Raw genomic sequence first — 55,608 nt, 5'->3', positions numbered from 1 at the left:
GCCGCCGAACTCGCCGTCAAGGCGCGCGAGATGTACGACGAGCTGGCCGAGCGCGGCAAGGTCGTCGTGGACCGTCAGCGCAAGGACACGGCGGACGAGCTTGTGGAGATCGCCGCCAAGGCCGAGTCGAAGGCCGACGCCTTCGCGGCCGAGGTCGACCAGATCGCCGAGCAGGCCGCGACCAAGGTCACCGACGCCGCCGCGGCGGTCGAGCCGGAGGCGCCCGCGAAGCCCGCGGCGAAGCGCACCACGCCGCGGAAGCCCGCTCCGAAGGCCTGATCACTTGGGCAGGAGTGTGAAAGAAGAAGGAACGCGCCGGGGCACCCTCGGCGCGTTCCCTTCGTTCTCATGCCGGGGACAGCCCCGTGGGACGATGAATACCTGAATCCGGCAGGACTGTGCAGGGCCGAGGAGACGTGATAATCGTGCAGCTGGCTGCGAGCGGCATCCTGGTGGACGGGTTCAGTTCCGTCCTGTCGTGGCTGATGATCGCCTTGCTGGTGTTCAAGGTCTTCGCCTTCGTCGACGCGGCGATCAGGCGCGAGGACGCCTTCCGGGCCGTCGACAAGCAGACGAAGCCCTTCTGGCTGATCATTCTGGGTCTGGTGGTGGCCGTGAGCTTCGTGCCCGTGGGCGGCCTGTTCCTGAACCTGATCGGGCTGATCGCGGCGATCGTCTACGTCGTGGACGTGCGTCCCAAGGTCAGGGCCGTCACGCCGCCGCGCGGGGGCAGGAACAAGAAGGACGACCGCAATCACATGGGCCCGTACGGGCCCTGGTGACCGCCCTCCCGGACCTCGCACCCGGACCTCTCGCGCGGACCTCGCGCGCGCCGGACGGTTGAGACCGGCCGGGACCCGCCTGAAGGGGTCGGCCGCAGGTCACAGCAGCGCGGTTGCCCCGCGCGTCAGGAGCAGGACGGCGACGTCGTCGGCGAGCGCGCCGCCGTTGAGGTCCTCGACCTCGGACATGGCCGTGTCGATGAGGAGCTCGTCCCGCAGGCCGCTCTCCTGGTGGTCGCCGATCATCGCGATCAGCCCCTCCTGGCCCAGGCGGCGCGTGCCAGCGCCTATCCGGCCCTCGATCAGGCCGTCGGTGTAGAGCATCAGGCTCCACGCCTCGCCCAGCCGGACCTTGCGCGGCGGCCACTGCTCCTCCCCCGCCTCGCCCTCCATCGGCAGCAGTCCCAGCGCGGGGCCGCCGAAGTCGTACGGCAGCAGTTCGGGCTCGCAGCCCTCGTGCAGCAGCAGCGGGGCAGGGTGACCGGCGAGGTGCAGCTCGGCGTACTCACTGTCAGGTTCGATGGCCAGCATGCACAGCGTCGCGAAGATCTCCTCGCTGCGGCGCTCGTGCTCCAGGACGCGCTGGAGCGTACCGAGCAGGGCTTCGCCGTGGAGGCCCGCGAAGACCAGGGTGCGCCAGGCGATCCGCAGGGCCACCCCGAGCGCGGCCTCGTCCGGGCCGTGGCCGCAGACGTCGCCGATGACGACATGGACCACGCCGTCCGCCGTGCGGACGGCGTCGTAGAAGTCGCCGCCGAGGAGTGCTCGGCGGCGACCCGGACGATAGCGGGCGTGGAAGGCCAGCCCTGACCCGTCGAGCAGCGGGGTGGGCAGCAGGTGCCGCTGTAGGCGGGCGTTCTCCTGGCCTCTCAGCTCTGCCTCCACAAGGCGTCGCTGCGACTCGTCGGCTCTCTTGCGTTCGACGGCGTAGCGGACGGCGCGGGTCAGCAGCCGGCCGTCGATCTCGTGCTTGACCAGGAAGTCCTGCGCGCCGGCGGCCACGGCCGCGGCGCCCAGGTGCACGTCGGCGGTGCCGGTGACGGCGAGCACGGCGGTGCGGGGCGCGCGCCGGAGCAGCCTGCGCAGGCCGTCCAGACCGCCGCCGTCCGGGAGTTCGAGGTCGAGCAGGATGCAGGCGGTGTCGGCGTTGAGCATCGCCGCGGCCTCGTCCAGGCTGCGGGCCCAGCGCAACTGCACCTCGGCGCCGACCTCGGCCAGGAGGTTGCGGAACACCTCGGCGTCCTGCGGATCGTCGTCGATCAGGAGGACCGACAGCGGGGCCGCCGGAGCGACCTGGGCGAGGAAGGACACCACGGGCGCGACGGGTGCGGTGGCCGGGCGCGGGCGCGGTATGGGCGCAGCACTGGGCCTGCTCTGCTGCGGGTCGTGCGCGCGTTCGGTCGCGGGCATCAGCGGTACCTCCCTCTCCCCGGCTGTGCAACGGTTGGGCGGCGGTTGCAGTGCCCATCAGACACCATGATCCTGCGCCGTCCTCGTGACCCTAACGTGATCTCCACAACGCCTCCGCACAGCCGGTCACCCCGATGGCGGGCCGACCCGGAATGTCCGTCGCCTGTGAAGTGGCGGCTGAGGTCGGCCGACGCCGGGCGCCGGGGCGGCAGCCCGGGCGATAGCGTGCGAACTACGGAAAGGAGGGCGTGATGGAGATCACGCTGATTCAGGGTGATATCACCGAGCAGTGGGTGGACGCGGTCGTCAACGCAGCCAACTCGTCTCTGCTCGGCGGCGGCGGCGTCGACGGTGCGATTCATCGCAAGGGCGGCCCTGAGGTCCTGGCCGCGTGCCGGGCGCTGCGGGCTTCGCACTACGGCAAGGGGCTGGCCACGGGTCAGGCCGTGGCCACCACCGCGGGGAACCTGCCCGCGACGTGGGTGATCCACATGGTCGGGCCCGTCTACTCGGCCGGCGCTCCGGAGCGGGCGGCACTGCTGGCCTCCTGCTACCGGGAATCGCTGCGCGTCGCGGACGAGTTGGGCGTGCGGACGCTGGCGCTGCCGGCGGTCTCGGCCGGGATCTACGGCTGGCCGCTGCGCGACGCCGCACGCATCGCCCTCGGCACCGTTCGGGACACTCCGAGCGGCCTCTCCGAGGCGCGGTTCGTCCTTTTCGGGCCGGAGACCTACGAGGTCTTCGAGGCCGTGCGCCGGGAGTGGGGGGAGGGGTTGGGGCATGGGTCCATGGTGGACTGAAGTGACGTCAACACGCCACGAGTATTCGATAACTCGTTCGAGTGAAAGTGGTTCGTATCGCTTGCTAGTCCGGCCGGACGACACCGAGGATGGGCATCGAGCCGGCCGCTGACAGTTCCACCCGGGCGCCGGGGTGCGGCGCTTGGATGATCGCGCCGTCGCCGACGTAGAGCGCGACATGGCTGGCGTCGTGGAAGTAGATGATCAGATCCCCGGGGCGAAGCTGCGAGACGGGGACGTGCGGGAGCTGGGCCCACTGCTCTTCGGAGGTCCGGGGGATCGCTATCCCTGCGGCCTGCCAGGAGCGCATGGTGAGCCCGGAGCAGTCGAAGCTGTCCGGCCCGGTTCCGCCCCAGGTGTACGGACGGCCGATCTGCGCGGTGGCGTAGGCGATGGCGACACTGCTGAGCGAGGTGCCCGAGCGGGAGAGCTCCGCGGGCGAGAGAGTCGAACGCCACTTCATCTGCGCGGCATAGGAGTCGGCTGTCTGAAGCTGCTGCAGCTGAGTGAGTTCGGCCGCCTGCAGTCCGGCGAGCAGCGCCTTCGCCGAGGCCAGCCTCGACTGGATGGCCCGCACGTCGGCTGCCGCGGCGGCCTGGTCGGCGGCGAGGGACTGGAGGTAGCCGGTGGCCTCGGCTCCGTACTGGGAGAGCTGGGTTTCGGTGGTCTGCAACTCGGTCGAGAGCTGGCCTGCGGAAGCCGTCGCCCGGTCGATCAGGGGGATGTTGGCGAGATAGCCCTGCGGGTCGGAGGAGAGGAGGAGTTGGACACTCGGCGGGAGCCCCCCGCCCCGGTAGGCCGCCGCGGCGACCTGGCCGATCAGCGCCTTCAGTGCGGTGACCTTGTCCTGGGCGGCGACGATCGCCTTGGCGATGGCGACGACCTGCTGAACCTGAGTGGTGACCGCTTGGTTCGCGGTGTCATACGCCGCCGTGGCCGACTCCGCCTGCTGGTAGAGCGTGGCCAACTGCCGTTCCACCTGGGCCACCCGGGACGGGGACGGGGATGCGGCGGACGATGTGGCGGGCGAGAGGGCGGGCGCGGCGGCGGGCGAGCCGGCGGCGGGGGTTCCGTAGGCGGCGGGAGTCACGGCCAGGGCGCAGACGGTCAGGGCGAGCGTTCCCAGGCGACGCTTGCGAGACATGGCACACCTCCATATCTGACGGACAGTCAGGAATGTTGGATGGTGCCATGCGACAGAAGAAAGGGACAGGGCTATGACAGAGGCGCAGGCAGGGACGGCGAGGAGCGGTCTCCTAGGCGGGCGCGACCGCGTCCCAACGCACCGTCAGTTCACCTTGGCGCCAGCGGCGCGGGCCGTCGAGGATGGGCCAGTCGGCGGCGACCGTGCGCGCCATGGCGATCCAGCGCTGCCGTACGCCGAAGTCCGCGTACGGGGCGGCGGCCGCCCAGGCACGGTCCAGGTCGCGCAGGAAGGCGTGCACCGGCTCACCCGGCACGTTGCGGTGGATCAGCGCCTTGGGCAGTCGTTCTGCCAGGTCGGAGGGCCGGTCCAGGTCCGCCAGCCGGGCGGCGAAGGTCACCGTGCGCGCGCCGCCCCGGTCGAGTGCCACCCAGACATGACGGCGGCCGATCTCGTCACAGGTGCCCTCCACCAGCATGCCGTCAGGCGCGAGCCGACCGCGGAGCAGCGCCCAGGCGTCCGCCACCTGCGCCTCGTCGTACTGACGCAGTACGTTGGCAGCGCGGATGAGCAGGGCGTCCGTGCCGCCGGTACGGCCGGGAGCGCTCATGCCGTTCAGGGGGACCTCGAAGCCACCCCGGCGGAAGGTCAGCTCGGGGGGTCGGGCGTACTCCTGGGCGACGGCCACCCGCTCCGGCTCGATCTCGATACCGACGACGCGTACGTCGGCGCGCACCGCGGCCAACCGCCGGCGCAGTTCCACGGCCGTCCAGGGGGCGGCGCCGTACCCGAGGTCGACGGCGATCGGCGGTGCGTCCGCGCGGCGCAGGGCCGGGGCCAGCTCCGCCGCGATCCAGCGGTCCATCCGCCGCAGCCGGTTGGGATTGGTGGTGCCCCGGGTCACCGCGCCGACCGGCCGAGCAGTCCGGACCCCCGTGCGTACACCCATACGAGGCAGCGTACGCGGAGCTCCGCGCACACACAGACCAGGTCATATGGCACCAGGACACAACAGAAGGAGACAATGCGCCGTTGGGGAATCGCTGCGGTCTGGTTTCTGTTGCTGACTGTGTTGACGGGTCGCCGAGCGGCCGGAGCTGGAACGAGAGGACGAGCGGTGACCCAGCGCCCTGCCCGCGTGGCGATGCTGAGCGTGCACACCTCCCCACTGCACCAGCCCGGTACGGGCGACGCGGGTGGAATGAACGTCTACATCGTGGAACTCTCCAAACGCCTCGCCGATCTCGGCGTCGAAGTGGAGATATTCACCCGCGCCACCGCGTCGGAGCTGCCGCCGACCGTCGAGCTCGCGCCCGGCGTCCTGGTCCGCCATGTCACGGCCGGACCGTACGAGGGCCTGGTCAAGGAGGACCTCCCGGCCCAGCTCTGCGCCTTCACCCACGGCGTGCTGCGGGCCGAAGCCGGGTACCGGCCCGGGTACTACGACCTGGTTCACTCGCACTACTGGCTGTCCGGGCAGGTCGGCTGGCTCGCGGCGGACCGCTGGGGTGTGCCGCTGGTGCACACCATGCACACCATGGCGAAGGTCAAGAACGCCGCCCTTGCGGCGGGCGACACTCCCGAGCCCCTCGCCCGGGTCATCGGCGAGACCCAGGTGGTCGGCGCCGCCGACCGGCTGATAGCCAACACGTCGGAAGAGGCCGACGCGCTGGCCCTGCACTACGGCGCACGTCCGGACCAGCTCTCCGTCGTCCACCCCGGCGTCAATCTGGAGGTCTTCCGGCCGGCCAGCGCGACGCCCACCGGCACCGTCGGGGACGCCGTGGACCATAGGTCGGAGCACACCGAGCGTGCGGCCGTCCGCGCCCGACTCGGGCTCCCCCTCGACGCGACCGTGCTGCTCTTCGCCGGTCGGATTCAACCCCTCAAGGCTCCTGACGTGCTTCTTCGCGCCGTTGCCGAACTGCTGCGGAACGATCCCCCGCTACGCGAGCGCCTGGTCGTGCCGATCGTCGGCGGCCCCAGCGGCAGTGGTCTCGCCCGGCCCGAGAGCCTGCACAAGCTCGCCGCACAACTCGGCATCTCCGACGTGGTCCGCTTCCACCCGCCAGTGGGGCAGGTAGAACTCGCCGACTGGTACCGGGCCGCCACAGCGCTGGTGATGCCGTCCTACAGCGAATCTTTCGGCCTGGTGGCACTAGAGGCCCAGGCCTGCGGGACTCCGGTCGTCGCCGCAGCGGTCGGCGGCCTGCCGGTGGCGGTGCGGGACGGCGAGACCGGCTTTCTGGTGGACGGCCACGACCCCCGCGACTGGGCCCGTACGCTGCGGCGCCTGGTCGACGCCCCCGAGCTCGCCGCCCGGATGGGCGTGGCGGCGGCCCGCCACGCCGCCGGCTTCGGCTGGGCCAGCGCCGCCACCGAGACCGTGAAGGTGTACGACCAGGCGCAGGGATCGGGACCGGGATCGGTTCAGGGACAGGGGCAGGGACAGGGGCAGGACCAGGAGCAGGGTGAGGCCCGGACCGCGCGGTAACGTCGGGGCATGGACTCAGCACGCGCGCAGGCGCTCGAGGTTCTTCGGTCGGCCCTGGACGACGCGGGGGTGGCGTGGGAGCAGCCCGCCGACGACCCGTACACCTTCGTCGCGACCCTGCCGGGGACCCGGAAGCTGTCCACGACCTGCTCGCTGCGGGTCGGTGAGCACACCCTGAGCATCAACGCCTTCGTGGTGCGCCACCCGGACGAGAACCATGAGGCGTTCTACCGCTGGCTCCTCGAACGCAACACCCGCCTGTACGGGCTGGCCTATGCGATCGACCGTCTCGGCGACGTCTACCTCGCCGGACGGCTTCCGCTGGCGGCAGTGACGGCGGAGGAGGTGGACCGGCTGCTGGGGGCAGTCCTCACCAACGCCGACGAGCCGTTCAACACCCTGCTCGAACTGGGCTTCGCGACAGCCATCCGGCGCGAGTGGGAATGGCGCACCAAGCGGGGCGAGTCCACCCGCAATCTGGACGCCTTCACGCATCTGACGAGCGCGGACGGCTGACGACCTGGGGAGCGCGAACGCCGGAACGCCGCCCGTCAGAACGCGGCGCGGACCTCGCCGACCGGGTGTCCACCGCCGAAGAGGGGCGCGGAGCCGATGCGGTTGAGGGTGTCGCCGGTCGCGGTGACACCCATCCGGCGGAGAGTGGCAGCGAGCACCGGACCCACGGCACGGTACGCACCGTCGTCGATCTTGAAGGCCAGGGCCCGGCCGTCGGACAGGGCCACCGCCTGGACGGCTTCCGCACCCATCTTCGCCATCGCGCCGGGGACGCCGCGCATCAGCCAGGTGTCGACCCGGCGGGTGCCGGCCACGTACTCGGGGTGGGCCCGCATGGCGTCCGCGACCCGGCGCTCCGGGGTGCCCGCGTCCGCAAGGACCATGGCACGGAAGGCGCGGGCCAGGCCGACCAGGCTGATCGCCATCAGCGGCGCACCGCAACCGTCGGTGCCGACGGCGGACACGGTCTCGCCGCTCAGCTGCTCGAGCGTGGCGAGGACCTGCTGCTGAACCGGGTGGTTCAGGTCGAGGTAGCTGGTGGTGTCCCAGCCTCGTGCGACGCAGGCGGCGAGCATCGCGGCGTGCTTGCCCGAGCAGTCCATCAGGATCGGTTCGGGGTGGCCGCCGGAGCGTATCCACGCCTCCTGCTCGGCCTCGTCCAGGGGCAGCGAGGGAGGCGTCTGCAAGTGGCCCGTGTTCAGTCCGGCCTCGGCGAGGATCTTGCGCACGCCGTCCAGATGAAACGATTCTGCGGAATGGCTGGCGGCAGCGAGGGCGAGCAGTTCTCCGTCCAGGTCGAGGCCGGTCCGGAGGATCGCCGCCGCCTGCATGGGCTTGTTGCTGGAGCGCGGGAAGATCGGGGTCTCCGGGGCGCCGAGGGAGAAGTCAATCGAGCCGTCGGCCGCCAGGACGACCAGGCCGCCCCGGTGGTGGCCCTCGACGAAGCCTGAGCGGACCACCTCGGCCAGGACGACAGCCGACTCGGGGACGGCGGGCTGTGTGGTGGCCGTGGTGGTCATGGTGGTTCACCCTCCGGAGAGCAGATCGTCGACGCGCGCTTCCCCCTCACGGTACCTGCGAGTGATCTCCGCGCTGCAACCGTCCACCGTCCGCTGCAGTCCCTGACGGCGCTGCGAGATCGTCCGCTCGTGCGCGGTGAGCCTGATGCAGGCCGCCTGGAGTGCGGAGTCCGGCTGGGCCTCGAGGTCGGCGAGGGCGATGTCGTGCATGAGTTCGTCAGCGAGCGCCCGGTACTCCTCGCTGCGCGGTGTGTTGAGGGTGACATGCCGGGCTGAGCTGCGGACCTGGGAGGGGAGGTCGGTAAGGATCTCCGCGAGCTGCTCCAGCAGGGTGTCCGCCGCCGACGGACGGCCGCTGCGACGGGTGAGCTCGGCGCGCAGGATGTCGACCCGGCCCTGGAGCAGGCGGCGGAGGTAGGAGAGATCCGCCTCGTCCTCCTGCGCCTGGCGGCGCAGCACCCGAAGTTCGTCCAGGCCCAGTGAGGTCAGGCGCAGGGCGGTCAGGGCTTGCGCAGTCAGGGCAGGCGCGATCGGCGCAGGTACGGTCGGGGCTGGCGCAGTCGGAGCCGGCGCAGTCAGGCCCGGCGCGCTCGGCGCAGGTACGGTCGGGGCCGGCGTGGTCAGGCCCGGCGCGGACGGGAGCATGCCGGACGCGCTGGGAAGGGGGGTCCGGTCCCGCTCGGGCGTGAACCGCCCCGACTGCTCGTACCTGTCGCCCACCACGCTTGCCGTCCCGAGGTCGTGTCCCACATCCGACGCGAGTACCGCGGCGCGCCCTGAGCCCGCATCGTGCCACCCGATGCCTGCCCCGCGCAGGCGCGCTGCACCCAATCGGACCCAATCGGACCCCTGGCGAATTCAGGTGGCTCATACGACCGGTGCATATTCCCTGCGCAACGCCACGACCGGGGGTGGCGAAGGGGCGCGGGGATACCGCCTGCACGCCCCCTGCCTGGAGCAGCATGCCACTCGACGAGAATGGTGCCATGCGTGCTGTGGCTCAGGTCGTGACAGAGGCGAAAGTGATCGTGGAGGGGGAGGTGGTGGGCTCCATCCTCGGCCCGGGACTGTGCGTCCTGGTCGGAGTGACCCACGACGACACCCCGGAGCAGGCGGCGCTGCTCGCCCGCAAGCTGTGGTCGCTGAGGGTGCTCGAAGGCGAGAAATCCTGCTCCGACCTGGACGCACCGCTGCTGGTGATCAGTCAGTTCACCCTCTACGGCGACGCCAGGAAGGGCCGCCGTCCGACCTGGAACGCGGCCGCGCCCGGCCCCGTCGCCGAACCGCTGGTGGACGAGGTCGTGGCGCAGCTGCGCGCGCTCGGCGCGACCGTGGAGACCGGCCGCTTCGGCGCCGACATGAAGGTGTCGCTGGTGAACGACGGTCCGTTCACGGTGCTGCTGGAGTTCTGACGTCCGATCAGGGCAGCGGCTACTGGGGGACGATGACGTCCTGGGTGGCCGGGACCGTACCGGCGAGCAACGGGGCGTCCACCGCCGTGTTGCGCTTGACCAGCGCCAGCGCGACCGGGCCGAGCTCGTGGTGCCGCGCGGAGGAGGTCACGAAGCCCACCGGACGGCTGTCCGCGCCCTCGGCGGCGAGCCGGACCTCGGCGCCGTGTTCCGGCAGGACCTCCATGCTGCCGTCCAGGTGCAGGAACACCAGCCGGCGCGGCGGTCGGCCCAGGTTGTTCACTCGGGCGACCGTCTCCTGGCCCCGGTAGCAGCCCTTGTTCAGGTGCACCGCGGTCTCCAGCCAGCCCAGCTCGTGCGGGATGGTGCGGTGGTCGGTCTCGAAACCGAGCCGGGGCCGGTGGCCCTCGATGCGCAGCGCCTCGTAGGCCCAGAAGCCGGCCGGTTCGCCATACCCGGCGGTGGCGGCGGCCAGTTCGGCGCGGGGCAGGAACAGGTCGCGGCCATAGGGCAGCTCACGGACTGCGGCCGCCGCCTCCGCGCTCGCCGTCGATCCGGCCGGGAGATGGACGACGGCGTAGTCGGCTGTCGCGTCGGTGATCTCGACCTGATTGAAGAACTTCATCTTTTCCAGGTACGCCACCAGGTCGCCCTGGGTGCCGGGCTCGACATGCGCCCAGGTCGTGGTCCCGTCGTCGACCAGGTAGAGCGCGTGCTCGACGTGACCGTGCGGGGAGAGGATCAGCGCCTCGGTGGCCTGCTGCGGAGGCAGCTCGCTGACGTGCTGCGTCAGCAGCAGGTGCAGCCAGCTGAGCCGGTCCGGGCCGCTGACGGTGACGACACCCCGATGGGACAGGTCGACGAAGCCCCGGCCTGCCACGAGTTCACGCTGCTCGCGGAACAGACCGCCGTAGTGCGCGGCGACCGGCGCGTCCACACCGTCGCCGGCGACGGCGCCGGGAAGGGCCAACAGGGGGCTCGGGGCGCTTGCGGTCACGGGTGCGGTCACTTGGGGTCCTTGCTGGAGCAGTCGGCGCAGCGGCCGAAGATGGCGAAGTGCTTCATATCAGTCTCAAAACCGTGGGCGGCCCGCAGTGATTCCACGAACGGCGCGGCGAGTGCCACCTCAGTCTCGGTGACCTTGTCGCAGTCGCGGCAGACCAGGTGCATGTGCTGGTCGCGGTCGGCGAGGTGGTACGTGGGGGCGCCGTGGCCCAGGTGGGCGTGGGAGACCAGCCCCAGTTCCTCCAGCAGGTCCAGCGTGCGGTACACGGTGGAGATGTTGACGCCGGTCGCGGTGCGGCGGACCTCGGTGAGGATGTCGTCCGGGGTGCCGTGCACGAGCGCGTCCACCGCCTGCAGCACCAGCTGCCGCTGGGGCGTGAGCCGGTAGCCGCGCGCCCGTAGGTCGGTCTGCCAGTCGATGCCGCTCACCACTCGCCCCTATTCGTACAGAAGTCCCGCACCCCCGAGTCTATGGGGGTACGGGACGGTGGAGGCTGGATCGGGCGACGCCTCAGCGGAACCTCAGCGGAACCTCAGCGGAAGAAGGCGATGCCGTCGTCCGGAAGGTCCGCGATGTCCTCGATCAGCTTCGTGGGGTTGAGCACGTGCTTGAGCTGCCCCGACATGTAGGGGCGCAGCGACACCTCGGGGGCGGACTTCTCGCCGACCCACATCAGCTCGCCGTTGACCAGCCCGTACAGGCGCTTGCCGCCGCTGTACGGGTCCGCGCCGGCGATCCGGGCGACCGCGTCCGTGGCCAGCTCGATCTGCGGCTTGCCGTCGGCCAGCTCGCCGTACCAGATCTCGACGGTGCCGTCGTCGCGGACCAGGGACACCTCGATCTCACGGCTGCCCGTGGCGCCGTGCTGGTTCGACGTGACGCGCCAGAATCCGTGCTCGTTCTCCAGCGGCTTGACCTTGTTGCCCTCGGCGTCCAGCACCCAGGTGCGGGAGCGGAACTCGACGAAGGGGCGGCCGTCGTGGCGGAAGACGATCTCCTGGCCGAAGTTGCACTTCTCGGAAGAAGGGAAGTCATGTACGCCCGCGCCCTCCCAGGTACCCAGGAGGAAGGCCAGCGAGATGACGTCCTTGTGCAGGCCGGACGGGATCTCGATCATGTCAGCGCTGACCCTGGTAGAGCTTCTTCACCGAGAAGTAGGCGAACCAGACGATGACGACAGCCATGACGCCCAACAGGACATCGAAGAATGTGACGAGCATGGAGCCTGCTCCTCTAGTGATCCGGACGGTGGGGCACCCCGAGTCTAATCTGCGGGCGGCCGCGCCTTGCGGTGAGGCCCGCCACGTCGGCTGCCATCACGTTCGCTGCATAGGGTGGCGGCATGTCGAAGAAGCTGGTCATCAAGGTCACGGCAGGAGCGGACGCGCCGGAGCGGTGCTCGCAGGCGTTCACGGTGGCGACGGTCGCGGTCGCGAGCGGAGTGGAGGTTTCACTCTGGCTGACCGGCGAATCCAGCTGGTTCGCGCTGCCGGGCCGCGCGGCGGAGTTCGAACTGCCGCATGCCGCGCCGCTGCCGGAGCTGCTGGACGCGCTGCTGGCGGGGGGCCAGGTCACCCTGTGCACGCAGTGCGCGGCGCGGCGCGGGATCACCCAGGAGGACGTTCTTGACGGGGTGCGGATCGCCGGGGCGCAGGTGTTCGTCAGCGAGATCATGGCGGACGGAGTGCAGGCTCTCGTCTACTGACACCGAGCCATCGATACGGACCGCGGAGATACCGACCGGGGAGATACCGACCGGTTGATTCCCAGCGAGCGGGCTACTCGTCCCACCAGCGGTCGTCCGGACCCTTGCGGTTCGCGACGATCGCGGCGACCGGCGGGATCACCATGGCGACCAGGCTCATGCCGACGGCGGCCGGGATCGACCACAGGCGCACGACGTTCCACGCCAGGACGATGAGCACCAGGCACACGCCCATGAGCAGGAAGTAGGCATGCCGACGTTGCGACTGCATGCCTTCAGGGTAGAGCCGGGCCAGAGAAGCGCGAAGCCCCGCACCGAGGGGAGCCGGGCGGGGCTTCGTACGGGTTGTACTGCCGTCAGACGGCGATGGCGACCTCGGCCACCAAACCCTGCTGGGCAGCGACGACGCGGTCCACGGTCGCGCCGGGCACGAGGGCGCGGAGCGTCCAGGTGCCGGGGGCGGCGAAGAAGCGGAACTGCCCGGTCGCAGAGGTGGGCACCTCGGCGGTGAACTCGCCGCCCTCGTCCAGCAGACGGACGTAGCCGTTGACCGGCTCACCGTCGCGGGTCACCGAGCCCTGGATGATGGTCTCGCTCGCCACGTCAACTCCTGCCAGATCGGGGCCGCCGGCCTTCGCACCACACATGTGCGGTCTCCTTCGGGTCGGGCTGCCCTGGGTCGGTACAGCCGTTTGGTACTTGGGGACTTGGGGTTCTGCGGGAAAAGCGGGTAGGTCAGTTGGCGCCGCGCTCGACCGGGACGCCGACGAGGCTGCCGTACTCGGTCCAGGAGCCGTCGTAGTTCTTGACGTGGGTCTGTCCGAGCAGCTGGTGCAGCACGAACCAGGTGAGCGCGGAACGCTCGCCGATGCGGCAGTACGCGATGGTGTCCTTGGACAGGTCCACGTTCTCGGCCTCGTAGAGGGCCTTGAGCTCGTCGTCCGACTTGAAGGTGCCGTCGTCGTTGGCGTTCTTGGACCACGGGATGTTGCGGGCGCTCGGCACGTGGCCGGGGACCTGCGACTGCTCCTGCGGGAGGTGCGCCGGGGCGAGCAGCCGACCGGAGAACTCGTCGGGCGAACGGACGTCGACCAGGTTGGACTTGCCGATCGCGGCGACGACCTCGTCGCGGAAGGCGCGGATAGAGGTGTCCTGGGCCTTCGCCTTGTACTCGGTGGCGGCGCGGGCAGGCACCTCCGAGCCGTCGACCAGGTCGCGGGAGTCGAGCTCCCACTTCTTGCGGCCGCCGTCGAGCAGGCGGACGTCGCTGTGGCCGTAGAGCTTGAAGTACCAGAAGGCGTACGACGCGAACCAGTTGTTGTTGCCGCCGTAGAGGACGACCGTGTCGTCGTTGCTGATGCCCTTGGCGGACAGCAGCGCCTCGAAGCCGGCCTGGTCGATGAAGTCGCGGCGGACCGGGTCCTGCAGGTCCTTCTTCCAGTCGATCCGGACGGCGTTGCGGATGTGGTTCTTGTCGTAGGCGGCGGTGTCCTCGTCGACCTCGACGATGACCACGTTGGGGGTGTCCAGGTTGTCCTGGACCCAGTCGGCGCTTACGAGTACGTCACTGCGGCTCATGGGGATTCTCCATCCGGGGCAGTTGCGGAAGGGGCGCCGCGCACGCGTGCGGTCCGGAGGGGAGTCCGGATCGTGGGATGGCGCGGCAGGGGGACTGCGAGATGTCTGCGATGAGATGCGGGCTACGACGAGCCCAGCGGACTGCGGGCTGAGATCCTGGATCCGGCCCTGTCAGCGCATTCGACAGAGGCAGGCGGACACGCGGCACAGGTCTACCGCCCGCCGCTTAGTGAGATCCGCCTGTCGCTTCATGCCCTCGATGCTAGGGAACGGAGACGGCGCTGTCATTCATGTCTTGAATAGTGATACGAAACGCTCCACATACTGATACGCAGAGCGCTGGGCCCTTGCGCGGGCGGCGGACGGTGGGGCGCGAGAGGCTTCTGGGGGCGGTGGGCAACCGATCCGCGAGACGGGCATGGACAGTGCGTCTCGCGGATCGGGACGAGCCCTGTTTCGCGGCCGGTTCCGGGGCGGCGGGTTTCGAGGGCGGCCGGCTCCGCGGCAGGGCCGGTAGCGGCTGTCAGCCGTTGAGCGAGACGTTGGTGCCCGACACCGTCAGCGAGACGCCGTTCTGCTGCGGCCGGACCTGGTCGAGCTTGAGGCCGGTGGGCAGTCCGGCGAGCTGGAGCTTGGGCTGCAGGAAGGACGACACCAGATCGGCGACCGCAGGATCGACGCCGGTGACACCGCTGAGGTTGCCGAGACTGATCCCGCCGTTCACCACACTGACGTCGGCGGTGCCGGAGACGTCCTGTGACCCGAGGATCGGCAGATCGACCTTCCCGGAGACCTTCACCTTGCCGTCGCTGCCGCCGTAGGCGACGGTGACGTGGTTCGGCAGCGCGGCGGACAGGTCGGCGTAGGAGATCAGCGCGGTACCTGTGGCGGTGTCCGCTACGGCGCTCGAGTAGTTGCTGGAGACGCTGACGCCCTTGAGATCGGCGCGGAAGTCCTGCAACCGGACGTTCGGGCCGCCCTTGCCGTCGTTCACGACCATGTTCGCGGCGTGGACCTTCACCCCGTCGAGCTTGGAGCTCACCAGCTGGGTGAGGAACGGGAAGCCCTCGATGGTGACGTCGGGCTTCTGCGCCAGGTTCCGGGACGACTGGATCTTGCTCGCCGCCTGCCCCTCGGCTATGTGGACGGTGACCCGGTCCGCGGCCACGAACAGGCAGGCGAGGACCAGCAAGGCGATGATCAGGCGGCGCATGGCGCGCATGGGAGTTCCCCCTCGGTTGTCAGTGATGCCGACTCAGCCCACGAGCTCAGCCCGCGAGCAGATGCCCGACCAGGAACACGGCCGGGGCCGCGCAGGCCAAGGGCAGGGCCACCCCTGCGGTGAGGTGGACAAAGCGCGACGGGAAGTCGTACGCCGCCACCCGGCGGCCGACCAGGGCACAGGATCCGGCGGCGAGTCCGAGCAGTGCGCCCCCGAGGCCCATGCCGGTGACCACGCCGAGCAGCGCGCCACAGGCGAGAGCGATGACCGCCCCTGCGCCGAACCCCGCCTTTGCCGGGAGCCCGGGCACGGCCGAGAGCAGCACCGCCACGGCTGCGGAAAGCGTGCCGACGAGGACCACCGCGCCTGAGGACCACCCGTGGTGGGTGATCGTTCCGGCGGCGAGGAAGCACCCGGCGAGGATCGTCATCACCGTCGCAGAGGCGCTTACCGTCAGGGCGTAGAAGCGCTCGTCCGGGTTGCTGGGCCGGAAGATCTGCAGGATCAGCACCAGCAGGAAGAACCCGCCGAGAGTCCCGGCGAGGACGGCCGGCGCGGTGCCGCCGGAGGCGGCCAGCATGGCGGCGTCGGCGGTGAACCCGCCGAGCGCCGCCAGTGCGATGCCCTGCCGGGCGGGCCACATGCCGTTCAGCCGGAACCAGCCGGCCGAGGTCACGGCCTGGAGCAGCAGCGTCGGGAGGACCAGGGCGGGCCGTCCCAGGAGCGCGGCCAGCGCGATGAGCAGGCCGATCGCGAGGGTCGCCGCCGCGGGCTGCACGCCCGGATCGATGATCGGCGAGCCGATGCGGCCTGCGTTCGGTGCCGAGCCGGGCCGTTGTGCGGCGGCAGGAGCGGTGGGCGGGGCGGCGAACGGCGGCTGCGAGCCGGAGGCGCCGGACGGGCCCGTCGGCTCGGCGGCGGCGAAGGCCTCGCGGAGCGATCCGCCGGGCTGCGCGTCCAGCGGGGCCGGGGGCGGCGGGGCCACCGGGCCGGCCGGCCCGGTGGGATGGGCGGCGGCGAAGGTCTCGCGGAGCGAGGTCGGCGCGGCGTGGGTGACCTTGGCGTCGGACCAGCCGTTGGGCTCAGGCGCGAAACTGGTGACGCCTGCGGGCATGGGCGCCGCTGGCGCTGGCGCGTACCCCGGACCGGCGGCGTAGGACTGCCCGGCATAGGACTGCCCGGCGTGGGGCTGACCGGGGTGCGGCTGACCCGGGTAGGACTGCCCGGCCTGGGGCTGACCCGGGTACGCCTGGCCCGGGTGCGGCTGGCCCGGGTGCGGCTGCCCGGCCTGGGGCTCGCCTGCGTAGGGCTGGCCCGCGTGCGGCTGGCCTGCGGGCTGCTGCTCCGGGTATGCCTGGCCCGGGTGCGGCTGGCCCGGGTAGGACTGCCCGGCCTGGGGCTGACCCGGGTACGCCTGGCCCGCGTGCGGCTGGCCTGCGGGCTGCTGCTCCGGGTACGGCTGGGCGTAGTGCGGTTGGCCGGGGGCGGGCGCGGGCGGGACGGGCGGGAGCAGCGTGGTCTGCTCCGCCTCGGACCAGGTCTGGTGCTGTACCGGCTGCGCGCCGTAGGGCGGCTGCTGCCAGGGTTCTGCGGGGCTCTGCGGCTGCCAGGCCTGCGGCGGGGCCGCGACCGGCGCGGCGACAGGCTGCGCCCAGTCCTCCGGCCACGACGGGGCCTGCTGCGGGGGCTGGTGCAGGGCCTGCTGCGGCGCCTGCTGGTAGAGCTGCTCAGGGAGCGGCACCTCACTGGTGGCGTACTTCTCGTGGATCTGGCCGAAGCGTGACGCCGACGGCCCCTGCCTCTCGTCAGGCCCGTGCGGAGCCGGTGGAGTCGGCGGAAGCAGCGTGGTCTGCTCCGCGTCGGCCCACGCGGGCGGCTGGGCGGACGGTGCGCCGTAAGGATCGTTGTGCGCCTGCGGCTCGAACGCGTCGTCCGCGGGAAAGATGGGGGAACCCGAATAGCCGGACATGACGTACGTCACCCTCCCGCGAACGGGGGCAGGACCTCGACGGTGCCGCCCTCGGCCAGTTCGACTGTGGCGTGGTCGCGGGTTCCGACCGGGTCGCCGTCCACCAGGAACGAGCACAGGCTCAGCACCCGGGCGAAGCGGGGCCGGTCGGCGTGCAGCCGCCGGGCGGCGTCCAGCGCCTCGGCCAGCGTCGCCGCACGGTAGGGCTCCTCGCTTGTACCGGCCTCGGCCTTGGCGGCAGCCCAGTAGCGGATCACGCCGCTCACAGTGTCGGCGGATGTCGTCGAAACGGCCATCTCACCCTCCTCAGTGGAACCTCGCATCGGGCCATCATGGCGTCCCGGAGCGGCTCCCGTCACCGCGCCCTGGTCAGCCACTCGCTCACCCGTTCGATCAGCGTCTCGTCGGCGGCGTTCTCGGCATGGCCGAAGCCCGGCTCGATCCACAGCTCGGAGGTCCCGGCTGCGGCTGCCGCCCGGTGCAGCGAGCGCGGATGGTCCAGCGGGAAGTACGGGTCGCTGTCGCCGTGGACGACCAGCAGCGGAACCCCCCGCTCGCCCAGCAGCGCGGCCGCCTCCACCGGCGGGACGGGCACGTCCACCCACTCGCGCGGGTCGATCCGGGTCCGCAGGCCGAGACGGCCGACCACTCGGCCGAGTGGCTTCATCACCACCCAGTGCAGCCGGCGCATCGGCACCGTGCCCCGGTAGTACCAGCGGGCGGGCGCGCTCACCGCCGCCACCGCCTCGACGTCCCCGAACAGCGCGGCATGGCGGACCGCGACCGCGCCGCCCATGGAGAAGCCCACGGTCACGATCCGCCGGTAGCCGAGGGAGCGGGCCCAGTCGATCGCGGCTTGGAGGTCGAACACCTCGCGGTCACCCACCGTGGAGAGCCCCTCGGATCGGCCGTGGCCCCGGAAGGAGAGAGTCACCACGCCCGCGCGGCGGGCCAGAACCTCCGCCGCACGCTGGACCGCCGGACGCTCCACCGCACCGGAGAAACCATGCGCCAGCACCACCGCCATACCGGGCGCCAGCTCGGCCGCAGCACCGTCCGCGGGCCGGTGGACCGCGTGGATGCGCACCCCGTCCTCGGTCCACAGAAGTGCCTCGGCGGGCGCACTCCAGGGGGATGCGCCCCCGCCGTTCCTGGTCAGACCCTTCGCGGCAGCGTCCATGTGGGCTATTCTCCTTCTCCAAGGGATCCGGGCAGAGTCGCCCCCGGATCCTTTTGTGCTTAGTGACGCTTGACAGGACCCACCGGTACGACCGCCAGTACGGACGCGCACAGCGCCGTGTGCCCCCCTGGATCACGGGAGTCGCCGACCCTCACCGTCCCACCCGGAAAGGGGACTAACCGGGTATGAGTTCTCTGCTGCTGCTGACCAACGCCCTCCAGCCATCCGCCGAAGTACTCCCCGCGCTCGGCCTGCTGCTCCACACCGTGCGCGTGGCCCCCGCCGAAGGCTCCGCCCTGGTGGACACCCCCAGCGCCGACGTCATCCTGGTGGACGGCCGCCGTGATCTGCCGCACATCCGCAGCCTCTGCCAGCTGCTGCGCTCGACCGGTCCCGGTGCGCCCGTGGTCCTGATCGTCACCGAGGGCGGTCTCGCCGCCGTCACCGCCGAGTGGGGCATCGACGACGTCCTACTGGACACCTCCGGCCCCGCCGAGGTCGAGGCCCGGATCCGGCTCGCCACCGGCCGGATGCAGGTCGTCCAGGACGACAGCCCGATGGAGATCCGCAACGGCGACCTCTCCGTGGACGAGGCGACGTACAGCGCCAAGCTCAAGGGGCGCGTGCTCGACCTGACGTTCAAGGAGTTCGAGCTGATCAAGTACCTCGCGCAGCATCCGGGCCGGGTCTTCACCCGGGCCCAGCTGCTGCAGGAGGTCTGGGGCTACGACTACTTCGGTGGCACCCGGACCGTGGACGTGCACGTACGCCGGCTGCGCGCCAAGCTCGGGCCCGAGCACGAGCAGCTGATCGGGACGGTGCGCAACGTCGGCTACCGCTTCGTGGTGCCGGAGAAGCCCGACAAGGTCGGGACCGTCCCCCGAACGGAGGCGTCCGTGGAAACGGCCGTGGAGACGGCGGACGCGGAGGTCTGAGCCGCCCCCGCGCGTGGGGTCGGGTTCTACGGCCACCAGCAGGTCGATGGCCAGGACGGGCGCGCGGCAGGATTCCGGGGGCTTCCGGACACCTGCCGCGCGCCCGTTTCATCCGCACGGCCGCACCCTCAGCCCTGCCCGCACCCGGCCCGGCGTCCCCACCGGCTGTTTTTCCGGTTCTGGACATGTCCACCTCGGTCCAGCGAGGCGCGTAGACTCCGGGACGTGCCCAAGGTGACCCGCGACGATGTGGCCAGGCTGGCAGGGACCTCGACCGCGGTCGTCAGCTACGTCATCAACAATGGCCCCCGCCCGGTCGCCCCGGCGACCCGCGAGCGCGTACTCGCAGCGATAGCCCAGCTCGGCTACCGCCCCAACAGCGTCGCCCAGGCGATGGCGAGCCGCCGCACCAATCTCATCGGCATGGTCGTGCCCGATGCCCGCCAGCCCTTCTTCGCCGAGCTCTCGCACGCGGTGGAACGGGTGGCCTCCGAGCGCGGCAAGATCGTGCTGATAGGGAACTCCGACTACGTCGGCGACCGTGAGATGCACTACGTCCGGGCGTTCCTCGGGATGCGCGTCGCCGGGCTGATCCTGATCAGCCGCAGCGCCTCGCAGCAGGCCGCCAACGAGTTCGCGGCCCAGGACGACTCCCGGCTCGTGCTGCTGCACCTCCGTCCGGAGACGGCCGAGGACGTCGCCGTGGTCACCGACGACGTCGGCGGCGCGGAGCTGGCGGTGCGCCATCTGCTCCAGCACGGCCACCCCTACGTCACCTGCGTCGGCGGCCCGGTCGCGGTCGCCGCGGCCGGGGACCCGGTGATCGACCACGTCGAGGGCTGGCGCCGCGCCATGACCGCGGCCGGCATCAGCACCGACGGCCACCTGGTCGAGGCCCCCTTCGACCGCTACGGCGCCTACCAGGTCGCCGTGGAGCTGCTGCGCTCCCCCGAGCGCCCACCAGCGATCTTCTGCTCCACCGACGACCAGGCGATAGGCGTGCTCCGCGCCGCCCGCGAGGTGGGGGTACGGGTGCCGGAGGACCTCGCCGTGGCCGGGTTCGACGACATCCCCGAGGCGGCGTTCTGCGACCCGCCGCTCACCACCATCGCCTCCGACCGCGACGCCATGGCCCGCGCCGCCGTCGACCTGGTGTTGGACGACTCGCTGCTGGTCCCCGGCTCGGACACACCCCGCGTGCGGCGGTTCCCCAACCGCCTGGTGATCCGCCGCTCCTGCGGCTGCAAGCCCTAGGAGGGCGCTGAAGATCTCCCGTAGAGGCCGCCCTCATCTGGCGCGGCCCGGGCGCGTGATTATTTCGTGGGGCTATGAGCTGACTCTCAGTGGGCTCTCATGTTCCGAGCGGACCTTTGGACCCATGAGCGACACGCACCCGAATCCTGCAGGCGCCCCCGAGCCGGGCGCGTACCCCTACGACTCGCGCTACGGCATGGGCGCCGAAGAGACCACGCCGTTGCCGACCGTCCCGCCGATGCCGGAGCACGCACCCACGGCTCACCGCGGGACTCCCGAGCAGCCCATCGAGGGCACGGTGCTCCCGGCGTCGCCGTACATGTACAGCACCGACTTCGGTGACACGGGCAGTGACACGAACAGTGGCGCGGCCGGCGGTGCGGGCGGCGGCGACGGTACGACCGGCCCCGCGCACCACGCCGCAGAGCCCGCTCCGGGCTCCGCGCCCAAGCGCCACAGGCTGCGCCGCCCGATGGCGCTGGTCGCCGCCGTCGCGCTGGTCTCCGCCCTCGCCGGCGGTGTCGCCGGGGGCGTGATCAGCGCCAACCGCACCCAGGCGGGCGGCGACTACAGCACGTCCGCCGTGGTCACCTCCGACTCCAAGAGCACCAGCAACACCGCCGCGATAGCCGCAGCCGTCTCCCCGAGCACGGTGCAGATCACGGTGACCTCCGGCAGCAGCGAGGACATCGGCACCGGCATCATCCTGACCTCGACCGGCCAGATCCTCACCAACTACCACGTGATCTCCTCGGCCGTCAGCGACAGCAGCGCCACCATCAAGATCACGTTCAGTGACGGCAAGACCGCCACGGCCGGCCTGGTCGGCACCGACGCGGGCCTCGACGTCGCGGTGATCAAGGCGCAGAACGTCAGCGGCCTCAAGCCGGCCTCGCTCGGCAGCTCCAGTCAGATCGCGATCGGGGACTCCGTCGTCGCCATCGGCAACCCCGACGGCCTCACCGGCACCGTCACCTCCGGCATAGTCAGCGCCCTGAACCGCAAGGTCACCGTGGACGTCAGCCAGAGCACCGTGCAGAGCAACGGCGGCTACGGCTTCCCCAGTTGGTCCGGCCAGTACGGCAACGGCGGCAACGGCTCCGGCAACAGCGGCTCCTCGAGCGGCTCCGGCAGCCAGACGGCCACCTACAACGCGATCCAGACCGACGCCTCGCTCAACCCCGGCAACTCCGGCGGCCCGCTGCTCAACAGCTCCGGCCAGGTCATCGGCATCAACGCGTCGATGTACTCCTCGTCCTCCTCCGGTTCTGGCAGCTCCAGCAGCCAGGCCGGTAGCGTCGGCCTCGGCTTCGCCATCCCCATCGACGCGGTGAAGTCGGTACTGCCGAAGCTGCAGAGCGGGCAGAACGTCACCAGCTGACGGCCCACCGGCCGCCCGACCGACCGAACGTCCACCCAGCGACGTGCCTGCGGGCGCGTCGCTGACGGACAATCGCGGACAGATGCCACCGTGTCCGCAACCGAGGAATCAAGGAGCAGCCCGATGACCGCCGCCCCGTCCGCCGCCCACGACCCGTCCGGCAGCTCCGCCGGCGCCGGAGCTGCCGGCTCGGAGGAACCGCTGGCCCGCGTCCTGGTCGTCGACGACGAGCCCGCGCTCCGCGACGCCCTCGAGAGCAGCCTCGCCTTCGAGGGCTACGAGGTGACCACCGCCTCCGACGGCCTGGAGGCCCTGGAGGCGATCGCCGAGAGTGCCCCCGACCTGGTGCTGCTGGACATCATGATGCCGCGGCTGGACGGCCTCACCACGGTCCGGCGGCTGCGCTCGCGCGGCGACACCGTGCCGGTGCTGATGCTCACCGCGCGGGACGCCGTCGGCGACCGGGTCACCGGCCTGGACGTGGGCGCGGACGACTACTTGGCCAAGCCGTTCGAACTGGACGAGCTGCTGGCCCGGGTGCGGGCGCTGCTGCGGCGCAACTCGATTGTGCAGGCGGCAGGGTTGGGCAGCCCGGAGGAGGACGAGATCCTCGCCTTCGACGACCTGCGGATGAACACCACGACCCGCGAGGTCACCCGCGCCGGGCACGCCGTGGAGCTGACCCGGACCGAGTACATGCTGCTGGAGATGTTCCTGGCGCACCCGCGCCAGGTGCTGACCCGGGAGCAGATCCTCAAGGCGGTCTGGGGCTTCGACTTCGAGCCGTCGTCCAACTCCCTCGACGTGTACGTCATGTACCTGCGGCGCAAGACGGAGGCCGGTGGCCTGCCCCGGCTCGTGCACACCGTGCGCGGCGTGGGGTACGCGCTCCGCGCAGGGACCGGGACGTGAGCGGGGGCACGACTGCTGAACGGCGGCGGTTGGGCGGTTGGTTCAGCCGGGTGACGCTGCGGGGACGGCTGGCGCTGCTTTCGGCAGTGGCCGTGTCGGTGGCCGTAGTCCTGTGCGCGGCGGCCAGCTGGTTCTTCGCTCGCAGCGAGATGACCTACCAGGTGGACCAGACACTTCGGGCATCAGTCGGGCCGAATCCGGAGGTCGCCGTCCGCCACGTCGCGAGTCTCTGCCTGGGTTCCAACAACTACGCCCCGCAGAGCAGCGCCACACTCATCTTTTCGAACAACACGTCCTGCCCGCAGACCGACAGCAACACGGTGAAGCCCACTGCAACCGACTACGCAATCGCAGCCAGCGGCACCTCCGGGCCGGATGCGAAGGAGAGCTTCCACGACGGCAGAACTGTCGGCGGCACCTCCGTGCGCGTGTACACGGTCAGTGTGGGCGAGGGAACGCTCAACGGCGCGCGCGTCACAGTCGCCCTCGCCGTTGCCCAACCGCTCAAACCCGTCCAGGACGCCTTGAACCAGCTCGCTCTGATCATGGTCCTGGTCGCCGCCCTCGTCATCGCCGGCTCCGCGCTGGGCGCCCTGTGGGTCGCTCGCGCGGCGCTACGGCCGGTGGACCGGCTCACCGAGGCGGCAGAACACATCGCCCGGACCGAGGAGCTGGGCACGACCATCGCCGTGGACGGCAAGGACGAGATCGCGCGGCTCAGCGAGTCGTTCAACTCGATGAGCACCGCACTCGCCAGCTCCCGCGACCGGCAGTCCCAGCTGATCGCCGACGCGGGTCACGAGCTGCGCACACCGCTGACCTCGCTCCGCACCAACGTGGACCTCCTGGTCCGCAGCGAGGAGACCGGCCGCGCGCTGCCGCCGGACACCCGTACCCGGATGATGCGCAACATGAAGGCGCAGATGGTGGAGCTGTCCACGCTCATCGGCGACCTGCTGGAACTCTCCCGCCCGTCGCGTCCCAAGGGCGCCAAACCGCTTGAGGTGCTGCCGCTGCACGACATCGCCGCCCGCGCGCTGGACCGCGCCCGGCTACGGGGCCCGGGGCTGACCTTCAACGTGGACCTGAAGCCCTGGTACGTCCGCGCGGACGCGCACACCATGGAACGCGCGGTGATCAACCTCCTCGACAACGCCGTGAAGTTCAGCCCGCCCGGCGGCACGATCGATGTGCGGCTGCGCTTTGGGACGCTGACCGTACGCGACCACGGCCCCGGCATCCCGGCCGAGGAGCTGCCGCATGTGTTCGACCGCTTCTGGCGGTCGCCCTCGGCGCGGCAGATGCCCGGGTCGGGCCTGGGGCTGGCGATCGTGGCGCAGACGATACGGGAGGCGGGCGGCGAGGTGACGCTCTCCGCCGCCGACGAGCCAGGCGCCGACGGGACGACGGGCGGTGCGCTGGCCACCGTGCGACTGCCGGGCGCGCCCACGCCCCCGCCGCCGACACCGGTGCTCGACAAGGACATCGAGTCCAGTATGTGAAACAAACTGTCCCAGCTGATGGATGGCCCGCCATCATGACCCGGTAGCGACCAATCGGATCCGGCGGGGAGTCAGTCATGGGCAGCCAGAGAGTGACCGGTCCACACCCACCCGCCCTGGGGCAGGTCGATGCGAGCGCGGGCAACCGCCGCTGGCTGATGCTGGCGCTCGGCACGGCCGCGCAGACCAGCTCGTTCGCCTTCGTCTACGGCCTGCCCTACCTGATCCCGACGCTGCGGCACACCGAGCGGCTGAACCTGGCTCAGGCGGGGGTGCTGGTCGCCTGCCCCACCGTCGGGCTGCTGCTGGCGCTGTATGCCTGGGGCGCGGCGACGGACCGCTACGGCGAGCGGGTGGTGCTCGCGTCCGGGCTGGGGCTGGCGACGCTGTCGCTGACGGGGGCCCTGCTGGTGCACGGCCTGGTACTGCTCGGGCTGATGTTCGCGCTGGCGGGCGCGGCCGGGGCCTCGGTGTCGGCGGCCAGCGGGCGGGTGGTGCTGGGCTGGTTCGCGCCGGAGCAGCGGGGGCTCGCGATGGGCATCCGGCAGACCTCGACGCCACTGGGGATGCTGCTGGCGGCGGTGTCCATGCCCCCGCTGGCGGCGGCCTACGGGCTGCGGGGCGCGCTGCTGTTCGTGACGGTGCTGAGCGGGGTGATGGCCGTGCTGGTCGCGCTGCTGGTGGTGGACCCGCCCCGCCCGCCGAAGGCCGGGCCTGGCGGCGAGAGTCCGGTCTCCCCGTACCGGGGGTCACGGACGCTGTGGCGGATCCATGGGGCGAGCGCGCTGCTGGTCTGGCCGCAGTTCACCGTGGGAGCGTTCGGGCTGGTCTTCCTGACGGACGTCCGGCACTGGTCCCCGGTCGCCGCGGGGCAGCTGATGGCGGTGGGCCAGGCGCTGGCCGCCTGCTGCCGGATCGGCGCGGGGCGCTGGTCGGACGCGGCGGGGAGCCGGCTGGGGCCGATGCGGAAGCTGGCGACGGCGGTCGGAACGCTGTCCCTGCTGCTCGCGGCCTGCGCGCAGTGGTGGCCGTCGTGGGCGGCGGTGGCGCTGCTAATCGCCCTGTGCGGGCTGTCGGCGAGCACCAACGGCCTGTCCTTCACCTCGGTGGCGGAGCTGGCAGGACCGCACTGGGCCGGCCGCGCGCTGGGCGTCCAGAACATCGGCCAGAACCTGACCGCCTCGCTGGCCCCGCCCGTGGTCGGCCTTCTCATCACCGCGGCGGGCTACGGCACCGCTTTCGCCTGCGCGGCAGTGTGTGCGATCTCAGCGATCGCCATCATCCCGGTGCGGTCGGTGCGGTCGGAAAGTCGGAGAAGTCGGTGAAGTCGTCGCAGCTCTGACTCGACGTAGGGTCGGCCCATGGACTCAGTCGTGGTTGTGGGGTCGGTGGACGGGGCGCAGCGGGCGGCCGTGGGGGCGCTGCTGGGCGCGGCGGCCGGGGCGGACGGGAAGGCGGCGGTGTCGGAGCAGGGACGGCTGGCGCTGCGCGGCCCCCGGGAGGGAGTCAGGCATCTGCTTCAGTACGGCGGGGACGGCGACGCGCTGGTCGGGTACGGGCAGGTGGACGCGAGCGAGACCGCCGAACTGGTCGTGGATCCCGCGCGGCGCGGGGAGGGGCACGGGCGGACGCTCGCGGAGGCCGTCCTCAAGGAGGGCGCGCGGCAGGCGTGGGCGCACGGGGGCCACCCGGCGGCGCGGCATCTGGCTGACCGGCTCGGCCTGGAACTGGTGCGGGAGCTGCGGCAGATGCGCCGCTCCCTGCCCGCGGCGGACGCCGAGACGCCGCCGCAGCTGCCCGAGGGCGTCGAGCTGCGGACCTTCGTCCCCGGCGTCGACGACGACGCCTGGCTGGCGCTCAACGCCGCCGCCTTCGCCCACCACCCCGAGCAGGGCGGCTGGACCAGCCAGGATCTACGCGACCGCATCGCCGAGCCGTGGTTCGACCCGAACGGCTTCTTCCTCGCGGTTCGCGGTGACGAGCTGGTCGGCTTCCACTGGACCAAGGTGGAGAACGACCTGGGCGAGGTGTACGTCATCGGCGTCAGCCCGACCGAGCAGGGCAACGGCCTCGGCCGGGCCCTCACCGCCGTGGGACTGCGCCATCTGGCCCGCGACCGCGGCCTGCGAACCGTACTGCTGTACGTGGACGCCGATAACCCGGCGGCAGTCCGGGTATACGAGAGGTTGGGATTCACGATCCACGAGGTTGACCTGATGTATGCGCTGCCCGGCACCCCCTGAGGCGACCGACTCAGCTTTCCTGCAGGCCACTCTGTATTTACCTTGAGTTAAGACGCCGTTGCAAAGATCACGAAATGCAATCCGCAGTGCCCCCGCCCCGTCGCTACCCCCGACTGACGGTCCCGCCCCTGGAACCCCGGTCGGATCAGGCGACGAACACGGTGAGGACGCTACCGGATGACACCCTGCAGGAGGAGCCGCCCGCCATGACCGCCGCCCGCCCTGCGCATCCAGTCCCCAGTGCCACCTCCGGCTCGGCCGCCGGCACCAGCCCCAACCTTGCCGTGCTGGTTCCGGAGAACCGGGAGTTCCCCGAAAGCCGCGAGCTCGCGGAGTTCGAGGAGGAGCTGCCCCAGGGCCGCTTCCTCGACCGCGAGCGCAGCTGGCTGGCGTTCAACGAGCGAGTCCTGGAGCTCGCCGAGGACCCGGAGACCCCGCTACTCGAACGGGCCAAGTTCCTGGCGATCTTCGCCAGCAACCTGGACGAGTTCTTCATGGTCCGCGTCGCCGGGCTGAAGCGCCGTATCGCCACCGGTGTGGCCCAACGCTCCGCCGCCGGTCTGCAGCCCCGCGAGGTGCTGGACAAGATCTGGACGCGCTCGCGCGAGCTGATGGCGCGGCACGCCGCCTGCTTCCACACCGACCTGCTGCCCGAGCTCGCCGCCGAGGGCATCGAGCTGGTCCGCTGGAACGAGCTCACCGACAAGGAGCAGGGCCGCCTGCTGACCCTGTTCCGGCAACAGATCTTCCCGGTACTGACCCCCCTCGCGGTCGACCCGGCGCACCCCTTCCCGTACATATCGGGGCTCTCGCTCAACCTCGCCGTGGTGGTCCGCAACCCGGTGAGCGGCCACAAGCACTTCGCCCGCGTCAAGGTCCCGCAGTCGCTGCACCGCTTCCTGGAGGCGTCGCCGCAGCGCTACGTCCCGCTCGAGGACGTGATGGGAGCGCACCTCGAGGAGCTCTTCCCGGGCATGGAGGTGCTCGCCCACCACGCCTTCCGGGTCACTCGAAACGAGGACCTCGAGGTCGAGGAGGACGACACCGAGAACATCCTCAAGGCTCTCGAAAAGGAGCTGATGCGGCGCCGCTTCGGCCCTCCGGTGCGGCTCGAGGTCGAGGAGTCGATCGACCCGTACGTGCTGGACCTGCTGGTCCGCGAGCTGAACATCACCGAGGCCGAGGTCTACCCGCTGCCCGGGCCGCTCGACCTGACCGGCCTGTTCGCCATCGCCGGCCTGGACCGCCCGGAGCTGAAGTACCCGGCGTTCATCGCCAGCACCGCCCGGGGCCTGTCGGACGTCGAGTCGGCGTCGCAGCCCGACATCTTCGCCGCCGTCCGCGAGCGCGACGTGCTGCTGCACCACCCGTACGACAGCTTCTCCACCTCCGTGCAGGCGTTCCTGGAGCAGGCCGCCGCCGATCCCGACGTGCTCGCCATCAAGCAGACCCTCTACCGGACGAGTGGCGACTCGCCGATCGTGGACGCGCTGATCGACGCCGCCGAGGCCGGCAAGCAGGTACTGGTCCTGGTCGAGATCAAGGCGCGCTTCGACGAGCAGGCCAACATCAAGTGGGCCCGCAAGCTGGAGGAGGCCGGCTGCCACGTCGTCTACGGCCTGATCGGGCTCAAGACGCACAGCAAGCTCTCGCTGGTGGTCCGCCAGGAGGGCGAGACGCTGCGGCGCTACGCCCACGTCGGCACCGGCAACTACCACCCCAAGACCGCACGGATGTACGAGGACCTGGGCCTGCTCACCGCGGACCCGCAGGTCGGCGCGGACCTGTCCGACCTGTTCAACCGGCTCTCGGGCTACTCGCGCCGCGAGTCCTACCGCCGCCTGCTGGTCGCTCCCCGCTCGCTCCGGCAGGGGCTGATCTCCCGGATCCAGGACGAGATCGCCCACCACCGCGCCGGCCGCCCGGCCCGGATCCAGATCAAGGTCAACTCCATCGTGGACGAGGCCGTGATCGATGCCCTCTACCGCGCCTCCCTGGCAGGCGTGCCGGTGGACGTCTGGGTGCGCGGCATCTGCGCGATCCGGCCGGGTGTCCCCGGCCTGTCCGAGAACATCCGGGTCCGCAGCATCCTCGGCCGCTTCCTGGAGCACTCCCGAGTGTTCGTCTTCGCCAACGGCGGCGACCCCGAGGTGTGGATCGGCAGCGCCGACATGATGCACCGCAACCTGGACCGCAGGATCGAGGCGCTGCTGCGGGTAACCGACCCAGGCCACCGTGCCGAACTCGCCGGGCTGCTCGACCTCGGCACCGCCGACGACACCGCGTCCTGGCACCTGGGCCCGGACGGCATCTGGACCAGACACTCCCACGACGCCGACGGCAGACCCCTGCGCAACGTGCAGGAACTGCTCATCGACTCGCGCCGCCGCAAGCGGAGCACCGGTGGCTGGGGTCCTAGTGGCACCACGACCTGACGATTCCTCAGCAGCAAAGGCCACTCCCGACGACAACGGGGACTTACGCACCATGACCGACGCCCCCTCGGCCCCGCCCGCCCCGCGGAGCTCAGCCACCGCACCCCCGGTGACTGGAACCGCGGCGCCCGGAGCCTCCACGGCCGGCACTGCGACGATCGGCACGGCCGCCGAGGTCCTCTCGGCACACCTCGCCGCCCAGGCCGGAAGCTTCCTGCGCGGCCTGCCCGCCGTGGACCTGCGCACGCTGCGCCGGGTCGGGGCGACCCTGCACACCTTCGACGCCCTGCTCGACGCCGCCTGGTCCCGCGAACTGCGCGAGGAGCTGGGCCGCCTCGGCGGGATACTCAGCCAGGAGCCGGCCTACGGCCGCCGCCTCACCCGGCTGCTCACCAGCCTCGATTCGCTGACCAGCATCGACGTCCCCGCACCCGGCCCCTCGGGCGGCCCGGTACCGAAGCCGCGCGAGGCCGAGGGGCTGCTCGCCCGGCATCCGGGCGCGCCCAAGGCCCGCGCACTGCTGGAGCGACAGCTCACCCTCGCCCGCTCGCGCGCCCACACCACCGCCCTGCAGGAACTCGGCTCCGCCCGCTTCCACGCCCTCGCGGACCGGATGACCCTGCTGGTGTCCGACCTGCCGCTGCGCAACCCCGGCGAGCGCGGTTCCGCCGCCGTCCTGCTGCCGTACGCGGTGGCGGAGGCACGCGCCCTGACCAGCGCCGTGGAAGCACTGCCGCTGGAGCGCGCAGCCGCCCCCTACAACGGCGACGCCCTGCACGATCCAGGGGACGACCGGCCCTGGATCCAGGTCCGCGGGCTGACCCTGCGCGCCCAGTACGCGCTGGAGGTGTGCGCGCCGCAGCTGGGCGGCCGCGCCGCCCGGCCGGCGGCGGCACTCACCGAGCTGTCCAGGATCCTGGCCCGCCACCGCGACGCGGCTGAGGCCGCCGAGGCCGCCGCCCTGGCGGCCCTCACCCCGAGGATCACCCCCGCCACGGCGTATGTGCTCGGCGTGGTTCATGCTGATCAACGACTGGAGGTGGAGGCCGCACGCCACACTTTCAGCAGCACCTGGCCCGACCTCTACCGCACCGGATGGCTCACCGACTCATGGCTGACCCGCTGAACGCCGACTCGTTGGGCAAGGTTCCGCTCACCAAGATCCGGCTCAAGAAGGCCGCCCCCAAGGACGACCTGGTGCGCGCCGCGGGCGTGGTGCTCTGGCGTCCCGGCCGGAACGGCGGCCTGCCGGAGCTGGCGCTGGTCCACCGTCCGAAGCTGTACGACTGGACGTTCCCCAAGGGCAAGCTCGAGGCCGAGGAGCGACATAAGGTCGCAGCCCGGCGGGAGGCCCTGGAGGAGACCGGGATGCGGGTGGAGCTCTGCTTCCGCCTGCCGACGCAGCGCTACCTGGTGAAGGGGCGCCCGAAACGGGTGCGCTACTGGGCCGCTGTTCGGATCGACGGGGCCTTCGCCCCGAACCGCGAGGTGGATCGGCTGGAGTGGCTAGCCGCCCCCGAGGCGCGGCAGCGGCTAACCTACGATCACGACCGCGAGCTGGTCGACGCCCTGCTCACACGGCTGTCCCGGCCCGGGACGTGATCCCGCAGCGGCTTTATCCGGCCGTGTCACGGTCGTGGCGAAACCGTTACTACCGCGCTGCGTATCCCTCCGTCCGTCCGAGGTTCACCCTCCGTTCATTTGGGCTGGCCTGGCGCTTCACCTGCCCCGCCTAACGTCTTGCTTATCGGAGGCCGCGAGGCCCTCGCACCACAGCGAAGCCCCAGCTCAGAGGCATACTTAGCGGCATGCCCCGGTTCCAGGCGGCACCCAGAAAGGGACACCAAGTGATGCTCCAGCGGAACGGCCGCACCAAGGCCCTCGCCATCGGCGCCGTGGCGGTCGTCAGCTCGCTGACGCTCGCGGCGTGCGGGTCCAACAACAACAACACCAGCCCCAGCAGCGCCCCCTCCACCGGCGCGGGCGCCGGCACGAGCGCAGCCGCCGCCGGTGCGGACTGCGGCACCGGCCAGCTGATGGGCGCGGGTTCCACCGCCCAGGCGAACGCGATGACCCAGTGGGTCAAGGACTTCCAGACCAAGTGCCCCGGCGTGACCATCAACTACAACGCCAACGGCTCGGGCGCGGGCATCACCAGCTTCGAGTCCGGCAAGGTCGCCTTCGCCGGCTCTGACGCGGCCCTGAAGCCGACCGACGTCGCCGCGACCAAGACCACCGCCTGCCCCGGCGGCCAGGGCATCGACCTGCCCATGATCGGCGGCCCCATCGCGATCGGCTACAACGTCCCCGGCGTCACCGGCCTGATCCTGGACGCCCCGACCCTGGCGAAGATCTTCAACGGCAAGATCACCAACTGGAACGACGCCGCCATCAAGGCTCTGAACCCCACCGCGACGCTTCCCGACCTGGCGATCCAGACCTTCCACCGCGTGGACGGCTCCGGCACCACCGCCAACTTCACCGCGTACCTGGCTGCCACCGCGGCCTCTGACTTCCCGTACACCCCGAGCAAGCTGTGGCCGGCCAAGTCGGGCCAGTCCGCCAACGGCTCCGCGGGCCTCGCCGCCCAGGTCAAGCAGGTCAAGGGCTCCATCTCGTACTTCGAGCTCTCCTACGCCACGGCCGGCAGCATCTCCACCGCGAAGATCGCGACGGGTGCCGCCGCCCCGGTCGACGCCACCGCCGCCAACGCCTCCGCCGCCGTCGCGGACGCCAAGGTCGTGGGCACGGCGCCCGACCTGTCGCTGAAGCTCAACTACGCCACCAAGGCCGACAACGCCTACCCGATCACCCTGGTGACCTACGAGATCGTCTGCGACAAGGGCAACAAGGCCGACACCCTGCCTGCCCTCAAGGCCTTCCTCAACTACACGATCAGCGACGCCGGCCAGACCTCGGTCGGCTCGCTCGGTTACTTCCCGCTGCCGGCCGCCCTGGCCACCCAGGTGAAGACGGCCATCGCCGCCCTCGCCTAAGCCTCGGGAATCCCTGCTCGGAGTCGTCCGGTCCTGCCCCTGGGGGAGGTAGGACCGGACGGCTCCGGCACCACCCCCGGCACCACCCAGCCCGACGCAAACCTCGACCCAGTCAGTCCGGTGCACCGCCGCCAGGCGACGTCCGTCAGACGCCGCCATCAGACCGGAGAAGTCATGGACATACCCGACACGGCACCTCCTCATGACGTGCCACCCACGAATGACTCCCTCGCCGACGCGCCTCGGCGAGGTTCATCTGCGTCCGGAGGCGAACCCTCCACGACGTCCACGATCAGCGGGAGGGGCGTGGTCCGCATCGGCGACCGGCTCTTCTCCGGAGCCTCGCGCGGCTCCGGCATCGTGCTGCTGGTGATCATGGCCGCCATCGCGGTCTTCCTCACCATCCGCTCGGTGCACGCGATCAGCGCGGACCAGGGGAACTTCCTCACCACCTTCGAGTGGAACACCCAGGACGGCGCGCCCCTGGTCTTCGGCATCGCCGTGCTGGCCTTCGGCACCCTGGTCAGCTCGCTCGTGGCGATGCTGCTGGCCGTTCCGGTCGCGATCGGCGTGGCCCTGTTCATCTCGCACTACGCGCCGCGCCGGATGGCGCAGGCGCTCGGCTACGTGGTGGACCTGCTGGCCGCCGTGCCCAGCATCGTGTACGGCCTGTGGGGGGCGCTCTTCCTGGTTCCGCACATGCTCGGCGTCAACGCCTGGCTGAACCAGTACTTCGGCTGGACCTACATCTTCAAACAGGAAATGCCGGGCTCGCAGCCGCGCAGCCTGTTCAGTGTGGGCATCATTCTGGCGATCATGATCCTTCCGATCGTCACCGCGGTGACCCGCGAGATCTTCCTCCAGGTTCCCAAGATGCACGAGGAGGCGGCCCTCGCCCTGGGCGCCACCCGCTGGGAGGTCATCCGGACCTCCGTGCTGCCCTTCGCCCGCTCCGGCATCATCAGCGCCTCGATGCTGGGCCTCGGCCGCGCGCTGGGCGAGACCATGGCCGTGGCCACGGTGCTCTCCCCCAGCCTGATCCTGAGCCTGCACATCACCGACCCGGGCGGCAGCACCATCGCGCAGAACATCGCCACCCAGTTCGGCGAGGCCCTCGGTACCGGCCGTGACGCGCTGATCGCCTCCGGCCTGGTCCTGTTCGTCATCACGCTGCTGGTCAACGGTGGTGCTCGTCTGATCATCGCCCGCCGCAAGGAATACTCGGGGGCGAACGCCTGATGAGCACCACGACCACTTCCCCGCGCCGGCCGTCTCCGCTGTCGTCCACGCTGACGGAGCGCCGCCTCCCGCGCTGGACGCCCCTCGCGACCCTGCTCGGCGCGATCGTTCTGGCCGTCGTCGTCGGCATGGTCTTCTCGATCCAGAGCAAGCTCCAGTGGGCACTGCTCGCGGCGATCTTCTTCGTCCTCGGCCAGTACCTGCTGGCCCGTCTGGTCGAGGGGCGTCGCCAGGCCAAGAACGGGCTGATCACCAGCCTGGTCTGGGTGGCCTTCATGCTGGCGCTGCTGCCCCTGTTCGGGCTGCTGTACTACACGATCTCCAAGGGCATCGGCGTGATCAGCGTCGACTTCCTGACCCACTCGATGAACGAGATCTCGCCCAACCAGACCGGCGGCGGCGTCTACCACGCGCTGATCGCCACCCTGGAGCAGGTCGCCCTGGCGACGCTGTTCGCCGCGCCGATCGGCATCCTGACCGCGGTCTACCTGGTCGAGTACGGCAACGGCCGCTGGCTCGCCAAGGCCGTCAGCTTCTTCGTCGACGTGATGACCGGGGTGCCCTCGATCGTCGCGGGCCTGTTCATCCTCACGTTCTGGATCATGATCCTGAACATGCAGTACACCGGCTTCGCGGGCAGCCTCGCGCTGACCATCCTGATGCTGCCGGTCGTGGTGCGCTCCACCGAGGAGATGCTCAAGCTCGTCCCCAACGAGCTGCGCGAGGCGAGCCTCGCCCTGGGCGTCCCCAAGTGGCTGACCGTCGTGCGGGTCGTGCTGCCCACCGCCATCGGCGGCATCACCACTGGCGTGATGCTGGCCATTGCCCGCATCATCGGTGAGACAGCGCCCATGCTGATGCTGGTGTTCGGCACGGACCTGATCAACACCAACCCCTTCAAGGGACCGCAGTCCTCGCTGCCGCTCTACGTGTACCAGCAGTACTCCGCCGGAACCCCCGCCTCGCAGGCGCGGGCCTGGGGCGGAGCTCTGGTACTCATCGCGCTGGTGATGCTGCTGAACCTGGTCGCCCGCGGGATCGCCCGCTGGAAGGCCCCGAAGGCTTCGCGCTGACGCGCGCCGGTCATCCAGACACGAGAACGAGAGAGAACACACATCATGGCCAAGCGCATCGATGTCAGCGGACTGAACGCCTACTACGGAAACTTCCGGGCCGTCGAGGACATCTCGATGACCGTCGAGCCCCGCTCGGTGACCGCCTTCATCGGCCCGTCCGGCTGCGGCAAGTCGACCTTCCTGCGCACCCTGAACCGGATGCACGAGGTCGTCCCCGGCGCCCGGGTCGAGGGCAAGGTGCTGCTCGACAACGAGGACCTCTACGGCAACGGCGTGGACCCGGTCGCCGTGCGCCGCACCGTCGGCATGGTCTTCCAGCGCCCCAACCCCTTCCCCACCATGTCGATCAAGGAGAACGTCGCCGCCGGGCTCAAGCTCAACGGCGTGCGCAACCGCAAGGTCATCGACGAGGCCGTCGAGCGCTCACTGGTCGGCGCCAACCTGTGGAACGAGGTCAAGGACCGCCTCGACCGCCCCGGCTCCGGACTGTCCGGCGGCCAGCAGCAGCGCCTCTGCATCGCCCGCGCCATCGCCGTCGAGCCCCAGGTCCTGCTGATGGACGAGCCCTGCTCCGCGCTGGACCCGATCTCCACCCTCGCCATCGAGGACCTGATCGGCAAGCTCAAGGAGCAGTTCACCATCGTCATCGTCACCCACAACATGCAGCAGGCCGCCCGCGTCAGCGACCGCACCGCGTTCTTCAACCTCTCCGCGGTCGGCCAGCCGGGACGCCTGATCGAGATCGACGCAACCGAGAAGATCTTCTCCAACCCGTCCGTCCAGGCCACCGAGGACTACATCTCGGGCCGCTTCGGATGACCTGAACTACTCCGCGGCGCTGCTAGGCGGTGCCGCCGCGGAGTATCGAGAAGGGCCCGCGGCCTGGTCTCCGACCAGGAAGCGGGCCCTTCGTCTGTCCCACGCCGAGCCACGCCGAGCCATGCGGGAGCCATGCGGGAGCCATGCGGGAGCCACGCCGAGCCAGCGGGAGCCACGCCGCGAGCCACGCCGCGCGGCGTCAGCCGATGATCGCCCAGCTGATCCAGTAGACGACCGCGGCGACCAGCGCCGCCCCCGGCATGGTCAGGAACCACCCGATCACGATGTTCCTGGCGACGCCCCAACGGACCGCGCGGACTCGCTTGGTGGCACCGACCCCCATGATCGCCGAGGTGATGACGTGCGTGGTCGAGACCGGCACCTTGTACGCGTAGGCGGTGACGTAGAGGATCGACGCCGCCACCGACTCGGAGGCGAAACCCTGCGGCGGGTCCAACTCGATGATCTTCCGGCCCAGGGTGCGCATGATCCGCCACCCGCCGGCCCAGGTGCCCAGCGACAGCACCACGGCGGTGCTGGCCTTCACCCAGATCGGGATGCCCGTGCCGGAGTAGTGTCCGGAGATCGTCAGCGCCATCACCACGACGCCCATGGTCTTCTGCGAGTCCTGAAGGCCGTGGCCCAGGGCCATCGCCGCCGCCGACACCGTCTGTGCCATCCGGAAGTTGCGCTTCGCCCTGTGCGGGTTGGCGCGCCGGAAGATCCACATGATGGCCAGCATCACGAGGAAGCCGAGCAGCAGGCCGACGACCGGCGAGGTGATCATCGGGATGATGACCTTGTCCCACACCCCCTTCCAGAACACCTGGGTGCCACCGGCGAGCGCCGCACCCACCATCCCGCCGAACAGGGCGTGCGTGGAGGAGGACGGCAGACCGAAGTACCAGGTGCCCAGGTTCCAGGCGATCGCCCCGACCAGGGCCGCCCAGAGGATGACCATGCCCTGGGTGCCCTGCGGCGTCGCGATGATGCCCTTGCTGACGGTCTGTGCCACGCCCACGCCGAGGAACGCGCCGGCCAGGTTCATCACCGCGGCCATCATCAGCGCGACCTTGGGCGTCAGCGCCCGGGTCGACACCGAGGTGGCGATGGCGTTGGCCGAGTCATGGAAGCCGTTGGTGTAGGCGAAGCCGAACGCCACGCCCACGACAAGGACCAGTCCGAGCATGTTCACTGAGCTCAGGACTCCTTGACCGCGATGGTCTCCACCGTGTTCGCCACATGCTCGAAGGCGTCGGCGGCTTCCTCCAGCACGTCCACGATCTGCTTGAGCTTGAGCACTTCGAGCGCCTCGTAGGAACCGCCGAAGAGGTGCGCCAGGAGCTTGCGGTGGATCTGGTCCGCCTGGTTCTCCAGCCGGTTCACCTCGATCCAGTACTCCGCGAGGTTGTCCATGGTGCGCAGGTTCGGCATGGCGGCAGCCGTCAGCTCGGCCGCTCGCGCCAGCACCTCGATCTGCTGCTCGACGCCCTTGGGGAGAGCCTCGATCTCGTAGAGGACGACCAGGTCGACGGCCTCCTCCATGTAGTCCATGACATCGTCGAGCGACGACGCCAGGTTGTAGATGTCCTCCCGGTCGAAGGGGGTGATGAAGGACTTGTTCAGCTGATGGAAGATCGCGTGCGTCGTGTCGTCGCCCGCGTGCTCAGCGGCGCGCATCCGCTCGGCGAGCTCCGGCCGCGCCGCGACATCCGCACCGAGAAGTTCCAGCAGGAGCTTCGAGCCTGCGACGATGTTGTCCGCCGACGTGGCGAACATGTCATAGAAGCTCGTCTCCCTTGGGGTCAGACGAATGCGCACAGAGGTCTCCGAAGTACAGGGTGCGGTCGATGCGATGCTAGGCGCTGCGTGTGGTCCGTGCGCAAGCCGGGGTGGCAGCGCCGACACGATGTACCTGGTGCTCATCCTTGCGCACCGACCAGCACCGTGCCGCTCAGAGGCTGTGCACCGTAAGACCGACCGGCAAATGGGGGGTGGGTGAAGGAGCGGGGCGAGGGCCGAGTCTGGGCGGGGCGGAGGAGGGAGCCATTGCGGAGCACTGGCGACCGACGACAACCCGGTCAGGCGAGAGCCCTCGGCCCGCGACGCCGCCCCCCATTTGCCGGTCGGTCTCAGTGTGACGGATGGTCCGCGCAAGCGCTGCCCCCCTGCGCGGGGCGGGACGTAGGCCGTCAGAGCGCCATACGATGGGTCGGTGGAGGCAGAGACAGAGACCGAGTCGGAGTCCGTGGCGACGCCGGAGGCAGTCACGACGAAGGAGCCCCCGCGCGGCCCGCACGGATACAGTCCGCAGCGCGACGCGCACGTCAAACGCCTGCGTCGGATCGAGGGTCAGGTCCGGGGGCTGCAGCGCATGGTGGAGGAGGACGTCTACTGCATCGACATCCTCACCCAGGTCTCGGCGAGCACCAAGGCGCTCCAGTCCTTCGCGCTCAGCCTGCTGGAAGAACACCTGCGGCACTGCGTCGCCGAAGCGGTCATCGACGGCGGCCCGGAGGGCGACGACAAGGTCGCGGAGGCGACGGCGGCGATCGCGCGCCTGCTGAGAACCTGACAGCTCAGGACGGGACGTCGTTCCGCTGCGGGGGCACCCGGACCGCGGGGTCGACGTCCTGGTCGACGTCCGGTTCGACCGCGCCCCGGACCTCAACGCGAAGCACCTGGTCGATCCGGTCGGCGGAAAGCCGGTCGAACGGGGTGGCCGCTGCAGCGATGATCAGATCACCGTAGAGGTCGATCTCCGCGAGGGCCACCGGGTCGTGCGCAGCCACACGAACCACCTCCTCGTCAGAACCGGGCCGCCGACGTGAAGCAGCCCAGGAACGTCGGGTAGTCGACTCCTTACAGAGTAGGGAGCGCACAGGGGGCGCGCATGGCACATCTGGGTCATTTCCCAGACCCCCCGTTCGGTATGGCACTTCGCCGCGGACTACGTGGACTACTTGGACTGCTGGGCCCCGTATACGTCCTTGGACGGCGGAAGGTCCACCTTCACCGGCGTGCCGAAACCGGAGAACTCAGTGGTGGAAGTCACCACGACCTGGTCCTTCGCAGCGGTCGAGGAGGGTACGCCGCTGAAGGTGAAGGTCTCGACGATGCGGTGGATCCGGCCGTGCTCGTCCAGCCAGACCTCGTAGGGGACCTGCTTCACCGTGAACGTGTGCCCGGCGAGGGCAAGCCCCGACGCCGCGCCGCCGCCCGTGGCGCCCGCGGCCCTGGCCAGGTCGAGCGTGCCCTTGTAGTGCTTGAGCGGCACCCCGCCGACCGTCTCGGTCCCCACCTGGGTGGCGGTCAGCGCGCCGCGCAGCGCGTTGGCGGCGCTGGCCGGATCCGTCGCACCGCTGCTCACCAGGTTGCCGTCGGCGAGTTGCTGGACGCCGACCTTGACCCACTTGCCCGCAGGCACCTTGGCACCACTGTTCTGCAGGTAGACGACGCCGGGGCTGATGACCTCGACCAGCTGCTTGCCCGGGGTCCCCGCAGCCGCGGGGACGGCGATCTCCATCCGGCCGAGACGGGCGCTGTAGTTGTACACCGCGGTGCCGTGCAGGGTCATCTGCTTGGCCGAGGAGGCGGTCTGCAGCGTGGTGGCGTCCTGCACCGACCCGGTCCTGCCGGTGACGTCCGCCGCCGCGCGTACGGCGGTGAGCGGATCGGCCGCCAGCGTGTCGGAGGAGCCGCCCTTCGCGGCTGCTTCGGCGGCACCGGTGCCCGCACTCGACCCCGCGCCGGCGCAGCCCGCCAGCAGGCCCGCCGCCGCGGCGGCGACCAGCACGGCACGGACGCCCTGACGGCAGGTTGACTGACGATTCACCACGGCCACACAACTCCCTCTGACAAAACCCGATGCGGGGCTCCCCACGGCTAACGAGCCACAGTGACGCGGGTTACGGCATCCGGGCGGCACCGGTACGCGGCCGTCCGAGTTACCGTGAACCACGTGGACAGCGATCTCACTGAGCCGTCGGCCCCGCTGGGCGGGGCTGATGCAGGTGTCACCCATGAGACGACTGTCGCCGAGAAGGGATCCTTCAGCGCGGCACGCTGCAGCTGCGGCTGGTTCGCCCCGGCCCGGCGCTCCCGCGACAGGGCCCGCAAGGACGCCGACGAGCACGTCGGCTGAGCGCTGAACGCTGACGACCTGGGGAGCGGTGGGCGAACCGCTGAGTGCGGTTCCGCCGTCCTCTTGGTGAAGCGAGTGCGTTATCCCCAGGAGGAGACAGTCAGTATGGGCGAACCGATCACCTCCCGCCGGACGGTGCTGCGCGCGGGAGCGCTGACCGCCGCTGCCGCAACCGGTCTGGCCGCCTGCTCCCCCAGCGCCCAGCGCTCCGCCGGCGCAGCGGCGGCCACCTCGTGGGAGCCGAACGCTCCGTCCGCGGCACCCCTGTCCGGCGCCGGTACCACCGCTTCTCCGACACCTGCCGACTGGACCGCGCTCGGCAAGGGCCTCGGCGGCCTGCTGGTCCGTCCCGGCGACAGCCGCTACGCCTCCGCGCGCCGCCTGTTCCAGCCGCAGTACGACTCGCTCGCGCCCTGCGCGGTGGCCTATGTCGCCAGTGCCCAGGACGTTGCCACCTGCCTCGCCTTCGCACGCCGGTTCGGGGTGCCGGTGACGGCGCGCAGCGGCGGTCACAGCTACGCGGGCTGGTCCTCGGGCAGCGGTCTGGTCCTCGACGTCGGGAAGCTGAACGGCGTCTCCAGTTCGGGTGGAGCCGGTGGCACCGCGGTCGTCGGGGCCGGTGCGCGGCTGATCGACGTCTACACCGACCTCGCGGCACGCGGGGTGACCGTCCCGGCGGGCTCCTGCCCCACCGTCGGCGTCACCGGCCTGACCCTGGGCGGCGGGGTCGGCGTGACCGGGCGCGCGTACGGGTTGACCTGCGACAGCCTCACCGGCGCCGAGGTCGTCACCGCCGACGGACGGATCCGCGAGGTCAGCGCGCACAGTGACGCTGACCTGTTCTGGGCGCTGCGCGGCGGAGGCGGCGGCAACTTCGGCGTGGTCACCTCGCTCTCCTTCCGGACCCATCCGGCGGCGGACTGCTCCTACGGCTTCCTGTCCTGGCCCTGGTCTCGGGCTGCCGCGGTGATCAGGGCCTGGCAGGCCTGGGCGCCGAGCGCGCCGGACGCCCTGTGGGCCAATCTGCACCTGCTGGTCTGGGCCGACGGCCGGACGCAGCTCGGCAGCACCGTCAACTACCTCGGCCCGCAGAGTGAACTGTCGAACCTGGTCGACCGTCTGTCCGTGGCACCGTCCACGACCTCACTGCACTCGCGCTCCTACCTGCAGACCATGCAGGTCATGGGCGGGGTGCTGGGCTGGTCGCAGGCCGCCTCGCACCTTCCGGGCAGCCTGCCGGGGCAGAACCCGTCGGGGCAGGTGACCCGGGAGTCGTACGGCGCGCGGTCGGACGTCTTCACCCGGCCGCTGAGCGCCACCGGGGCCGCCGCGCTGGTCTCCGCGGTCGAACGCTATTCGCGTACCGGGCCGCAGGGCGGCAGCGCGGCTGTCGCCTTCGACGCGCTGGGCGGTGCGATCAACCGGGTGGGCGCGGCGGACACCGCGTTCGTCCACCGGAACGGCCTGTTCATGGCGCAGTACACGGCGAACTATCCCGTCGGCGTCGTCGGCGGGACGGGAGCGGACCGCTCCTGGGCCTGGCTCGACGGCGTCTGGAACGCGATGCGTCCGTACGCGAGCGGCGAGGCCTACCAGAACTACATCGACCCGAAGCTGACCGGTTGGGAGCAGGCGTACTACGGCGCGAACGCCGCGCGCCTGCGCGCCGTCAAGCGCAGCTACGACCCGGGCGGGCTGTTCCGGTTCCCGCAGAGCGTGCCGCTGGGATAGGGCCTGGCGCCGACCGGTCGACCGCGGCAGGCGGTCAGGCCGCGATCAGGCCGCAGCCGAGGCCGCGTCAGGCCGCGAGGTCGTTGGGGGCGTCGGGGTGATCCGCTGTCGCGGAGGCGACGGCCGGTCCGGTGGCACGCGTCGCGCGGGTCCGGCGCGGCGCCCGGATCAGGGACGCGGCGGCGGTGCGGGTCATCGAGTGGGTCAGCGGGACGAGAACGGCCATGGCGATGGGGGCCATCAGCAGCGTCGTGGCCGTACCGAGGGCGAAGCCGCCGATGACGTCGGTCGGGTAGTGCACGCCCATGAAGACCCGGAGGAAGCCCTCGAAGCCGGCGAGGGCGAGGGCGATGAGTCCGAACTTCCGGTGCACCAGCAGGACGCCGACGGCGACGGCCATCGTGAAGGTCGCGTGGTCGCTGGCGAAGGAGCCGTTTGCCTGGTGGCTCATCAGCAGGTCCAACTGGCCCGGGTGGGCGACGAACGGCCGGTCCCGCTGCACCATGGCGCGAACCGGAACATTCAGCATCAGCGCCATGCCCGCCGCGAGTCCGGCCCACAGCACGCCCGCGACGGTGCCGGCGGCGTCCGACTGGCGCCTCGCCCACAGCCAACTCGCGAGCAGCACCAGGATGGACGCCAGAGGCACGCCGTACTCGCCGAGGAATCCCAGCGCGCTGTCGACCGAAGAGGGGAGATCGCGGGCCAGGCCGTTGACACCGGAGACCAGGGTCCAGTCGATCGACCCGCCACCATCAGCCAGCAGCGTCGCCACGCCAACACCTCCGCATTCGCCCACACCAAAGCCCGGCCGCCGGGGCTCCGGTACGGCAAGGTCAAGTGTGCTCCCCCGGCAAGGGGCACAACGGCGCGAATCACCCAAAGCGTTCCGTGACTCAGGGAAGTTATGGGAACGTGACGCTACGATCACCGGTCCACCACAAGACTGCGGCTTCGCCGTGATCCCGGCGTCATCCGGCGCGGGTACCGCGACCCCCGAATCGACTCTCAGCTGGTGGCGGGCGCAGCGCCGTTGGCGATGCCGCCGCCGGGCTGGAGCGTGGGCAGCGCGGACGCGCCGCCTGCGGTGACCCGGGTCGCGCCGAAGTAGTCGCCCTCTGAGTCGATCGAGTCGTAGCGGATGACCGCTCCCGTGTGCGGGGCGTTGATCATGATGCCGCCGCCGATGTAGATGCCGACATGGTGGATCTGCGCCGGATCGTGCGGGTCGTGCGAGAAGAACACCAGGTCGCCCGGCTGGAGCTGACTGCGGGTCGGATGCGGACCGGCGTACCACTGGTCGGCGGCCACGCGCGGGAGGGTGATGCCGACGCTGGCGTACGCCGCCTGTGCCAGTCCGGAGCAGTCGAAGCGGTAGCCCTGCGAGGCCAGCCCCTCGCCACCCCACAGGTAGGGAGTGCCGAGCTTGCTCTGTGCGTAGTAGATGGCACCGGCCGCCTGGGCGGAGAAGGTGATGGTCGTGGCGCCGGTGAAGGACTGCGCGAGCTTGGTGATCGAGCTGACGTAGTTGCGGGTCTCCGAGAAGGAGGGGACGCCGCCCGCGCTTATGACCGCGTACGGGCCGGCGTTGTAGGCGGCCAGCATGTTCGCGGTGTGGTTGCCGGGGACGCTCTTGGTGTCCTTCGCGAGCTGGCAGTCGTAGGAGGCGGCCGACGGAATCGCGTCGGCCGGGTTCCAGACATCGGGTGTGTGGGTGTGGGTGGGGTCCATGCCGTAGATGGCCCAGGTGGCCGGCATGAACTGGGCCATGCCCTGCGCGCCGACAGGACTGACGGCGGCGGGGTTGAAGCCGCTCTCCTGGTACATCTGCGCTGCCAGCAGAGGAGGCGTCAGTTCCGGGCACAGCGTGCCCCACTTCTGGATGAGCGAGGTGTACGCCGAGGGCACCGTACCCGGGGCGAGCTGGACGGAGCCCTGGGCCTGGGCCTGCGCCAGCGAGCCGGAGGCGGAGTAGGTGCCGATGACCAGGAACAGGAGCACGCCGACGGCGGCCATCCCGCCGCCGCCGAGCAGGGCCCACGCCCGACGGAGCGTCATGAGGCCTGGCCGGTGGGCATGTCGGCGTGGGGGTGGTAGGGGGAGTGCGCGGAGTGCGGAGGGTGGAAGGCAGAATGTTTCGTGCGCATATGCCACCTACCCGTGCCTCGGGTGCCTGGAGATGCCTCCCCAGAGTCTGGACCAGGGCGTTGCTCTGCGCAATCACTAGTGATACACACGGTAAGCGATAGGCTCATCCGAGCGACTACAGGTCCCATAAGGCCCAATGCTGGCACCTGTGGCAGACAACTCAACGACGATCCTGGGGAAAGTGGCCAAGTCGACTTCGGATCTGGCCAACAATGGGCCCAAGCCCTACACCACGGCCGGGCGTAGGACTTTGAATGATGATCAGGCAGGTGGTTACTTTGTATCTCAGCGCGGGCAAGGGTGACATCACCACCATCATCGGAGGAATCGCCCCAAACTGGGGCCCCTTCGCGAGTCTGGGCAACGAAGCCAAGACGATGGTGGAAGTCGTCATGGCCGTCGCCATCCTGGGCTGCCTCGCCATCGCCATCTGGGGCGCGGCGAAGCAGCGGATCGGCGCGACGGCGCTACGCGACACCTTCAGTGCGGAACAGGGGAAAGGACTGATCGTCGCCGGTTTGACCGGCGTGTTCATCATCGGATCTCTAGGGACGTTGTTCACCATTGTGTATGGGATGGCGATCTGATCATTCGTCCGGTCGCAGCCCCATCCGAACAACGAGTACCGGATCGGCAACGCCCTCCCCACGGGCAGCCGTCCGGGTGACACCCTGATCCACGCACGCCCTTGTTCTGCCTGTCCTGTCAGCTGTCCGCCCTGTCCTCCCTGCCCACCCTCCGTCCCAAGGGGGCTGCTGTGTCCGTGCCCGACGACCAGCCGCACACGCGTACCCGGTATCCGGCAGGCGAGCAGCCGCCGGAGGCCACCGGGCGCAGGCCGCTGCGCACGCTCGCGGCGGTGCTGGGGGCGGTCCTGGTACTGGTGATCGCGGTCGCGATCCTCAACCGCACCAGCGGGAGCCCCACGCCGACCGCGGGCACCGGCGGCGGCGGTGCGGTAGCGGGAACATCCGGCGACGGCGGTGGGGCGACGGCACCGACGGGGACGCAGCCGGTGACCACCACTCAGAACGGCATCGCCACCGGCTTCCCCCGCACGCGCGAGGGCGCGCAGTCGGCCGCAGTGAACTATGCGGTGGCGCTGGGCTCCAGCGACATGTACGCAGCAGCGAGCCGGCACACGATCGTCACAACGGTGGCGGACCCGTCAGCGACGGCCAGGCTCCTTGGACGCTTCGACCCCTCCTACACCGCTCTCGCGAACAAACTGGGACTCAAGGACGGCCAGGGGCAGAACGGGTTGACCTTCGTCTCACGAACGATTCCAGTGGGCACCAAGACGGACGCGTTCAGCAGCGATCAGTCGACGATAGAGGTCTGGAGCAACTCCATCGGCGGTCTCGCGGGCCAGGGCTCGACGAGCCCCGTCAGCGAGTACTGGTCCACGCTCACGCTCACACTGCACTGGGTGAGTGGCGATTGGAAGGTCTCCGACTTCGCCCAGATTGACGGTCCCACCCCGGTCAGCGGGAGCCAGTCGGCCTCCAGCGCCGATGCGATCTCCAATGCCGTCAAGTCGTTCGGGGGGTTCCGCTATGCCCGCTAGTCTCCGTCGGGTCGCCGTGCTCAGTTCAGCTCTGACAACGGTTCAGCTCGGCTTTCTCTCCCTGGCGAGCGTCGCTTCCGCAGCGCCCAGTCCAAGTCCCAGCACCAACTGCAACGGCCTGTTCGGTCTCGGAAAGACCCTCTGCGAACAGGGCAACACCGGCAGCGTCACCAACCCGGCCACCACCGCGCTGGACCCCCTGCAGTCCCTCGCGAACGGCTGCGCCACCGCCGCAGCCTGGGTGGTGCGCAAGCTGTCCGACGGGATCAACTCGACGACCAACGTCGACTTCACCAACCCCTCGTTCCTCAAGCAGTACGCCGTGGTCTTCGCCGCCTCCACCTTCCTGACCCTGATCCTCTGGCTCCTCGCCGTCGCCAAGCGCGCGGTCCGTGGCGCGCCGATCCACCAGGCCATCGGCGAGGCAATCGGGTTCCTCTGGCTGACCGTCATCGCGTCCGCGTTCACCCCCCTGGTCCTCTTCACCGTCGTCAGCGCCACCGACGGCATCACCTCAGCCATCGCCGCAGGTACGAAGACCGACACCACCAACTACCTCGGGACCTTCGCCAACACCCTGACCAGCGGCAACCTCGGCGGCGGCCCCATCATCCAGGTCCTGGTCTCGCTCGTGGCGATCCTCGCCGCAGCCGTCCTCTGGCTGGAAATGCTGATCCGGGCAGCGATGCTCTACGTGGGCGCCCTGCTCGGCACGGCCGTGTACGCGGGGCTGGTCGACAAGCAGTTGTGGAAGCACGTGCGCCGCTGGGCGGGGCTGATGGTGGCCGTGGACCTGATCAAACCGGTCATCGTCATCATCCTCGGGCTCGCCGGCGCCATCGCGTCGAACGCGGGCGCGAACGACGCCTTCTCGACCGTCCTCGCCGGGCTGGCGATCCTCGCTCTCTCCATCTTCGCGAGCACCGCGATCTACCGCTTCGTTCCGGGCTTCGGCGACGACATGGCGGCCATGCGGCACGCCCGCGCCTCCGCGGTGAGCGCCGGCTCCGCCGTGGTGAACGGTCCGGCGAACTTCATGAAGCAGGGCATCAACACCCACGCCGGGCGTGAGTCCGAGCAGGGCGGCGGCGCCCAGGGCCGTGGCGGCGCGGGCGGCGGCAGCGTCGCGCCCGGCATCGCCGCACACGCCTCCCGTGGCGGGGCCGCAGGCCCGCCCCCGCAGTCCACCGGCGGGTCCGGGGGTTCCAAGGCTCCCGTCGGCACCAGCAGCATCACGTCGCTCGGCAAGGGGGCCCGAACGTGACCACCCAACCCGTCGGTGGGTACCGACGCACCTATCTGATCGGCAAGGCCAAACCGAACGCCGTGGTCGGCAAGAACCGCGAGAGCGGCGAGGTCTTCCTGATCATCTTCGGGGCGTTCCTGGGGATGATGTGGGGCATCCTCGTGCCCGTCCTGCCCCTGCGGTTGCTCGGACTCCTCGCCTTCCCGCTGATCGCCTTCGCGATCGTCTACCTGCCCTACCGCAAGCGGACCATCTACAAGTGGGCCGAGATCAACCGCACCTACCGCCGCACGGTTCGCTCGTCCTCGGCGACCTGGAAGTCGAGCGTGATGGAGGCCGGAACGCGGTTGGACGGGCGTGAGGTCGAGATCGGGCCGCCGCCCGGCATCGGGCGGATCCGCTGGCTGGCCGCGCCGTTCGGCCCCGACGAGGTGTCGGTCCTGCTCCACCTCACCCGACGCACCGTCACCGCCGCCATCGAGATCGAGGGCCCCGGCGTGGGCCTGCGCGACTCGGAGGACCAGGAGACCCTGGTCGAGCGCTTCGGGACGCTGCTCAAGCACGTCGCCAACGGCGACGGCTTCGTCACCCGGCTGCAGATGCTGGCCCGTACGCTGCCCGCCGACCCGGACGCCCACGCCAAGGACGTCGCCCGGCGCGGTGACCCGGACTCCCCCGAGTGGCTCAAGGAGTCCTACGACCAGCTCCAGTCCATGGTGTCCACCTCCTCCGAGCAGCACCGCGCCTACCTGGTCGCCTGCATGCCGTACACCCGCGAACTGGCCGCCGAGGCCCACGCCATAGGGCGTACGGCGCAGCAGCGGGCGCGGGGCGACGAGGGGCTGGCGGCGGTCATGGCGCGCGAGCTGACGGACATCTGCGCGCGGCTCGCCGAGGCCGACATCCGGGTCCGGCAGCCGCTCGGGCAGGCCCGCCTGGCCTCGCTGCTGCACTCCATGTACGACCCGGACCACCAGATCGACCACATCCAGGCGATGTCCAAGCGCAACGCCTGGCCGGCCGAGCTGGACGCCACGCATGCCAACTACCTCCAGGCGAAGACCCGCGAGTCGGAGACCCGGGAGCCGTGGTGCCACGCGACGGCGTGGGTCAAGGAGTGGCCGCTGACGCCGGTGGGCGTGAACTTCCTCGCCCCGCTGCTCGTGCACACCCCGGATGTGATCCGCACCGTCGCGGTGACGATGGACCTGGAACCGACGGACGTCGCCATCGAGCGGATGCTGACGGAGAAGACCAACGACGACGCCGAGGCGAGCCGCCAGGCGAAGATGAACCGCACCGTGGACCCGCGCGACTCGGCCCACAGCGGGCGGGTCGACCAGCGCGGCGCTGACCTGGCCTCAGGCGCGGCGGGCGTGAACCTCGTCGGCTACATCACCGTGAGCTCCCGCACGCCGGAGGCGCTCGCCAGGGACAAGCGGACAATCCGCGCCTCCGCCGGCAAGAGCTACCTCAAGCTGGAGTGGTGCGACCGCGAGCACCATCGGGCGTTCGTCAACACGCTTCCGTTCGCCACCGGCATCCGCCGCTAACCACCCGTCCCCAGGAGGCATCGCATGGCAGCACCCGTGGGCGGACTGTCCGACGCCTTCACCAGCTTTCTCTTCGGCAAGACGGAGACGACGCGCCTGCCTGTCCGTACCTCCACCGGCCAGGCGCAGGCGGTGTACCTGCCGACGGCCGCGCCGGGCCTCGGCGACTCCGGCGTGATCATCGGCCGGGAGGTCTACAGCGGCAAGGGCTACGTCTACGACCCCTTCCAGCTGTACGGGCAGCAGCTGCCGGCCCCGCACTGGCTGGTGCTCGGCGAGTCGGGCAACGGCAAGTCGGCGCTGGAGAAGACTTACGTGCTGAGGCAGTTGCGGTTCCGCGACCGGCAGGTCGTGGTGCTGGACGCGCAGGGTGAGGACGGCGTCGGCGAGTGGAACCTCATCGCGCGGGCGCTTGGGATAACGCCGGTCCGGCTCGACCCGCAGGCGGCGCTGAACGGCGGGGTGAAGCTCAACCCGCTCGACCCGGCGATCACCACGACCGGCCAGCTGGCGCTGCTGCGCACGATCATCGAGGTCGCGATGGGCCGCGGCCTGGACGAGCGCGCGGGCTTCGCGCTCAAGGCCGCGCACGCGCACGTCATCGCCAAGAGAACGGAGCGCCAGCCCGTCCTCGCGGACATCATCGACACGCTGCGCTCCCCCAACACCGACTCGATCGACCCGCTCGGGGTGTCTCTGACCGACATCCAGACCTGGGGCCTGGACGTCGCCCTGGTCCTCGACCGGCTGGTGGACGGCGACCTGCGCGGGATGTTCGACGGACCGACGACCACCGACATCGACCTCGACGCACCGCTGATCGTCTTCGACCTGTCGCACATCGACCGCAACTCCATCGCCATGCCGATCCTGATGGCCATCGTCGGCGTGTGGCTGGAGCACACCTGGATCAGGCCGGACCGCAAGAAGCGGATCTTCCTGGTCGAGGAGGCCTGGCACATCATCAACTCCCCCTTTGTCGCACAGCTGTTCCAGCGGCTGCTGAAGTTCGGGCGCCGACTGGGACTGTCGTTCATCGCCGTCGTCCACCACCTCTCGGACGTGGTGGACGGGGCGGCGGCGCGCGAGGCGTCGGCGATCCTCAAGATGGCCTCCACCCGCACCATCTACATGCAGAAGGCGGACGAGGCCCGGGCCACCGGCCGGGTGCTGGGGCTGCCGCGCTGGGCGGTGGAGATCATCCCGACGCTGTCACCGGGCATCGCGGTCTGGGACGTCAACGGCAACGTCCAGGTCGTCAAGCACCTCATCACCGAGCACGAACGCCCGCTCGTCTACACCGACCGCGCGATGACGGAGGACGCCATCATCGAACGCACCCGCGCCTCGAAGCAGCTCGCGGACGACCCGGCGGCGTGAGCCCGATGTCCCTGCCGCGCTCGACGCCACCGAACCTGCCGCCACAGTCGGGCCGGGCCGGCCAGCAGCCGCCCCCGTCGCGGGGGATCCCCGACGGGGCCATCGTCGGCCTGCTGGGGACGCTGCTCGGGGCGACGACGCTGGTGTGGCTGTCCACCGCGCTGGGCGGGCTGGTGACGCACGGTCATCTGCCGCATCCGCTGCCCTTCGCCGGGACACCGACGGCGATCCGCACCCTCGCGACGGCACCGAACGGTCTGACTGCCGCCTGGCCGGGGACGCCGGCCGCGGAGCTGCCGTCGCCGCTGGCGTTCTGGACGACCTTCTTCGTCCTGCTGTCGCTGCTCATCGCGCTGGCGCTGACCGTACTCACCGCGTGGGTGCGGATCCGCACAGCTCGCGGCGCTGCGGAGCGGGCGCGGGCGGGCGGCGACGAGCGTCACCGCGAGCACTTCCGTACAGCCGAACCCGATCCGTTCCCCGCGCCGCGGACGGCGCCACGTACTCCGGCAGCACCCGTCTTCTTCGAGCCGCTGGACGACGATCCCAGTACCGTCCCTGTCGCTCCTGCGGGCACCGGCATCAACACCCCGACCGACGCCGACACCGGACCGCCCGTCGTCGTCGTCGCACCGCCGACCGCCGCGCAGCGCACCGTCGCACGGTTCGCATTCCCGGCTGGGATGACCTCCCTGCTCGTACCGGATCCCGCTGCCACAACAGCCAAGCGGCGCCTGCTCCAGCGGGTCATAGCCGCGGCGACCGGTCCGGTCCTGGTCGTCACCGACGACCTCGCCCTGTGGGAGGACCGTCCCGCGCATCGCGATGCCCGCCTGTTCGACCCGCTGCGCCTCGTGGACGAGGTCACCGACCCTGAGACGCGCGTCCGATGGGCCCCGCACGACCGCTGCGAGGACCCGGCCACCGCCACCGCGCGCGCCCGCGCTCTGCTCGCGCCCACCGCGCGCAGCGGCACGTCCCAGGCCGAGAAGGGCATCCAGGGGACCGCGCAGACACTCCTCCGCTGCTGGCTCCACGCCGCCGCGCTGGACCAACGCCCGTTCCGCCACGTCCACCGCTGGGCCTCGGGCACAGCCCGCCACGAGGCCGTCGCCATTCTCCGTACCGCCGACCCGCACACGGCCGCCGACGGCTGGGGCGGAGAGCTGCAGGCACTCCTCACCCAACCCACGGAGCTGCGCGAGTCCGCGCTGGACCGCATCCTCAGCGCACTCGACGCACTGTCAGAACTCCAAGTCCAGCAGGCATGCACGCCATCCACAGGAACTGACACCCTCGATGTGGAGTCAGTCATCCGCAATCGGGGAACGCTGTACCTACTGGGCCGCGCCACCGAGACCCGGGTCAGTCGCCCCGATCCCGAAGGCCCCACCGCCAGCGGTTCGGACGGCTCCGGCGCGCCCGCCCGCCGCAGCGCGATGCCCCTGCTCACCGCGCTCGTGGAAGACGTGGTCGAGCGCGGCCGGCGCATGGCCGTACGGTCATCCTCCGGTCGGCTCGACCCACCACTTCTCTGTGTGCTGGACAACGTCGCCGCCGTCGCACCCTTCCCCGGACTGCCCGAACTGGTAGCGCGCGGCGGACCGCTGGGGCTGGGCGGTGTCGCAGTGTTCCGCTCACCCGAACAGGCCCGGCTTCGCTGGGACGAACGCGCCGTCCACAGCCTGTGGACGGACGCGGACGCCCGCGCCCTGCTCGGACCTCTCACCGACCAGGACATTCAGTCGCTTCTCGGCGCACTTCATACCAGCGCGACCGAGATCGCGGCCGCGGCCTCCCCAGGCCCCCTCACCAGCGACGACCTTCTCCTGCTCACCGCCCGCCGGCCCGCGCAACGCTTCCGCATCGGGAACGCCGAAGCCGCGAACCCTCCCGTACCCTCGGGTAGCCGCCCGGCGCAGCAGCCGTAGCGGTGGTGGTCGTCGAGGCAGGTACAGGCGTGAACGAAGGGGAAGCTGAACGATGAGCGGCACCACAGGCTGGGGCGTGCCCGGTCCCGGCACGCCCGGCATACCCGGCGGACCCGCCTGGGGCTACGTGCCCCGCCCTCCCAAACCGGGCGTCATCCCGCTGCAGCCACTGGGATTCGGCGACATCATCAGCGGGGTCTTCGGCACCCTCAAGCGCTACGCCAAGCCCGTCTTCGTTCCACTGCTCCTCACCACCCTCGGCAGCCTGCTCCTGTTCGGCATCCTCGCCGCCGTGTCCTACGGACCGCTGCACAGCATCTACGACGACCTGAGCAGGGCCGACCGGATCGACCGCACGCCCAGCAACGCCCAGGCAGCAACCCTGTTCACGTTCGGCATCGTCGCCGTGCTGCTCTTCCTGATCTGCTCCCTGGCCTGCTATCTCGTGGCCTCGACCACCTGCACGGTCGTACTCCGTCACGCCGTGCTGGGGCGGCGCGTGACCGTGCGCCAGGTGTGGAGCGAGGCACGTCCCCACCTCTGGCGGGTCGCCGCGGACAGCGTCCTGCTCTTCGCGGGTTCGTTCGTTCTCCTGTGCGCTTCGATGGTGCCGTCCATGGTGCTCGGCTCCGGCCCCGGCGCCGCCGCACTGAGCCTGCTCGTCCTACCCGCCTTCGGTTTCGCGATCTACTGCGCCGTGCGGCTGGTGCTCGTCGTCCCCGTGGTCGTGCTGGAGAACCAGCGACCCATGGAGGCGCTGCGCCGTGCCTGGACCCTCAACGAAGGCGCGTGGTGGCGCAGTTTGGGCATTCCCTACGTCATCAACCTGATCGGGTCGTTCGCAGGGCAGATCATCCTGGTCCCGTTCATCTTCGTGGCGATGATCCCCGTTATCACCACGATCTCCGCCAGCCCGGACGGCACCACCCCGGGGCCGGGCGGCCTGATCGGCGCCGCCGTAGTCTTCTACGGCGTGGTCCTGATCGGCGCGGCCCTGGTCTCCGTGCTCGTCCTGCCGCTGATCCCGCTTACCAACGGCCTTCTCTACATGGACCGCCGCATCCGCCGCGAAAGTCTCGACCTCGCGCTCGCCGCGCAGGCCGACCGGGACCGGCAGACCCCGCAGGCGCCCACCTGGGCACCGCCGACGCCCCAGCCGTCTTCCCCGGAACCCTCGCTGTCCCCCGTGGACCTGCAGAAGCCTCCTCCGCCACCCACCGACTCGCCCGCGTGAACCGAAGGCGTTCGTCCTAGGACCGGTTCGGCGGCTGACGTTGGAGATGAAGTGCTCCAGCTTGGATGCCCGGGCTAGGGCGTGCCGCTCCGCGCCTCCGTCCGACTTGTCGCTGCTGGGGATCGTGCGGCATCTAGTGCTCTGACCGCATACGTTCACCGGCTTTGGTTTCTGTGGCTCGGTTGGGCCTGAGTACCCTCGGCTCGTGGAAGATCGCGAGCAGTATGTGAGGTATCAGCACGATCGGATCGTGCTGGCGGCGATCGGGGTTCATCTCGATCCCCAGATCAGTCGGATCAGTGTGCGGTTGCCTCGGTCCGTGGCTGAGTCGGCGGTCGCTGCCTGGGATCGCGAGGAACTGGGTGGGATCGGCGAGGAGAGCCGCGAAGAGTACGAACTGCGTGACGATGCTGCCGAGCTGGCCTTGATCGGCCTGGCGATCACCTCGCGCGGCGTGTGGGAGGGCGAGGAGGCCGTCGTTGAGCTGGATGTTGTCCAGATCGCGGCGGCGTTGCAGGCTGCGCGGTAGGTCAGGCTGCGGCAGCGAAAGGTCGTGCGCCCCAGCGCAGCCCCTTCTCACTGCGGATGCGGGCACGCTCGCGGCGTTGGGCCGCGAGGACGTCGGGGTGGCGGGCGTTGGCGTTGCGCCAGCGCAGGTACCCGTGTAGAGCCCGGGTCTGCACGGTGTGGTTGGGGTAATTGGAGTTGGCGATGGTGAACTGCCTCAGCGGTCCGAAGTGGGCCTCGATCGGGTTGGCCCACGACGCGTAGGTCGGGGTGAAGCAGAGCTCGACCCGGTTCTTCTTGGCCCAGCGGCGGATCTTCTCGCCCTTGTGGGCGGACAGGTTGTCCAGGATCACGTAGATGGGTGCGCCGTCGGGGCGGGCGGCGCGGACCGACTTCAGTGCGGCCAGGGTGTTCGCGGCGCCCTTCCTGCGGCGGTTGACGCCCCAGAGAGTGTCGTCGCCAACCGAGTAGCAGCCGTGGAAGTACCGGACGCCGTGGGTGCGGTGGTAGGTGGCCGGATGCCGCTCGGGGTTTCCCTGCGCGGTCCAGCCAGAGCCGCCGGTGGGCCGGATCCCGAGCGGGCCGAACTCGTCGAAGGCGAAAACCCGGTCCGGAAAGCGGTCCAGGACCTCCTCGATCCGGTCCAGCTTCGCCTCCCGGTCGGGGTCCGGGGACTCCTTCCACGTCTTGGTGCGCTGGAAGGTGACGCCGCGTCGGGCGAGTAGGCAGCGTAAGGCCTCGCGGCCGATGCGGATGACCCGCCCGTGCACCTTCCGCAGGTAGGCGGCGAGCTTGCGCAGCGACCAGCGGGTGAAGGGCTGGCCGAGCTTGGTCGGTCGGGTGGTGGCCGTCGCGACGACGAACTCCTCGTCGTCAGGACTGAGCAGGCGGGGACGGCCTCCCGCCCACTGAGACACCTCACGGTCTCAATGGGTCAAGCGGCCTGGGGAAGTTCTGTGGGATAGGCAACTTGTTCGTCGAACAGTTCGCCCTTTTGGAGGCAGTGGTAGAGCTGACCGAGCATTCGGTTGAAGAGATTTCTCTGGGCAGAGGCGTGCCAGTCGCCGTTCTCGTCGCGGCGTCGGTGGTAGTGGGCGTTGGCACCCGCTGAAGCGGTGATGGCGGAGAAGGCCCACAGGTAGCCGGCGTGGTTGAGTCGGTCGTTCTTCACCCGGCGCCGGGTGATGCTCGACTTCTTGCCCGACGCGCGGGTGATCGGCGATGCGCGGGCGTATGCCTTCAAGCCCCGCGCGTCGGCGAAGCGTTGGTGGTCGTCCCCGATCTCAGCCAGGATCCGGGCGCCGAGCTGGATGCCGAGCCCGGGAAAGCTCAGGATCACCTCGGCGTCCGGGTGCTGAGGGAAGGATTCCTCCACCGCTTCGGCGAGCTCGTCAGCCGCGGTGCAGGCGGCCTCCAACTGCCGCAGCTGGGCGAGCATCTGCTTACCCAGGGCGTCCTCGACCAGCTGCGGCTGGTGGGCGTAGTCGCCGCGCAGGACCTCACGGATCCGCTCGGCCGCGGTGTCGATATTCCGCTGGCGGCCGGCCCGGCGCAGAGCGGCAGCGATCTGGGTGCGGGTGAGCTTGGCGGCGCGGGCCGGGGTGGGGGCGGTCCTGAGCAGTTCGCGAGCCTCGGGACGGCACAGGCCGTTTTGCCAGGGCGCGAAGGCGTCCAGAGCGGCTGGGTAGTACTCGCGTAGCAGGGATCGCAGCTGGTTGGCCATCTGCTGGCGGTTCCAGGTGGCGTCCTGCTGGGCGCGGGCCAGCACGGCGACCGCCCGGCCGAGGTCGCTGTCGTGTGGGAGCGGGCGGTGGGCGTGCATGTCGGTGCGCAGGATGTTGGCCAGGACCAGGGCGTCGCCGGGGTCGGACTTCTTGCGCGAGACGGCGTGGCGGTCGCGGTAGCGGGCTGCGGCCAGCGGGTTGATCGCGAAGATCTGGCGCTTGCCGGTCCGCAACACGGCGACAAGCAGGCCGCGGGAGGTCTCGATCGCGACCGGGATCGGGTTCTCCTGGCTGTCGCCGTACTCGGCCAGCAGGTCAAGGAGTAATCGGTAGCCGGCCGCGTCGTCGGTGATGTGGCGCTTGGCCAGCAGCTGTCCGGTGTCGTCGACCAGGGCGACGTCGTGCGTCTTCTCCGCCCAGTCGATGCCGCAGTAGATCATGTCAGTCTTCCTCCAGACTGGTGTGTGCGCTGGTCACGAGCGCATGCGGGGCCACGCAGCGACCTAATTCCAGGACTCAGCCCATGGGCCGGTCCGCCACCTCACTAGCCGTTCGTGGCACCAGCGCACCGTACGGGCCTCGGTCTGTGCGGGAGCTCGGGGGCTGAACCGGTGGATCACATCACGGACTGTGTCCTCGTCCGCCTGCACCAGCTGGGCGATCACCGGGACACGGTTCCCGCCGGCCGAGGCCAGCAGCATCATCGCGCGCCGGTACCGCACCGAACTGGTGCTACCCCGGCGCACGATCTGCTGCAGCTTCTGCCCTTCCTGGTCAGTCAGTCTGCGCACACGGACAGGCTCAGCCACCGCGCCTCCAGCGGTCGGATCGGACGTCACCGCACATCCAACCGCCACGACCACCAACCCGGCCAACCATCCCGGTCAAAGCACTAGCCGGGGTGGAGCAGTACTGGTTCCGGCGCGGATGATGCCCACCCACGGCCGCATCGGCCAGTAGCGGGGCAGGCAGGCCACACGTACGGGCCAGGTCACAGCCACTCGGTGATCGTCGATCGTCGCGACAATCGCTTGCAACGGCCGGGAGGTATCTGGGTGGGGAACGCAGTTAAGCCCCCTGACCGGTGGTCAGGGGGCTTACTGTCAATGGTTGTTCGGCGGCGTCCTACTCTCCCACAGGGTCCCCCCTGCAGTACCATCGGCGCTGTGAGGCTTAGCTTCCGGGTTCGGGATGTTACCGGGCGTTTCCCTCACGCTATGACCACCGAAACACTATGAAGATGTCAACCACACGGCCGCCCCCGGCGAAGCGGGGACGGGGGGTCGTTTCTTCAGAACAACACAGTGGACGCGTAGCAGCTATGGTCAAGCCCTCGGCCTATTAGTACCGGTCAGCTCCACCCCTTACAGGGCTTCCACATCCGGCCTATCAACCCAGTCGTCTACTGGGAGCC

55 protein-coding genes, 2 rRNA genes and 2 pseudogenes (1 of these 59 only partly in view) are annotated in these 55,608 nt (G+C 70.4%); 32 read left to right on the top strand and 27 right to left on the bottom strand.

Going from position 1 to position 55,608, the window contains the following annotated elements; all coding sequences use genetic code 11:
• Nucleotides 1-279: the final stretch of a hypothetical protein gene (locus tag ABIA33_RS04125; protein WP_370077021.1), read on the top strand. It extends 297 nt beyond the left edge of the window; 279 of the gene's 576 nt are visible here — the last part of the coding sequence; its start codon lies beyond the left edge, outside the window; its stop codon occupies nt 277-279.
• A gap of 167 nt (nt 280-446) precedes the next feature.
• Nucleotides 447-782 carry a DUF2516 family protein gene (locus ABIA33_RS04120; protein WP_370077751.1) on the top strand — a complete coding sequence of 112 codons (336 nt, stop codon included), beginning with the start codon at nt 447-449 and terminating at the stop codon, nt 780-782.
• Between the two features lie 99 nt (nt 783-881).
• On the opposite strand, the gene ABIA33_RS04115 is transcribed toward ABIA33_RS04120, so the two are convergent.
• The gene (locus ABIA33_RS04115) at nt 882-2,192 is read right to left on the bottom strand and encodes a PP2C family protein-serine/threonine phosphatase (RefSeq protein WP_370077019.1); all 1,311 of its coding nucleotides are present in this window, start codon (nt 2,190-2,192) and stop codon (nt 882-884) included.
• 248 nt (nt 2,193-2,440) lie between these two features.
• On the opposite strand from ABIA33_RS04115, the gene ABIA33_RS04110 reads away from it, so the two are divergent.
• Nucleotides 2,441-2,992 carry an O-acetyl-ADP-ribose deacetylase gene (locus ABIA33_RS04110; RefSeq protein ID WP_370077017.1) on the top strand — a complete coding sequence of 184 codons (552 nt, stop codon included), beginning with the start codon at nt 2,441-2,443 and terminating at the stop codon, nt 2,990-2,992.
• A 64-nt stretch (nt 2,993-3,056) separates the two neighbouring features.
• On the opposite strand, the gene ABIA33_RS04105 is transcribed toward ABIA33_RS04110, so the two are convergent.
• Nucleotides 3,057-4,136 (bottom strand): C40 family peptidase, encoded by a 1,080-nt coding sequence (locus ABIA33_RS04105; RefSeq protein ID WP_370077015.1) that lies wholly within the window; start codon nt 4,134-4,136, stop codon nt 3,057-3,059.
• 112 nt (nt 4,137-4,248) lie between these two features.
• On the bottom strand, nt 4,249-5,085 hold the full coding sequence (locus ABIA33_RS04100; protein WP_370077013.1) for a class I SAM-dependent methyltransferase: 837 nt from the start codon (nt 5,083-5,085) through the stop codon (nt 4,249-4,251).
• A 75-nt stretch (nt 5,086-5,160) separates the two neighbouring features.
• Between ABIA33_RS04100 and mshA the strand changes: the two genes are divergently transcribed.
• The gene (gene mshA, locus ABIA33_RS04095; RefSeq protein WP_370077011.1) at nt 5,161-6,630 is read left to right on the top strand and encodes a D-inositol-3-phosphate glycosyltransferase; all 1,470 of its coding nucleotides are present in this window, start codon (nt 5,161-5,163) and stop codon (nt 6,628-6,630) included.
• A gap of 9 nt (nt 6,631-6,639) precedes the next feature.
• Entirely contained in the window at nt 6,640-7,146 is a 507-nt protein-coding gene (locus ABIA33_RS04090; protein ID WP_370077009.1) for a YbjN domain-containing protein, read from the top strand.
• Nucleotides 7,147-7,181: 35 nt separating this feature from the next.
• Here ABIA33_RS04090 and ABIA33_RS04085 read toward each other — a convergent pair whose 3' ends face one another.
• Both ABIA33_RS04085 and ABIA33_RS04080 read right to left on the bottom strand, forming a co-directional pair.
• Complete coding sequence (locus ABIA33_RS04085) at nt 7,182-8,165, bottom strand: asparaginase (RefSeq protein WP_370077008.1); 984 nt, start codon at nt 8,163-8,165, stop codon at nt 7,182-7,184.
• A 6-nt stretch (nt 8,166-8,171) separates the two neighbouring features.
• Nucleotides 8,172-8,810, bottom strand: a complete 639-nt coding sequence (locus ABIA33_RS04080; RefSeq protein ID WP_370077749.1) for a hypothetical protein — start codon at nt 8,808-8,810, stop codon at nt 8,172-8,174.
• Nucleotides 8,811-9,151: 341 nt separating this feature from the next.
• Between ABIA33_RS04080 and dtd the strand changes: the two genes are divergently transcribed.
• On the top strand, nt 9,152-9,577 hold the full coding sequence (dtd, locus tag ABIA33_RS04075; RefSeq protein ID WP_370077006.1) for a D-aminoacyl-tRNA deacylase: 426 nt from the start codon (nt 9,152-9,154) through the stop codon (nt 9,575-9,577).
• A gap of 19 nt (nt 9,578-9,596) precedes the next feature.
• Here the strand turns inward: dtd and ABIA33_RS04070 are convergent, their stop codons facing one another.
• The 3 genes from ABIA33_RS04070 to ABIA33_RS04060 all read right to left on the bottom strand — a co-directional run bounded on the left by ABIA33_RS04070 (nt 9,597) and on the right by ABIA33_RS04060 (nt 11,700).
• On the bottom strand, nt 9,597-10,586 hold the full coding sequence (locus ABIA33_RS04070) for a folate-binding protein YgfZ (RefSeq protein WP_370077004.1): 990 nt from the start codon (nt 10,584-10,586) through the stop codon (nt 9,597-9,599).
• Nucleotides 10,583-11,011, bottom strand: coding sequence for a Fur family transcriptional regulator (locus ABIA33_RS04065; protein ID WP_370077002.1), 429 nt, complete (start codon nt 11,009-11,011; stop codon nt 10,583-10,585). Before ABIA33_RS04065 ends, ABIA33_RS04070 begins: the two co-directional genes overlap by 4 nt.
• Before the next feature lie 104 nt (nt 11,012-11,115).
• On the bottom strand, nt 11,116-11,700 hold the full coding sequence (locus ABIA33_RS04060; RefSeq protein WP_370077000.1) for an FABP family protein: 585 nt from the start codon (nt 11,698-11,700) through the stop codon (nt 11,116-11,118).
• Between the two features lie 225 nt (nt 11,701-11,925).
• On the opposite strand from ABIA33_RS04060, the gene ABIA33_RS04055 reads away from it, so the two are divergent.
• Nucleotides 11,926-12,288, top strand: a complete 363-nt coding sequence (locus tag ABIA33_RS04055; protein ID WP_370076998.1) for a DsrE family protein — start codon at nt 11,926-11,928, stop codon at nt 12,286-12,288.
• Between the two features lie 73 nt (nt 12,289-12,361).
• Here the strand turns inward: ABIA33_RS04055 and ABIA33_RS04050 are convergent, their stop codons facing one another.
• The 8 genes from ABIA33_RS04050 to ABIA33_RS04015 form a co-directional block, all read right to left on the bottom strand.
• Nucleotides 12,362-12,559 (bottom strand): DUF3099 domain-containing protein, encoded by a 198-nt coding sequence (locus ABIA33_RS04050; RefSeq protein WP_370076996.1) that lies wholly within the window; start codon nt 12,557-12,559, stop codon nt 12,362-12,364.
• Nucleotides 12,560-12,644: 85 nt separating this feature from the next.
• Complete coding sequence (locus ABIA33_RS04045) at nt 12,645-12,935, bottom strand: DUF1416 domain-containing protein (protein ID WP_370076994.1); 291 nt, start codon at nt 12,933-12,935, stop codon at nt 12,645-12,647.
• A gap of 88 nt (nt 12,936-13,023) precedes the next feature.
• Entirely contained in the window at nt 13,024-13,866 is an 843-nt protein-coding gene (locus tag ABIA33_RS04040) for a sulfurtransferase (RefSeq protein ID WP_370076992.1), read from the bottom strand.
• A 171-nt stretch (nt 13,867-14,037) separates the two neighbouring features.
• Entirely contained in the window at nt 14,038-14,118 is an 81-nt protein-coding gene (locus tag ABIA33_RS04035; RefSeq protein WP_350529122.1) for a putative leader peptide, read from the bottom strand.
• Nucleotides 14,119-14,389: 271 nt separating this feature from the next.
• A complete protein-coding gene (locus tag ABIA33_RS04030) occupies nt 14,390-15,088 on the bottom strand; it encodes a DUF2993 domain-containing protein (RefSeq protein ID WP_370076990.1) in 699 nt (232 codons plus the stop codon).
• 46 nt (nt 15,089-15,134) lie between these two features.
• Nucleotides 15,135-17,057 (bottom strand): hypothetical protein, encoded by a 1,923-nt coding sequence (locus tag ABIA33_RS04025; protein WP_370076988.1) that lies wholly within the window; start codon nt 17,055-17,057, stop codon nt 15,135-15,137.
• 8 nt (nt 17,058-17,065) lie between these two features.
• Nucleotides 17,066-17,353, bottom strand: coding sequence for a MoaD/ThiS family protein (locus ABIA33_RS04020; protein ID WP_370076986.1), 288 nt, complete (start codon nt 17,351-17,353; stop codon nt 17,066-17,068).
• Nucleotides 17,354-17,412: 59 nt separating this feature from the next.
• A complete protein-coding gene (locus ABIA33_RS04015) occupies nt 17,413-18,237 on the bottom strand; it encodes an alpha/beta hydrolase (RefSeq protein ID WP_370076984.1) in 825 nt (274 codons plus the stop codon).
• A 185-nt stretch (nt 18,238-18,422) separates the two neighbouring features.
• Between ABIA33_RS04015 and ABIA33_RS04010 the strand changes: the two genes are divergently transcribed.
• The 14 genes from ABIA33_RS04010 to pstB all read left to right on the top strand — a co-directional run bounded on the left by ABIA33_RS04010 (nt 18,423) and on the right by pstB (nt 35,029).
• Nucleotides 18,423-19,172, top strand: a complete 750-nt coding sequence (locus ABIA33_RS04010; protein ID WP_370076982.1) for a response regulator transcription factor — start codon at nt 18,423-18,425, stop codon at nt 19,170-19,172.
• 225 nt (nt 19,173-19,397) lie between these two features.
• The gene (locus ABIA33_RS04005; RefSeq protein WP_370076980.1) at nt 19,398-20,426 is read left to right on the top strand and encodes a LacI family DNA-binding transcriptional regulator; all 1,029 of its coding nucleotides are present in this window, start codon (nt 19,398-19,400) and stop codon (nt 20,424-20,426) included.
• A gap of 124 nt (nt 20,427-20,550) precedes the next feature.
• Entirely contained in the window at nt 20,551-21,807 is a 1,257-nt protein-coding gene (locus ABIA33_RS04000) for a S1C family serine protease (RefSeq protein ID WP_370076978.1), read from the top strand.
• A gap of 123 nt (nt 21,808-21,930) precedes the next feature.
• Complete coding sequence (locus ABIA33_RS03995) at nt 21,931-22,719, top strand: response regulator transcription factor (RefSeq protein ID WP_370076976.1); 789 nt, start codon at nt 21,931-21,933, stop codon at nt 22,717-22,719.
• Complete coding sequence (locus tag ABIA33_RS03990; protein WP_370076974.1) at nt 22,716-24,221, top strand: sensor histidine kinase; 1,506 nt, start codon at nt 22,716-22,718, stop codon at nt 24,219-24,221. The genes ABIA33_RS03995 and ABIA33_RS03990 overlap by 4 nt, the downstream gene beginning before the upstream one ends.
• A 77-nt stretch (nt 24,222-24,298) precedes the next feature.
• The gene (locus tag ABIA33_RS03985) at nt 24,299-25,546 is read left to right on the top strand and encodes an MFS transporter (protein ID WP_370076972.1); all 1,248 of its coding nucleotides are present in this window, start codon (nt 24,299-24,301) and stop codon (nt 25,544-25,546) included.
• A gap of 36 nt (nt 25,547-25,582) precedes the next feature.
• Nucleotides 25,583-26,464, top strand: coding sequence for a mycothiol synthase (gene mshD / locus ABIA33_RS03980; protein WP_370076970.1), 882 nt, complete (start codon nt 25,583-25,585; stop codon nt 26,462-26,464).
• 206 nt (nt 26,465-26,670) lie between these two features.
• Complete coding sequence (locus ABIA33_RS03975; protein ID WP_370076968.1) at nt 26,671-28,899, top strand: RNA degradosome polyphosphate kinase; 2,229 nt, start codon at nt 26,671-26,673, stop codon at nt 28,897-28,899.
• 109 nt (nt 28,900-29,008) lie between these two features.
• Nucleotides 29,009-30,025, top strand: a complete 1,017-nt coding sequence (locus ABIA33_RS03970) for a CHAD domain-containing protein (RefSeq protein ID WP_370076966.1) — start codon at nt 29,009-29,011, stop codon at nt 30,023-30,025.
• A complete protein-coding gene (locus ABIA33_RS03965; RefSeq protein ID WP_370076964.1) occupies nt 30,010-30,501 on the top strand; it encodes an NUDIX hydrolase in 492 nt (163 codons plus the stop codon). Before ABIA33_RS03970 ends, ABIA33_RS03965 begins: the two co-directional genes overlap by 16 nt.
• Nucleotides 30,502-30,746: 245 nt before the next feature.
• Nucleotides 30,747-31,895 (top strand): phosphate ABC transporter substrate-binding protein PstS, encoded by a 1,149-nt coding sequence (gene pstS, locus ABIA33_RS03960; protein WP_370077747.1) that lies wholly within the window; start codon nt 30,747-30,749, stop codon nt 31,893-31,895.
• A 174-nt stretch (nt 31,896-32,069) separates the two neighbouring features.
• Entirely contained in the window at nt 32,070-33,134 is a 1,065-nt protein-coding gene (gene pstC, locus ABIA33_RS03955; protein WP_370076962.1) for a phosphate ABC transporter permease subunit PstC, read from the top strand.
• Nucleotides 33,134-34,207 carry a phosphate ABC transporter permease PstA gene (pstA, locus tag ABIA33_RS03950; protein ID WP_370076960.1) on the top strand — a complete coding sequence of 358 codons (1,074 nt, stop codon included), beginning with the start codon at nt 33,134-33,136 and terminating at the stop codon, nt 34,205-34,207. Before pstC ends, pstA begins: the two co-directional genes overlap by 1 nt.
• A 45-nt stretch (nt 34,208-34,252) precedes the next feature.
• Nucleotides 34,253-35,029 (top strand): phosphate ABC transporter ATP-binding protein PstB, encoded by a 777-nt coding sequence (gene pstB / locus ABIA33_RS03945; protein ID WP_370076958.1) that lies wholly within the window; start codon nt 34,253-34,255, stop codon nt 35,027-35,029.
• A 199-nt stretch (nt 35,030-35,228) separates the two neighbouring features.
• On the opposite strand, the gene ABIA33_RS03940 is transcribed toward pstB, so the two are convergent.
• Together ABIA33_RS03940 and ABIA33_RS03935 are read right to left on the bottom strand one after the other, a co-directional pair.
• Nucleotides 35,229-36,218 (bottom strand): anion permease, encoded by a 990-nt coding sequence (locus ABIA33_RS03940; protein WP_370077745.1) that lies wholly within the window; start codon nt 36,216-36,218, stop codon nt 35,229-35,231.
• Between the two features lie 11 nt (nt 36,219-36,229).
• Nucleotides 36,230-36,850 carry a DUF47 domain-containing protein gene (locus ABIA33_RS03935; RefSeq protein WP_370076956.1) on the bottom strand — a complete coding sequence of 207 codons (621 nt, stop codon included), beginning with the start codon at nt 36,848-36,850 and terminating at the stop codon, nt 36,230-36,232.
• Between the two features lie 427 nt (nt 36,851-37,277).
• Between ABIA33_RS03935 and ABIA33_RS03930 the strand changes: the two genes are divergently transcribed.
• A complete protein-coding gene (locus ABIA33_RS03930) occupies nt 37,278-37,604 on the top strand; it encodes a metal-sensitive transcriptional regulator (protein ID WP_370077743.1) in 327 nt (108 codons plus the stop codon).
• Between the two features lie 4 nt (nt 37,605-37,608).
• Here ABIA33_RS03930 and ABIA33_RS03925 read toward each other — a convergent pair whose 3' ends face one another.
• Together ABIA33_RS03925 and ABIA33_RS03920 are read right to left on the bottom strand one after the other, a co-directional pair.
• A complete protein-coding gene (locus ABIA33_RS03925; protein WP_370076954.1) occupies nt 37,609-37,830 on the bottom strand; it encodes a hypothetical protein in 222 nt (73 codons plus the stop codon).
• Nucleotides 37,831-37,988: 158 nt separating this feature from the next.
• Entirely contained in the window at nt 37,989-38,867 is an 879-nt protein-coding gene (locus tag ABIA33_RS03920; protein WP_370076952.1) for a hypothetical protein, read from the bottom strand.
• A gap of 123 nt (nt 38,868-38,990) precedes the next feature.
• Here ABIA33_RS03920 and ABIA33_RS03915 point away from each other — a divergent pair, with 123 nt between their 5' ends.
• Both ABIA33_RS03915 and ABIA33_RS03910 read left to right on the top strand, forming a co-directional pair.
• On the top strand, nt 38,991-39,173 hold the full coding sequence (locus tag ABIA33_RS03915) for a hypothetical protein (protein WP_370077780.1): 183 nt from the start codon (nt 38,991-38,993) through the stop codon (nt 39,171-39,173).
• 105 nt (nt 39,174-39,278) lie between these two features.
• The gene (locus ABIA33_RS03910) at nt 39,279-40,904 is read left to right on the top strand and encodes an FAD-binding oxidoreductase (RefSeq protein ID WP_370076950.1); all 1,626 of its coding nucleotides are present in this window, start codon (nt 39,279-39,281) and stop codon (nt 40,902-40,904) included.
• Nucleotides 40,905-40,971: 67 nt separating this feature from the next.
• Here ABIA33_RS03910 and ABIA33_RS03905 read toward each other — a convergent pair whose 3' ends face one another.
• Together ABIA33_RS03905 and ABIA33_RS03900 are read right to left on the bottom strand one after the other, a co-directional pair.
• Nucleotides 40,972-41,679 (bottom strand): phosphatase PAP2 family protein, encoded by a 708-nt coding sequence (locus tag ABIA33_RS03905; protein ID WP_370076948.1) that lies wholly within the window; start codon nt 41,677-41,679, stop codon nt 40,972-40,974.
• Between the two features lie 233 nt (nt 41,680-41,912).
• The gene (locus ABIA33_RS03900; RefSeq protein ID WP_370076946.1) at nt 41,913-42,962 is read right to left on the bottom strand and encodes an NlpC/P60 family protein; all 1,050 of its coding nucleotides are present in this window, start codon (nt 42,960-42,962) and stop codon (nt 41,913-41,915) included.
• Between the two features lie 368 nt (nt 42,963-43,330).
• On the opposite strand from ABIA33_RS03900, the gene ABIA33_RS03895 reads away from it, so the two are divergent.
• The 8 genes from ABIA33_RS03895 (at nt 43,331) to ABIA33_RS03860 (ending at nt 52,492) form a co-directional block, all read left to right on the top strand.
• Nucleotides 43,331-43,639, top strand: coding sequence for a hypothetical protein (locus ABIA33_RS03895; RefSeq protein ID WP_370077742.1), 309 nt, complete (start codon nt 43,331-43,333; stop codon nt 43,637-43,639).
• Nucleotides 43,640-43,809: 170 nt separating this feature from the next.
• A complete protein-coding gene (locus ABIA33_RS03890; RefSeq protein ID WP_370076944.1) occupies nt 43,810-44,619 on the top strand; it encodes a hypothetical protein in 810 nt (269 codons plus the stop codon).
• Nucleotides 44,609-45,883: a hypothetical protein gene (locus ABIA33_RS03885; RefSeq protein ID WP_370076942.1), complete on the top strand. Its 1,275-nt coding sequence runs from the start codon at nt 44,609-44,611 to the stop codon at nt 45,881-45,883. The genes ABIA33_RS03890 and ABIA33_RS03885 overlap by 11 nt, the downstream gene beginning before the upstream one ends.
• Nucleotides 45,880-47,418 (top strand): SCO6880 family protein, encoded by a 1,539-nt coding sequence (locus ABIA33_RS03880; RefSeq protein ID WP_370076940.1) that lies wholly within the window; start codon nt 45,880-45,882, stop codon nt 47,416-47,418. The genes ABIA33_RS03885 and ABIA33_RS03880 overlap by 4 nt, the downstream gene beginning before the upstream one ends.
• 24 nt (nt 47,419-47,442) lie before the next feature.
• On the top strand, nt 47,443-48,798 hold the full coding sequence (locus tag ABIA33_RS03875; RefSeq protein WP_370076938.1) for an ATP-binding protein: 1,356 nt from the start codon (nt 47,443-47,445) through the stop codon (nt 48,796-48,798).
• Nucleotides 48,795-50,729, top strand: coding sequence for a type VI secretion protein (locus tag ABIA33_RS03870; protein ID WP_370076936.1), 1,935 nt, complete (start codon nt 48,795-48,797; stop codon nt 50,727-50,729). The genes ABIA33_RS03875 and ABIA33_RS03870 overlap by 4 nt, the downstream gene beginning before the upstream one ends.
• A gap of 52 nt (nt 50,730-50,781) precedes the next feature.
• Nucleotides 50,782-51,963, top strand: a complete 1,182-nt coding sequence (locus ABIA33_RS03865) for a hypothetical protein (protein WP_370076934.1) — start codon at nt 50,782-50,784, stop codon at nt 51,961-51,963.
• Between the two features lie 205 nt (nt 51,964-52,168).
• Entirely contained in the window at nt 52,169-52,492 is a 324-nt protein-coding gene (locus tag ABIA33_RS03860) for a hypothetical protein (protein ID WP_370076932.1), read from the top strand.
• A 1-nt stretch (nt 52,493) separates the two neighbouring features.
• Here ABIA33_RS03860 and ABIA33_RS03855 read toward each other — a convergent pair.
• The 5 genes and pseudogenes from ABIA33_RS03855 to ABIA33_RS03835 all read right to left on the bottom strand — a co-directional run.
• Nucleotides 52,494-53,381: pseudogene (locus tag ABIA33_RS03855) on the bottom strand (IS630 family transposase); the annotation flags it as partial.
• A 23-nt stretch (nt 53,382-53,404) separates the two neighbouring features.
• Nucleotides 53,405-54,634 carry an IS110 family transposase gene (locus ABIA33_RS03850; protein ID WP_370076930.1) on the bottom strand — a complete coding sequence of 410 codons (1,230 nt, stop codon included), beginning with the start codon at nt 54,632-54,634 and terminating at the stop codon, nt 53,405-53,407.
• Nucleotides 54,635-54,796: 162 nt separating this feature from the next.
• Nucleotides 54,797-55,003, bottom strand: a pseudogene (locus ABIA33_RS03845) (helix-turn-helix domain-containing protein); the annotation flags it as partial.
• A 303-nt stretch (nt 55,004-55,306) separates the two neighbouring features.
• Nucleotides 55,307-55,423, bottom strand: a 5S ribosomal RNA gene (gene rrf, locus ABIA33_RS03840).
• Between the two features lie 92 nt (nt 55,424-55,515).
• A 23S ribosomal RNA gene (locus ABIA33_RS03835) occupies nt 55,516-55,608 on the bottom strand; the annotation flags it as partial.

The sequence above is a fragment of the Streptacidiphilus sp. MAP12-16 genome, from assembly GCF_041262165.1.
Lineage (GTDB): Bacteria > Actinomycetota > Actinomycetes > Streptomycetales > Streptomycetaceae > Streptacidiphilus.
Note: the sequence above shows the minus strand (reverse complement) of the source record. Positions and strands in the feature narration are given on the sequence as shown.

What these genes read in the sequence shown, in the direction of transcription:
- ABIA33_RS04010 (WP_370076982.1), top strand. Translation starts at nt 18,423, where the DNA reads ATGAGTTCTCTGCTGCTGCTGACCAACGCCCTCCAGCCATCCGCCGAA.
- ABIA33_RS03965 (WP_370076964.1), top strand. Translation starts at nt 30,010, where the DNA reads ATGGCTGACCCGCTGAACGCCGACTCGTTGGGCAAGGTTCCGCTCACC.
- ABIA33_RS03910 (WP_370076950.1), top strand. Translation starts at nt 39,279, where the DNA reads ATGGGCGAACCGATCACCTCCCGCCGGACGGTGCTGCGCGCGGGAGCG.
- ABIA33_RS04040 (WP_370076992.1), bottom strand. Translation starts at nt 13,866, where the DNA reads ATGAGCCGCAGTGACGTACTCGTAAGCGCCGACTGGGTCCAGGACAAC.
- ABIA33_RS04055 (WP_370076998.1), top strand. Translation starts at nt 11,926, where the DNA reads ATGTCGAAGAAGCTGGTCATCAAGGTCACGGCAGGAGCGGACGCGCCG.
- ABIA33_RS03995 (WP_370076976.1), top strand. Translation starts at nt 21,931, where the DNA reads ATGACCGCCGCCCCGTCCGCCGCCCACGACCCGTCCGGCAGCTCCGCC.
- ABIA33_RS03875 (WP_370076938.1), top strand. Translation starts at nt 47,443, where the DNA reads ATGGCAGCACCCGTGGGCGGACTGTCCGACGCCTTCACCAGCTTTCTC.
- ABIA33_RS03985 (WP_370076972.1), top strand. Translation starts at nt 24,299, where the DNA reads ATGGGCAGCCAGAGAGTGACCGGTCCACACCCACCCGCCCTGGGGCAG.
- pstC (WP_370076962.1), top strand. Translation starts at nt 32,070, where the DNA reads ATGGACATACCCGACACGGCACCTCCTCATGACGTGCCACCCACGAAT.
- ABIA33_RS03900 (WP_370076946.1), bottom strand. Translation starts at nt 42,962, where the DNA reads ATGACGCTCCGTCGGGCGTGGGCCCTGCTCGGCGGCGGCGGGATGGCC.
- pstA (WP_370076960.1), top strand. Translation starts at nt 33,134, where the DNA reads ATGAGCACCACGACCACTTCCCCGCGCCGGCCGTCTCCGCTGTCGTCC.
- ABIA33_RS04105 (WP_370077015.1), bottom strand. Translation starts at nt 4,136, where the DNA reads ATGTCTCGCAAGCGTCGCCTGGGAACGCTCGCCCTGACCGTCTGCGCC.
- ABIA33_RS04045 (WP_370076994.1), bottom strand. Translation starts at nt 12,935, where the DNA reads ATGTGTGGTGCGAAGGCCGGCGGCCCCGATCTGGCAGGAGTTGACGTG.
- ABIA33_RS04090 (WP_370077009.1), top strand. Translation starts at nt 6,640, where the DNA reads ATGGACTCAGCACGCGCGCAGGCGCTCGAGGTTCTTCGGTCGGCCCTG.
- ABIA33_RS03850 (WP_370076930.1), bottom strand. Translation starts at nt 54,634, where the DNA reads ATGATCTACTGCGGCATCGACTGGGCGGAGAAGACGCACGACGTCGCC.
- ABIA33_RS04060 (WP_370077000.1), bottom strand. Translation starts at nt 11,700, where the DNA reads ATGATCGAGATCCCGTCCGGCCTGCACAAGGACGTCATCTCGCTGGCC.
- ABIA33_RS04085 (WP_370077008.1), bottom strand. Translation starts at nt 8,165, where the DNA reads ATGACCACCACGGCCACCACACAGCCCGCCGTCCCCGAGTCGGCTGTC.
- mshA (WP_370077011.1), top strand. Translation starts at nt 5,161, where the DNA reads ATGCGCCGTTGGGGAATCGCTGCGGTCTGGTTTCTGTTGCTGACTGTG.
- ABIA33_RS03885 (WP_370076942.1), top strand. Translation starts at nt 44,609, where the DNA reads ATGCCCGCTAGTCTCCGTCGGGTCGCCGTGCTCAGTTCAGCTCTGACA.
- ABIA33_RS04020 (WP_370076986.1), bottom strand. Translation starts at nt 17,353, where the DNA reads ATGGCCGTTTCGACGACATCCGCCGACACTGTGAGCGGCGTGATCCGC.
- ABIA33_RS04015 (WP_370076984.1), bottom strand. Translation starts at nt 18,237, where the DNA reads ATGGACGCTGCCGCGAAGGGTCTGACCAGGAACGGCGGGGGCGCATCC.
- ABIA33_RS04050 (WP_370076996.1), bottom strand. Translation starts at nt 12,559, where the DNA reads ATGCAGTCGCAACGTCGGCATGCCTACTTCCTGCTCATGGGCGTGTGC.
- ABIA33_RS03975 (WP_370076968.1), top strand. Translation starts at nt 26,671, where the DNA reads ATGACCGCCGCCCGCCCTGCGCATCCAGTCCCCAGTGCCACCTCCGGC.
- ABIA33_RS03940 (WP_370077745.1), bottom strand. Translation starts at nt 36,218, where the DNA reads ATGCTCGGACTGGTCCTTGTCGTGGGCGTGGCGTTCGGCTTCGCCTAC.
- pstB (WP_370076958.1), top strand. Translation starts at nt 34,253, where the DNA reads ATGGCCAAGCGCATCGATGTCAGCGGACTGAACGCCTACTACGGAAAC.
- dtd (WP_370077006.1), top strand. Translation starts at nt 9,152, where the DNA reads ATGCGTGCTGTGGCTCAGGTCGTGACAGAGGCGAAAGTGATCGTGGAG.
- ABIA33_RS04025 (WP_370076988.1), bottom strand. Translation starts at nt 17,057, where the DNA reads ATGTCCGGCTATTCGGGTTCCCCCATCTTTCCCGCGGACGACGCGTTC.
- ABIA33_RS04000 (WP_370076978.1), top strand. Translation starts at nt 20,551, where the DNA reads ATGAGCGACACGCACCCGAATCCTGCAGGCGCCCCCGAGCCGGGCGCG.
- ABIA33_RS04035 (WP_350529122.1), bottom strand. Translation starts at nt 14,118, where the DNA reads ATGAAGCGACAGGCGGATCTCACTAAGCGGCGGGCGGTAGACCTGTGC.
- ABIA33_RS03865 (WP_370076934.1), top strand. Translation starts at nt 50,782, where the DNA reads ATGAGCGGCACCACAGGCTGGGGCGTGCCCGGTCCCGGCACGCCCGGC.
- ABIA33_RS04100 (WP_370077013.1), bottom strand. Translation starts at nt 5,085, where the DNA reads ATGGGTGTACGCACGGGGGTCCGGACTGCTCGGCCGGTCGGCGCGGTG.
- mshD (WP_370076970.1), top strand. Translation starts at nt 25,583, where the DNA reads ATGGACTCAGTCGTGGTTGTGGGGTCGGTGGACGGGGCGCAGCGGGCG.
- ABIA33_RS04080 (WP_370077749.1), bottom strand. Translation starts at nt 8,810, where the DNA reads ATGCTCCCGTCCGCGCCGGGCCTGACCACGCCGGCCCCGACCGTACCT.
- ABIA33_RS04115 (WP_370077019.1), bottom strand. Translation starts at nt 2,192, where the DNA reads ATGCCCGCGACCGAACGCGCGCACGACCCGCAGCAGAGCAGGCCCAGT.
- ABIA33_RS04030 (WP_370076990.1), bottom strand. Translation starts at nt 15,088, where the DNA reads ATGCGCGCCATGCGCCGCCTGATCATCGCCTTGCTGGTCCTCGCCTGC.